This window comes from Ruegeria sp. CDSA193 (assembly GCF_059611885.1).
The window spans coordinates 457,550-515,220 of sequence record NZ_JBXWPN010000002.1; the positions used below are offsets into that span (position 1 = coordinate 457,550).

Annotated in this window: 42 protein-coding genes and 2 pseudogenes (1 of these 44 cut by a window edge); 25 read left to right on the plus strand and 19 right to left on the minus strand. The window is 54.4% G+C overall.

Annotated features, from left to right (window positions below):
- Positions 1–80 precede the first annotated feature (80 nt).
- From AC2FLG_RS05125 to AC2FLG_RS05135, 3 genes are all read left to right on the plus strand, one after another.
- The gene (locus AC2FLG_RS05125) at positions 81–1,481 is read left to right on the plus strand and encodes a selenium-binding protein SBP56-related protein (protein WP_142636082.1); all 1,401 of its coding nucleotides are present in this window, start codon (positions 81–83) and stop codon (positions 1,479–1,481) included.
- 3 nt (positions 1,482–1,484) lie between these two features.
- The gene (locus AC2FLG_RS05130) at positions 1,485–2,153 is read left to right on the plus strand and encodes a hypothetical protein (RefSeq protein WP_142636080.1); all 669 of its coding nucleotides are present in this window, start codon (positions 1,485–1,487) and stop codon (positions 2,151–2,153) included.
- Between the two features lie 446 nt (positions 2,154–2,599).
- Positions 2,600–2,908 carry a DDE-type integrase/transposase/recombinase gene (locus AC2FLG_RS05135; RefSeq protein ID WP_496705363.1) on the plus strand — a complete coding sequence of 103 codons (309 nt, stop codon included), beginning with the start codon at positions 2,600–2,602 and terminating at the stop codon, positions 2,906–2,908.
- On the opposite strand, the gene AC2FLG_RS05140 is transcribed toward AC2FLG_RS05135, so the two are convergent.
- The 4 genes from AC2FLG_RS05140 to AC2FLG_RS05155 form a co-directional block, all read right to left on the minus strand.
- Positions 2,819–3,706 carry a LysR family transcriptional regulator gene (locus tag AC2FLG_RS05140; RefSeq protein ID WP_496705273.1) on the minus strand — a complete coding sequence of 296 codons (888 nt, stop codon included), beginning with the start codon at positions 3,704–3,706 and terminating at the stop codon, positions 2,819–2,821. The genes AC2FLG_RS05135 and AC2FLG_RS05140 overlap by 90 nt on opposite strands.
- A gap of 201 nt (positions 3,707–3,907) precedes the next feature.
- A complete protein-coding gene (locus AC2FLG_RS05145) occupies positions 3,908–4,591 on the minus strand; it encodes an IS6 family transposase (protein WP_496705275.1) in 684 nt (227 codons plus the stop codon).
- Between the two features lie 423 nt (positions 4,592–5,014).
- Positions 5,015–5,482 carry a GNAT family N-acetyltransferase gene (locus AC2FLG_RS05150; protein ID WP_496704143.1) on the minus strand — a complete coding sequence of 156 codons (468 nt, stop codon included), beginning with the start codon at positions 5,480–5,482 and terminating at the stop codon, positions 5,015–5,017.
- Positions 5,479–6,702: a helix-turn-helix domain-containing protein gene (locus AC2FLG_RS05155; RefSeq protein WP_496705277.1), complete on the minus strand. Its 1,224-nt coding sequence runs from the start codon at positions 6,700–6,702 to the stop codon at positions 5,479–5,481. The genes AC2FLG_RS05150 and AC2FLG_RS05155 overlap by 4 nt, the downstream gene beginning before the upstream one ends.
- A 214-nt stretch (positions 6,703–6,916) precedes the next feature.
- Between AC2FLG_RS05155 and AC2FLG_RS05160 the strand changes: the two genes are divergently transcribed.
- The 5 genes from AC2FLG_RS05160 to AC2FLG_RS05180 all read left to right on the plus strand — a co-directional run bounded on the left by AC2FLG_RS05160 (position 6,917) and on the right by AC2FLG_RS05180 (position 13,905).
- Positions 6,917–7,684, plus strand: coding sequence for an alpha/beta fold hydrolase (locus AC2FLG_RS05160; RefSeq protein ID WP_496705279.1), 768 nt, complete (start codon positions 6,917–6,919; stop codon positions 7,682–7,684).
- A gap of 284 nt (positions 7,685–7,968) precedes the next feature.
- On the plus strand, positions 7,969–8,865 hold the full coding sequence (locus AC2FLG_RS05165; RefSeq protein WP_496705280.1) for an alpha/beta hydrolase family protein: 897 nt from the start codon (positions 7,969–7,971) through the stop codon (positions 8,863–8,865).
- Positions 8,866–9,183: 318 nt separating this feature from the next.
- Complete coding sequence (locus AC2FLG_RS05170; protein WP_496705281.1) at positions 9,184–10,557, plus strand: S41 family peptidase; 1,374 nt, start codon at positions 9,184–9,186, stop codon at positions 10,555–10,557.
- Between the two features lie 86 nt (positions 10,558–10,643).
- On the plus strand, positions 10,644–11,801 hold the full coding sequence (locus AC2FLG_RS05175; protein WP_496705282.1) for a peptidyl-alpha-hydroxyglycine alpha-amidating lyase family protein: 1,158 nt from the start codon (positions 10,644–10,646) through the stop codon (positions 11,799–11,801).
- 232 nt (positions 11,802–12,033) lie between these two features.
- Positions 12,034–13,905 carry a serine hydrolase gene (locus AC2FLG_RS05180; RefSeq protein ID WP_496705283.1) on the plus strand — a complete coding sequence of 624 codons (1,872 nt, stop codon included), beginning with the start codon at positions 12,034–12,036 and terminating at the stop codon, positions 13,903–13,905.
- A gap of 344 nt (positions 13,906–14,249) precedes the next feature.
- On the opposite strand, the gene AC2FLG_RS05185 is transcribed toward AC2FLG_RS05180, so the two are convergent.
- The 4 genes and pseudogenes from AC2FLG_RS05185 to AC2FLG_RS05200 all read right to left on the minus strand — a co-directional run bounded on the left by AC2FLG_RS05185 (position 14,250) and on the right by AC2FLG_RS05200 (position 18,505).
- The gene (locus tag AC2FLG_RS05185; RefSeq protein WP_496704154.1) at positions 14,250–15,266 is read right to left on the minus strand and encodes a serine hydrolase domain-containing protein; all 1,017 of its coding nucleotides are present in this window, start codon (positions 15,264–15,266) and stop codon (positions 14,250–14,252) included.
- Positions 15,267–15,898: 632 nt separating this feature from the next.
- A complete protein-coding gene (locus AC2FLG_RS05190) occupies positions 15,899–16,426 on the minus strand; it encodes a GNAT family N-acetyltransferase (RefSeq protein ID WP_496703658.1) in 528 nt (175 codons plus the stop codon).
- A 206-nt stretch (positions 16,427–16,632) separates the two neighbouring features.
- Positions 16,633–17,265, minus strand: a pseudogene (locus AC2FLG_RS05195) (tyrosine-type recombinase/integrase).
- A 241-nt stretch (positions 17,266–17,506) separates the two neighbouring features.
- Positions 17,507–18,505 carry a LysR family transcriptional regulator gene (locus AC2FLG_RS05200; protein WP_496705284.1) on the minus strand — a complete coding sequence of 333 codons (999 nt, stop codon included), beginning with the start codon at positions 18,503–18,505 and terminating at the stop codon, positions 17,507–17,509.
- Between the two features lie 55 nt (positions 18,506–18,560).
- Here AC2FLG_RS05200 and AC2FLG_RS05205 point away from each other — a divergent pair, with 55 nt between their 5' ends.
- Both AC2FLG_RS05205 and AC2FLG_RS05210 read left to right on the plus strand, forming a co-directional pair.
- Positions 18,561–18,785 carry a DUF1127 domain-containing protein gene (locus AC2FLG_RS05205; protein ID WP_496703655.1) on the plus strand — a complete coding sequence of 75 codons (225 nt, stop codon included), beginning with the start codon at positions 18,561–18,563 and terminating at the stop codon, positions 18,783–18,785.
- 645 nt (positions 18,786–19,430) lie between these two features.
- On the plus strand, positions 19,431–19,874 hold the full coding sequence (locus tag AC2FLG_RS05210; protein ID WP_496705286.1) for a hypothetical protein: 444 nt from the start codon (positions 19,431–19,433) through the stop codon (positions 19,872–19,874).
- A 216-nt stretch (positions 19,875–20,090) separates the two neighbouring features.
- Here AC2FLG_RS05210 and AC2FLG_RS05215 read toward each other — a convergent pair whose 3' ends face one another.
- From AC2FLG_RS05215 to AC2FLG_RS05225, 3 genes are read right to left on the minus strand one after another with little or no spacing between them, the layout of a single operon-like run.
- A complete protein-coding gene (locus AC2FLG_RS05215) occupies positions 20,091–20,582 on the minus strand; it encodes an asparaginase domain-containing protein (protein ID WP_496705288.1) in 492 nt (163 codons plus the stop codon).
- Positions 20,583–21,497: an ornithine cyclodeaminase family protein gene (locus AC2FLG_RS05220; protein WP_496705290.1), complete on the minus strand. Its 915-nt coding sequence runs from the start codon at positions 21,495–21,497 to the stop codon at positions 20,583–20,585. It lies immediately after the preceding gene.
- An 11-nt stretch (positions 21,498–21,508) separates the two neighbouring features.
- On the minus strand, positions 21,509–22,657 hold the full coding sequence (locus tag AC2FLG_RS05225; RefSeq protein WP_496705292.1) for a DSD1 family PLP-dependent enzyme: 1,149 nt from the start codon (positions 22,655–22,657) through the stop codon (positions 21,509–21,511).
- A gap of 90 nt (positions 22,658–22,747) precedes the next feature.
- On the opposite strand from AC2FLG_RS05225, the gene AC2FLG_RS05230 reads away from it, so the two are divergent.
- The 3 genes and pseudogenes from AC2FLG_RS05230 to AC2FLG_RS05240 all read left to right on the plus strand — a co-directional run bounded on the left by AC2FLG_RS05230 (position 22,748) and on the right by AC2FLG_RS05240 (position 24,546).
- Positions 22,748–23,656, plus strand: coding sequence for a LysR family transcriptional regulator (locus tag AC2FLG_RS05230; protein ID WP_496705294.1), 909 nt, complete (start codon positions 22,748–22,750; stop codon positions 23,654–23,656).
- A 64-nt stretch (positions 23,657–23,720) separates the two neighbouring features.
- A pseudogene (locus AC2FLG_RS05235) lies at positions 23,721–23,885 on the plus strand (IS6 family transposase); the annotation flags it as partial.
- Positions 23,886–24,279: 394 nt separating this feature from the next.
- Positions 24,280–24,546, plus strand: coding sequence for a hypothetical protein (locus AC2FLG_RS05240; protein WP_496703642.1), 267 nt, complete (start codon positions 24,280–24,282; stop codon positions 24,544–24,546).
- A gap of 44 nt (positions 24,547–24,590) precedes the next feature.
- On the opposite strand, the gene AC2FLG_RS05245 is transcribed toward AC2FLG_RS05240, so the two are convergent.
- Positions 24,591–25,799: an MFS transporter gene (locus AC2FLG_RS05245; RefSeq protein WP_496705296.1), complete on the minus strand. Its 1,209-nt coding sequence runs from the start codon at positions 25,797–25,799 to the stop codon at positions 24,591–24,593.
- A gap of 141 nt (positions 25,800–25,940) precedes the next feature.
- Positions 25,941–33,509, minus strand: coding sequence for a hypothetical protein (locus AC2FLG_RS05250; RefSeq protein ID WP_496705298.1), 7,569 nt, complete (start codon positions 33,507–33,509; stop codon positions 25,941–25,943).
- 631 nt (positions 33,510–34,140) lie between these two features.
- On the opposite strand from AC2FLG_RS05250, the gene AC2FLG_RS05255 reads away from it, so the two are divergent.
- Together AC2FLG_RS05255 and AC2FLG_RS05260 are read left to right on the plus strand one after the other, a co-directional pair.
- Positions 34,141–35,073, plus strand: a complete 933-nt coding sequence (locus AC2FLG_RS05255; RefSeq protein WP_496705300.1) for a helix-turn-helix domain-containing protein — start codon at positions 34,141–34,143, stop codon at positions 35,071–35,073.
- Positions 35,074–35,825: 752 nt separating this feature from the next.
- Positions 35,826–38,519 carry an autotransporter outer membrane beta-barrel domain-containing protein gene (locus AC2FLG_RS05260; RefSeq protein ID WP_496705302.1) on the plus strand — a complete coding sequence of 898 codons (2,694 nt, stop codon included), beginning with the start codon at positions 35,826–35,828 and terminating at the stop codon, positions 38,517–38,519.
- A 339-nt stretch (positions 38,520–38,858) separates the two neighbouring features.
- Here the strand turns inward: AC2FLG_RS05260 and AC2FLG_RS05265 are convergent, their stop codons facing one another.
- The 4 genes from AC2FLG_RS05265 to AC2FLG_RS05280 all read right to left on the minus strand — a co-directional run bounded on the left by AC2FLG_RS05265 (position 38,859) and on the right by AC2FLG_RS05280 (position 42,541).
- Positions 38,859–39,104 (minus strand): DDE-type integrase/transposase/recombinase, encoded by a 246-nt coding sequence (locus tag AC2FLG_RS05265; RefSeq protein ID WP_496705304.1) that lies wholly within the window; start codon positions 39,102–39,104, stop codon positions 38,859–38,861.
- A 20-nt stretch (positions 39,105–39,124) separates the two neighbouring features.
- Positions 39,125–39,808 carry an IS6 family transposase gene (locus AC2FLG_RS05270; protein WP_496705275.1) on the minus strand — a complete coding sequence of 228 codons (684 nt, stop codon included), beginning with the start codon at positions 39,806–39,808 and terminating at the stop codon, positions 39,125–39,127.
- A 287-nt stretch (positions 39,809–40,095) separates the two neighbouring features.
- Complete coding sequence (locus AC2FLG_RS05275) at positions 40,096–41,163, minus strand: ParB/RepB/Spo0J family partition protein (RefSeq protein ID WP_496705306.1); 1,068 nt, start codon at positions 41,161–41,163, stop codon at positions 40,096–40,098.
- The gene (locus AC2FLG_RS05280; protein WP_496691397.1) at positions 41,156–42,541 is read right to left on the minus strand and encodes an AAA family ATPase; all 1,386 of its coding nucleotides are present in this window, start codon (positions 42,539–42,541) and stop codon (positions 41,156–41,158) included. Before AC2FLG_RS05280 ends, AC2FLG_RS05275 begins: the two co-directional genes overlap by 8 nt.
- A 580-nt stretch (positions 42,542–43,121) precedes the next feature.
- On the opposite strand from AC2FLG_RS05280, the gene AC2FLG_RS05285 reads away from it, so the two are divergent.
- Positions 43,122–44,381, plus strand: a complete 1,260-nt coding sequence (locus tag AC2FLG_RS05285) for a replication initiation protein (protein WP_496705308.1) — start codon at positions 43,122–43,124, stop codon at positions 44,379–44,381.
- Between the two features lie 38 nt (positions 44,382–44,419).
- Here the strand turns inward: AC2FLG_RS05285 and AC2FLG_RS05290 are convergent, their stop codons facing one another.
- Positions 44,420–46,726: a Tex family protein gene (locus tag AC2FLG_RS05290; protein ID WP_496705309.1), complete on the minus strand. Its 2,307-nt coding sequence runs from the start codon at positions 46,724–46,726 to the stop codon at positions 44,420–44,422.
- A gap of 64 nt (positions 46,727–46,790) precedes the next feature.
- Positions 46,791–47,813 (minus strand): Ldh family oxidoreductase, encoded by a 1,023-nt coding sequence (locus tag AC2FLG_RS05295; protein WP_496705311.1) that lies wholly within the window; start codon positions 47,811–47,813, stop codon positions 46,791–46,793.
- 370 nt (positions 47,814–48,183) lie between these two features.
- On the opposite strand from AC2FLG_RS05295, the gene AC2FLG_RS05300 reads away from it, so the two are divergent.
- From AC2FLG_RS05300 to AC2FLG_RS05340, 9 genes are all read left to right on the plus strand, one after another.
- Positions 48,184–48,816: a helix-turn-helix transcriptional regulator gene (locus AC2FLG_RS05300; protein ID WP_496705312.1), complete on the plus strand. Its 633-nt coding sequence runs from the start codon at positions 48,184–48,186 to the stop codon at positions 48,814–48,816.
- A 210-nt stretch (positions 48,817–49,026) separates the two neighbouring features.
- A complete protein-coding gene (locus AC2FLG_RS05305; protein WP_142640307.1) occupies positions 49,027–49,653 on the plus strand; it encodes a hypothetical protein in 627 nt (208 codons plus the stop codon).
- A 73-nt stretch (positions 49,654–49,726) separates the two neighbouring features.
- A complete protein-coding gene (locus tag AC2FLG_RS05310; RefSeq protein WP_496705313.1) occupies positions 49,727–50,326 on the plus strand; it encodes a hypothetical protein in 600 nt (199 codons plus the stop codon).
- Between the two features lie 23 nt (positions 50,327–50,349).
- Positions 50,350–50,943: a hypothetical protein gene (locus tag AC2FLG_RS05315; protein ID WP_496705314.1), complete on the plus strand. Its 594-nt coding sequence runs from the start codon at positions 50,350–50,352 to the stop codon at positions 50,941–50,943.
- Positions 50,944–50,979: 36 nt separating this feature from the next.
- Positions 50,980–52,287, plus strand: a complete 1,308-nt coding sequence (locus AC2FLG_RS05320) for a hypothetical protein (RefSeq protein ID WP_496705316.1) — start codon at positions 50,980–50,982, stop codon at positions 52,285–52,287.
- Positions 52,288–52,328: 41 nt separating this feature from the next.
- Positions 52,329–53,009 carry a hypothetical protein gene (locus AC2FLG_RS05325; protein WP_496691403.1) on the plus strand — a complete coding sequence of 227 codons (681 nt, stop codon included), beginning with the start codon at positions 52,329–52,331 and terminating at the stop codon, positions 53,007–53,009.
- A 5-nt stretch (positions 53,010–53,014) separates the two neighbouring features.
- Entirely contained in the window at positions 53,015–56,311 is a 3,297-nt protein-coding gene (locus AC2FLG_RS05330) for a hypothetical protein (RefSeq protein WP_496705318.1), read from the plus strand.
- Complete coding sequence (locus AC2FLG_RS05335; protein WP_496705319.1) at positions 56,308–56,946, plus strand: tail fiber protein; 639 nt, start codon at positions 56,308–56,310, stop codon at positions 56,944–56,946. The genes AC2FLG_RS05330 and AC2FLG_RS05335 overlap by 4 nt, the downstream gene beginning before the upstream one ends.
- Before the next feature lie 21 nt (positions 56,947–56,967).
- Positions 56,968–57,671 carry the 5' portion of a glycoside hydrolase family 25 protein gene (locus AC2FLG_RS05340; protein ID WP_496705321.1) on the plus strand. 13 nt of this gene lie beyond the right edge of the window, so only the first 704 of its 717 coding nucleotides appear in the window; it begins with the start codon at positions 56,968–56,970; its stop codon lies off the right edge, out of view.

Genomic DNA, 57,671 nt, shown 5'->3' on the forward strand with positions numbered 1-57,671 from the left:
GAAACGAATAACTAAGGGCCCTTTTGGCCAAAAGGATGACACTGAGAATAGGAAAAATTCAACAAACCGGAGGAAACCAAATGAACCTGAGACCAGATCCAACGTTTCACGCCTCGCCTAAGCTTGCAATGCAGGCACCGGTGGAAAACTACGCCTTCACTGTAATGCTCAGCCCGGACGGATCGCAATCTGATGGCATCGCGGTCATTGACCTCAAACCGGACTCCGACACCTATGGCCAGATCGTACATCAGGTCATTGTTCCCAACAAAGGCGACGAATTTCACCATTTCGGCTGGAACGCCTGTTCGTCATCTCTGTCTCCTCTGACCGGGCACGCCTTTCTGGAACGACGTTATCTGATCGTACCTGGAATCCGATCCTCACGTATTTACGTCATCGACGTGAAAGACCCGTTGAAGGCCAAGATCCACAAGACGATCGAACCCGAAGAACTATTTGCAAAAACCGGTTATTCGCGCCCGCACACCATCCATTGCGGTCCCGAAGGGATCTATGTTTCCTGCCTTGGAGGTGGCGGCGAAGACGGTACAGACGGACCTCCGGGCATCTTCATCATGGATTGCGAGACGTTCGAAATAATCGGGCAATACGAGATGGATCGCGGCAAGCAGGACAAGCACTATGATTTCTGGTGGAATCTGCCGCAGGACTACATGGTTAGTTCCGAATGGGGTTTGCCGCCGCAGTTTGAAAACGGTGTGGTGCCCGAGGACCTGTTGTCGAACAAGTATGGCCATTCGATCCACTTCTGGGACTTGCGCGCGCGCAAGAATATCCAGACGATGGATTTCGGCGACAATTACCAGATGGCACTGGAAATTCGCCCTGCGCATGACCCGACAAAATCTTATGGTTTCTGTGGTGTCGTGGTGGACACCACCAACCTGCAAGGCGCAATTTTCACATGGTGGCGCGGTGACGACGGCAAATGGCAGTCCAAGAAAACGATCACCATCGATCCGCGCCCCGAAAAGCCCGAGAACCTGCCGCCACTGTTGCAAGGGTTCGAGGCCGTGCCGCCGCTGGTCACCGATATCGACCTGAGCCTAGACGACAAATACCTCTATGTTGCGTGCTGGGGGCTGGGCGAGATGCATCAATACGATGTCAGCGACCCGATGAACCCGAAGCTGACCGGAAAAGTCGAGCTGGGCGGCATCGCCCGCGGCACCAAGCACTCCAACGGCAAGGATTTTGCCTATGGCCCGCAAATGGTAGAAATCAGCCGCGACGGCAAGCGCGTCTACTGGACCAACTCGCTTTATTCCACCTGGGACAACCAGTTCTATCCCGACGACGAAGGCGGACAAATGGTGATGGCCGATGTGGGCGAAAACGGGGGGCTGACGCTGAACAATGACTTTTATGTCGACTTCCCCAAAGGTCTGCGCAGTCACCAAATTCGCCTGGAAGGCGGTGACTGTTCGACCGACAGCTTCTGCTATCCGTCCGTCTAAGAAATGGGCGACATAACAACAATGACAGCCCTTTGGTGGGCTGTCATTTTTTCTGGACTCTACCACGGTATCAACCCCGGCATGGGTTGGCCGTTGGCCGTTTCGGCGGCGTTGATGGAGCGAAAGCACAGCGCCCTGCCAAAAGCGCTGGCAATGTTGGCCACGGGGCATTTCCTCGCGATGATTGGCATCTTGTTGCCATTCTCACTGATGATGTTCCTTGTTCAGTGGGAAGTTCAAATCCGCGTGGTCGCCGGGCTTTTGGTTATCGCCATGGGCCTCTATCTGCTGATCAACCGAAGACATCCGAAAATTCTGGCGCGCGTGCACCCTGCCCGGTTGGCGCTCTGGTCATTCCTCGCTGCGATGGCGCATGGGGCTGGTTTGATGCTGGTGCCGATTTTTCTGGGCATCTGTGCGATTGGAGCGAACGAAACCGGTCATGCCGCAGCACAAACACTTATGAGCAGCAACGTGACGACTGCGTTTCTTGTTGCAGCAGTACACACGTTGTCGATGACAATTGCTGGCGGCACCATCGCAGTTGTGATCTACCTTTGGCTGGGGCTCAGGTTCCTCTCAAAGACATGGTTCAATCTTGATGTCGTTTGGGCACTCAGCCTCATCGCCGTCGGAGCATTCGGACTCTATGCAGCACTTTTAGGCCATTGAAATCGGTCACCCGACCAAATGGCACCTGTTCACGAGCTGGCAGAAACCCGCAATCCCGGCAGTTAATCTTTCAACGCATCTACTGGCACCTAAAGCACCGCGTTGCCGATTTAGTCAGGTGGAATTTCTCCTGCAGGCTCTGCCGCAAACTTTTCAACTTGATTGCCTGGAATAACCCCGACCGGCATGATGCGTGAGTCAATCTGCAAAGCGGACGCTCAACACGCTCTCGTTCAAAGGATGCCATTTTCCAAAGCACATCGTTGTTCACGCAATCTACTTTTACTCACGATACTCAGTGCCTTAACGCGACCTGGAGCAGATATTGGCTGAGCGGGGCGTTGCGGTTGATCATGTGACAATCAGCAGATTGGGTGGTGAAATTCTCGCCCCAGGTCAAGATTGAGACGCATAAACGTAAGCGCCCTGGTGCAGTTTCATGGCGCATGGACGAAACCTATCTCAAAGTGCGCGGCCATTGGATGTATAGGTATCGGGCGGTTGATCGCGACGGCGAAACCCTTGATTTTATGCCGTCTGAAAGTCGCGATACCGCGGCGGCCAAGCAATTCTTCGCGGAGGCATTGGTCAACAAGGACATTCCGTTGCAGATCGTGGTCGACAAAACCGTCCCTCTCGCTGCAAAATCTGTTTTCATTCCAAGATCAAACATCTTCTTTAAACTGCTTACGCAACCAGTCCACAAAGATCTCGACCTCTGGTCGTACAGCTTTTTTGGAAACAGGTTGCATTAGGAAATGTGCATCCGGGTGTGGCAACGGTTTGCCGGCAAATCGAACGCCCGAGGCGAGCCCATTTTCGGTATTAACCAGTCGCGAGAACACTATGGCATAGCCACCGCCACTCGCGACAAGTTGCAGCGCAGAAATGGTTGTGTCTACCAGGTATTGCGGAGCGTCTTGCGGCTTGGTGCAATCATATGCGCTCAAGTATCTTTCCCAATGGCCTTCATGGCCTAATATGTGAACAAATGGACCAGACAGCAGATCCTGCACTTGCTTTGCACTGTTCTTCCGACCTTTGGTGCATATCGGGACGATCGCTTCATCAGAGAGTTTCTCGGAGAGTGCGTCGGTCCAGTTGCCACGACCCAAGCGCAGCTCTACGTCGATCTCTTCTAAATTGGTGGTCTCTGTCCAGATATTTGTCACAAGGCGAAGATTTATCGTCGGGTGGTCTTTCTTGAACGACGGAAGACGGGGCGCAAGCCAAAGTGAAGCGGTCGATATCGGCGCTTTGATCGTAACTGTCTTCGTCGCCATCGACCCGAAAAGGTTTGCCGAGGCCATATCGATATCAGCAAGCGCCTGCCGGACAGTTGAACAATAAGCCTGACCAAGCTCTGTGAGAGACAGGTGTCTTGCGCGCCTCACAAATAACTTGTGCTGCAACTGCTGTTCCAATGATCGGATGTGCAGGCTGACGGCAGCCTGCGTCAGCCCCAATTCGACGCTTGCACTGGTAAAATTCAGATGTCGGGCCGCGGCTTCAAAGCTACGCAGCCAGGTTAGACTTATCTGGTTGGACGGCATTTACCACCACGAAAAATTTACGATAGATCGTTTTATCTATCAATTTTCTTCTATCAGCAAGTTCCCAAATTTGATCTTGTTTTGTTCTTTCACTCGACCAGGAGATACGGGCATGACTGAAAAAAACATAAATCAGCAGGTAATTGGGGTTCTGTCGCAAACTTTTTGGATGGCAGAACATCAGTGGAATTGATTAGCAGTTTACCCCGCCAGTTGGGCGAACTGCTGAAACGGACGGAGTTTGGGTGTGAATTGACCTTTGCGGATCATGTTGACCAGTTCTATGCCTGCCAGGACCGATGCGGCTGAAGCGAAAGATTTGAAGCCCAGCATGGGTCTGATCCTTCGTTTGATGAAGCGGTGATCCTGTTCAATGATGTTGTTGAGGTATTTCCGCCTGACCATATCGATCGGGATCGGACAACCAAAGCCTTTCAACATCTTGTTGATCGCCTTGATGCCAGCAGTATTGGCACCACTTTTGTCGATGACGATCTTGCGTGGCAATCCGTTCAACTCGAGAGCGCGGGCGAAGAACCTCGTCGCAGCGGCTTTGTTCCGGCGCTCGGACAACATGAAATCCAGGGTCTTGCCGTGTTTGTCGATCGCTCGGTAAAGATAAACCCATTCGCCTTTTACTTTCACATAGGTTTCATCCATGCGCCACGAACGGTCTGCGGGACGCTTTCTATACCGCCCTGTTTCAGCAAGGGGACCTGCATATCGACTGACCCAACGGTTTAGCGTCGTATGATCCAGATCAACGCTACGTTCCGCCATGATTTCTTCCAGATCCCGGTATGAAACACCGTAGCGGAGATAGAAGAAAACCGCGTGAAGGATCACGTCTTTCGGAAAATGCGCGCCCTTAAATGAGATCGTCACGGCCTGCTCCTGTCATGTTCCAGCACGCGCTACAAGAAATGCACTCGAACTGACAGGTAGGGGCGAAGTTTGCGACAGAACCACGTTCAATGTGTGCTCGCTTGGTTCGGCTTATCGTCGTCTACGCATCGGTGTTTTTAAGTTTGTGACGGAGGCAAGAGTGCTTCCAGTATCTGGTTGCGCGGCGACGCGGGCGATGAGAAAGCGGGCGCCAAGGTGCGCGCAGTGTGAACGACTGGACGCTTCTGTTACCGTGATCTGCCAGGCACCGAACGGAAGCGCCCTGCCAGCGTCAAGGGCACCCAACATGTGTTTCTCCCGTCACGAAATTTCGTCCAGTCCTGCCGGGACGGACAAGGGGGGTAGCACAAGAAATCGCACTTTCAGACAGGCTTGGTATGAATGATCACGGTTGTGGGCTACTCAATCGCCGTAGCGAAGCACAAGGCCTGTCGCAGGGAAGCACTCATTTCCAATGAGGTTTCCTTTTCGGCGGTCAGTAATCACGAACCCTTCAGATGCATAGAGCGCCTGAGCGGGACTGTTGCCTTCAAGGAGATCAATCTGCATGGTCCCGTTGCTTCGGCTCATGGCATAGCGAAGAAGTGCGCGTCCAACGCCAAGACGTGAAAGCGCAGGATCGACATAGAGCCACGTCAGTTCTGTTTCGTCGAAGGCCGCAAAACCTGCTACGACGCCGTCTCGCACGGCGACCGCCAAATCCGCGTCGAACAACCCTTCATCTTCGGAGGTTTCTTCAAGGGAACGAAAGGCGGCGACGCCGACCGTATAGGCGAGTTCGTCTTTGCGCGCCGCATCATGAATGACGCACAGACGTGGCCAATCATTTGGTTCATATGCACGGATTCGTAGTCTGTTGCCCGATGTCATGGCTTTCTGGCATTCGCAATGGATGTTTTGTGATTGGCAGTCTTCGCCTTGGCTACAGCGTTTTTACAACTGGTGGGCGTCATGCCCGTTTCCCGCTTGAAAGCGGTGTAGAACGAAGAGCGAGAGTTGAAGCCGACCTCATAAGCAATCGCCAATACCGTCGATGCGCCTTCTTCAACCAAAGGGATGGCCTCTTTGACCCGCCAACTGTTTACAAACTCAAAGAAGGATTGGCGAATGTGCTGGTTCAGCGTTTGGGACACATAGTTCAGCGACACGCCGATATGTGCCGACAAAGCGTTGAGTGTTAGATTAGGGTCGCGATACAAATGTTCTTTCTCCATCGCGAGAATAAGCTTACGCGCTATCCGTTCAGACTGGTCCGAACCTAAAGCGCTCTTTACATATTTTTTGCTGTGCGGCTCGTCGAGGCTTTCCAATTCCGCAGTGACGAAATCCAACTCCTTCGATGGCCTAAGCCCCCAGAGCGCAAGGGAGAGAATTACAATCAGAACCCATAGGCCATCGAGCAACGGGCCAATGGGGTCTCGTGACCCAGCAACGGCAAGCAGCTCACCGATGAGGCTTTGCAAGACATAAGTTCCCATGGCACCGGCGAGGACCGCGACCCAGCGCAATTCAAGCCCCTCGGTGCTTGAGAAATGCTGCTTGAGCAACGCAATGTGTTTCGTTTGGGTTCGGATGACCCAGAACACATAGAGCGCCCATTGGACAACAAGCGCGATGGTCAGGGCCGCGAAGCCATATATCAGGAAACCGAGACCTGGCAGGGGCTCCGGTGTGGATACTCCTGCGTACCAGACATCGCGTGATGCTTCCGGTAGCGCCATCGCGATAACTGCAAATAAGAACGCCGAGCAAGGCAATGCAAAATGAAGCGCAACCGAGCGCCTTGTCTCATACTGGCCCTTGCTCAGCGTCAACTCGCGCACATAAAGCAAGAAGACAGGCATCAGGCAAAAATTGGCAACGACACTTAACAGTGCGGTCCCATCGCGAACGGCTTGTGGAATTTCGCTGGTAAGCGTGACGAGAACCGTATCAAGCTCGCTGACAGCGAACATTACGAAAAACACCGCCAGGCTTGCCCGTGAGGACGCGCTCCACCGCTGGGACCAGCTGATCATTGCCGCCAAGACAGCGACCGCAAAAGTGGCGGCGACTGTGGCAATCAACAGGGTGTCCGGGTCAAAGGTCATAGTGCGGTCTGGCAAACTGCGTTTGGGCGGGATACCCCCAAACCCTACTTGCCAAAGTGTCTTTGCTCAACGCGTGTGCCCGTATGTCCCGTCCGCGCCGACCGGGTCGGACACATATTTGGGGCCATGCGGACGATACCGCAGCGTAAAAATGCCATGTGGGGGCTGCAGGCCGCATCCTACGGCCCCGAACATGCGAAAGGGCTGCCCCAAAATGTCACGCGATCCTGACCCCGTCACCAGTCCCGTTGGTTCGATCGTAGCACCGACCGATCCATTGGCATTTGTCGATAGTGTTTGGCTTCATGGTGCGGGTCTGGCTGGTGACACTTGGCACCCGATCACGAACGGATACACCAAGGCCTTGACACCGGACCTTCCCGGCCACGGGACCAACCCGCTCTCGCAGCCATATAGGGTAGAAGCATATGCTGAACGCTTGTCAGATAACGTGCCACCCGGATCCGTGCTCATAGGGCATTCACTTGGTGGAATGGTTGCGCTTGAACTGGCTGCCCGATTGCAGGATCGCATCAAGGCGTTAGTCTTGATCGAAACTGTTCCGACGGTGCGTGACCGACTTGTCGGGCGATTGTCTGCGACGGTCGCAGCATCCCTGTACCGCTCGTTCCCGACGTCCTTGCTCGCGAACCTCTCTGGGTTGGGCGAAAGCCGCGATACCAAGGTCGAGCTTCAGCGACAGTTGGCTCAGATGGATCGGCGGCGGATTTCGGCAGCGCTGGAGGCCGCATCCCTTTATGACGGACGCCCACGCCTCGCTGCGATAGCTGTTCCAACCCTCATTATCATCAGTAAACGAAACTCGGCGACGCACCATGGCGCGGACCTTTTGGCCCAACGTATCCGCGGGGCTGAATACGTGAAGCTGCCGGGCGGGCACATGTTACATACCGACAATCCCGTCCAACTCAGACGAAGCATCAGCGGTTTCCTGCGTCGCACAGGTGCAGCCGAAAGCTGAATCTTGCCGAACCAGATCAACTGTCGTGTGCGAAGACAAATCGCGGTTCTGCACGATGGAGCGCGAAAGCACAGGGTTAGCAACCATCAGCCCGGTCGGGGTCGCGCCTAACCACAAAGACATGCTTTTGGGCCGGTCGCGGTGTTTGCGCACCAAAATCGCACCCATCCGGACTAGACAGTGCTCCACCTCGGGACCGCGTGCTCCTCGCCAATAGGAAGAGACGACAGACCGAAAATTTTGCGCCAACTGCAGCACAGTGCAAACACATGACAAGGCTCAAAATGACCATACCATATCAGTTTCACATGCGCCCCAGCACTGGCATGGCCATGTTAGTTGCCCTCCTGGTGCTCGGCGGGTGTGCAACCTCGACTCCGCATGCCTATGACGCTGAACAAGAGATCGAATTCCTTTATAGCCGCGCCGGGCCTCATGCGGTCACGACAACTGATATCCCGGCAACCTTTGGCCAGCCCGGGGGCCGTGTGTACCTCCCTGCGGGTCACGACGGGTCTGCTCCCCTTGTGGTCTGGCAGAACGGGACCGGTGAGCCCATCGGAACCTACGATGCCATTGCAAAGCACCTCGCCTCTTGGGGAATGGTGGTGATCGGGAGTGATGATCGGCAGATGGCCACTGGTGAACGCGCGGTGGCCATGCTCGCCAATGCCAGGCTTTGGTCGATGACTCGTAACCACCCGCTTTTTGCGCGCATAGACGCGGACACTTTCGCGCTTGTGGGATCGTCCCAGGGCGCGGTGAGCACGATCAACGCCCACACACAATATGAGACCGGACGCGGCGCGACAACTTTGGCGATCCACGGCACGCCGACCGACGACGCCATCGCGTTCTTTCGGCTCGACATGGACTATGATGCCGGCGCGGTCACGGCTCCAACGCTGATCCTGACCGGCACCGAAGATGAATTCATCTCTCCATTGTGGCTCAACAGAGCGCTTTTTGAGGGGATGCGCGGCCCAGGTTTGCGGGTTCTCGCAGTCGCAGATGGCGCGGACCACATCGAATTGGCAAATGATGCGGGCCGGTTTCGGGGATACCTGACGGCCTGGCTGTTGTTTCAACTCCTCAACGATCCGCATGCGGCACAGGGCTTCATAGGCCGGTCGGAAATCATGTCAAACCCTGGCTGGAGTGTCGCTGATGTCTTACAATGAGTCTCATACCCTGTTCAGGGACCGCCCCCATATGAGCTACGGGCGACATCGCATTGTTCCCATGCGAGTTTACGTGCTGCTGATCGCAGGCATTGGCCTGATTTTACTTGTCCACACCGCCTACAACATGGCGTCAGAAGCGCTTGAAACTGATAAACGGCCCGAACGGGCGTCCCTTTCGACATGTCTTTCGGGGCCTGCGCCCTGTTCGGTCTTGTACCTATATCCTCTTGCGTGTCGTCGCCTACGCGACGCGACGACAAGGCAGAGCCTTCAGGCCATCTTTGTCGTCGACCGACTTCAAAATCGGAGGACATGATGAGGCTTATTATGCTGACAACCTGCTTATATTTGGGATCATTTGCCGGGTTTGACAGCCGGACCCCACCGCTTGATGGGGTCTGGCACTCGGACGGCTACGGCTTTGTTCTGGAGATCCAAAGCCACACGGCGCGCCTGTTCAGCACTGCGGAAGACCTTTGCCTTCCGGAGGTCAGTACACTCGTCCCCCTAGACGAGCTTTTACCGGGTTCCAGCTTCGCGGTGTCGGGAGACGGCCAGAGGCTCAGCATTGGATTTCCCATGGAACCCCACCGGATAAGTGCAATCCGGCTCGGGTCTCTTCCGATGCAGTGTTCAGTCGAGATGTCCACAGATGCCAACGCCGTGTTCGAGGCCTTCGTCAGGTTCTTCGATGCCAGCTATCCCTATTTTGCCCTCTACGATGTGGACTGGGACAATCGCGTCGCTGCAGCAAGACGACGAGTGAACGATGCCACAGACGACCAAGCCCTGTTCGAAGCATTGGCATGGCTGATCGCACCCATTCGAGACGCACATGTCGCGCTGATTGTTGACGTGGACGGGTCGCGTCAGATTTCGGCACCGGGCCGCGCGCGCGTTCTTCAGCATCTGCGCGACACCGCACGGGTCGAAGGTCGCGATCCAGCATCGGCAGCCCGGGAGTTTCGTTTGTCCATTTGGTATGAGAGTATCGCGACGGTCATGCTTCGCGGTACAGGTCAGATGCGCGGTAACGATCGTATTCAATATGGCATGCTAACATCTGAGGTCGGGTACCTCGCTTTCAGCGCACTGGACGGGTTCGGACCCCAAGATGCGACGCTCGAGGAAAACCTGGCAGCAACGCAAGGCATGTTGGACGTTATCCTGGACGACCTGACCTCGCTTGGGGCGCGGTCCATTGTCCTTGACCTTAGCCTGAACTTTGGCGGCAGCGACTACATCGCGCGGGAGGTTGCAAGCCGGTTCTTACGCGAGGGCGTGCATGCCTACAGCAAGTTCGCCGCCGATGCTGCGCTGCCAATCGTGACGGACGTGCGCATTGACCAAAGCCCGCGCGTTCAGTTTGACGGCGACATTTTTCTGCTGACCAGCCACATAACGGTCAGCGCAGCAGAAGTCTTGACGCTATCTCTGCGGACCCAGCCTCACGTCACTCACGTCGGCGAGACCACGCGCGGTGCCTTGTCGGACGCATTGTCACGAACCTTGCCGAATGGATGGCAACTGAATCTATCAAACGAGGTCTATCTCGATAGCGAAGGCCAACACTGGGAAGGTCTGGGTATTCCGCCAGATATCGAGATGCAGGTGCTGTCAAACGCTGGCCCAATCGCCAGTCACCAGGCAGCTATCCTAAGGCTCTTGGGAGTAGAGAGTTCTTTTTGAGAAGAGACCTTTAGCCGATGCTGAACCACCTGCGGTAAACCGCACAGTCCAACCTCAATTGAGCTGAGCGCTATCGAGACACGCAGATGAAAAACTCTGAAATTCGATCGGGCACTGCGCGGTCTTCGACCCCCACGAGACGCAGAACGGCCGCGCTTGCCGCGGCTGCATTGATCGGCTTTGGATTGTGGTGGAGTGCCACTGACCCTGCTCAGATCCAGCCGGTGGATGGTTTGCATCCTGACGAGGCAATAGCCTTCGACACTACAGCGTCGAACATGAGAGTCTTCTGGCCACCCAACGCAACAGACACTGATCTGGCGGTAACTGGGGTCGCTGTGGGGCTGGATGGAAGCATCTACATTTTGCACCGCGCAGGTCGTCCCTTCGCCGCTGGCAGAGCGCTGATACCTGACCCGGTCATTCTTCGCGTGGATGCGGACACCGGTGAAGAAATCGCACGTTTTGGCGCGGATTTGTTTGCGAGCCCACATGGGATATCGGTTGCCCATGACGGTTCGATATGGGTTGCAGACACCTCACTGAATATCGTTGTGCACCTTGATCCGCGGGGCCAACCAATTCGCAGGTTCGGCGATAGCTATCCCTTCTATTTGGAGGCCCTCTTGCGTGTGCGAAACGTTTTGCCGCGACTCCCAATCCCGATGAGCGACGCAACTTTTGCGCGCCCTACCGACGTGGTTCCCCTCTCGGAGGGACGCTTTGCCGTCGTTGATGGGTACCGCAACTCCAGACTCGCCGTTTTTGACACGCAAGGACGGCTTGTCTGGCAGGTGAACAGGCGCGGGTCTGACCCAGGGGAATTCCACCTCCCACACGGTATCGCCGCGGATGCTCAGGGCAACATCTACGTCGCGGACCGCCGCAATGCGCGAGTTCAAGTCTTTTCTGAGCAGGGTCAATTGCAGCGCGTCATTAGTGGTCCATATGTTGGACGGCCCTTCGGGGTCGATGTGGACACACGCGGCTGCATGTTCTTTGCAGACGGTGGCGACACGCTTGATCTGGATCGCCACCATGTCCATTCCCGTTCCGGCAGCGGGGTTTCCATGTTTTCGGCAGACGGTGCCCTGATTGGACGCGATGACGGGCCGGATCAGGGCCAGCCCGGTTTCCAATTGCCACACGACATCGCGGTTGGAGGTGATGGACGGGTCTACGTTGCCGATCTTAATGCAGACCGTGTGTTTGCTGTGGATATGGCCGCCCCGTGCCAGAGCTAAGTGGTTCATTGAATTCGGCTCGCTGCTTGGGCTGACCTCTTTTCATTTCCATGCTCTGCTATTTGTTCCGCTGGTTCCCAGAAAATGCCCACTTAAATAGGGCCAGACACCCCTTGGACAATATCCTGTCCGCGCCGAACGACACGGACGCATTGAACTTCGCAGTCTGACACGCAGAGCGCGACAGGCAAGTTGGCCTGTTATTTTTCCAATTTCGAAAAGGACACTTGATATGGCCCATTTGGACCCCAACGCCTTGAACAAGGCTCCAACAGACGCATTGACGCCATTCGCGGATAGCGGACCAGCGCCTGCCGTGTTGATGGAAATCGCGCGCGACGGGCTGTCCGTGCGAAACGCCGTAGGTACGGTTGAACTTGACGGCGATCAACCGGCCACCGCTGAAAACCGGTTCGAGATCGGTTCGCAAACGAAAATGATGACGTCGGTCATCATACAGCAGTTGGTCGGTGAAGGACTGATCGACTTTGACGCGCCGCTGGCAGATCAGATGGATTTGGCAGGCCTCGAAGACATAGCCAACATCAACAGCGTCACGGTGCGAGAATTGCTTGCCAATCGCTCCGGCATACCTGACTTTGATTCCGTGCCGGGTCAGGCCGGTCTTCCCGCCTATATCGAGCAACTGCTCTTTTCTCCCGATCAACCTCTTGGTCCAGACGGGTTGCTGGCGTTTGCATCCAAACAACCTGCTTCTTTTGCGCCCGGCGAAGCCTATGAGTATTCGAACACGAACTATCTGCTTTTGCAGAAACTGATCGAACAGGCGACAGGCGACAGCTTTGGCGAATTGCTGTCGGATCGCATTTTCTCCGTTGCCGGTATGGACGATAGTATCCTGGGGTCTGAGGGTGGCAATGAAGGGCTGCTGCGCTCCTACACCGAAGTCGTACCGGGGCAGCCCTTGGACGTGACAGACGCATTGCTGGACTTTGGGGCTGCGGGCGGTGTTGTATCCACCACCGCTGATATGATCAGCTTTCTTGACGCGTTGCTGGTGTCGCGGACACTGCTATCGCCCGATCAGTTGGCAGAGATGCAGGATTTCCGCGCGCCAGATGGAACACCCGGCATCAATGGGGAGAGCCTCGGCCTCTCATCTGGCACCATCTTCGGTCAGCAGATCATCGGGTTTCAGGGCGGAACGCTGGGGACCAACACAGCGACGTTCCTTCATGTAGAATCTGGTACAATCATTTCTATCGCAGCGACGCACTCCGGAGAAGAGCCGACGGAACTGCTGGTCTCTGCATTTGCCGCTATTTTTGGTGACGACGCCTGGGCAGCGTTCGACCCATCAGATGAAAGCTTCAGCATAGAGGCCACAGCGGCTGATATCACTTTGACAGAAGACAGCGACGCCCCGGGCGGCCCAGAGACAGTCCTGGAATTGGATGGTGTTAGTCTCACCTTCGAGGGTGCGTTGGATGATCTTGATACCGGCCGGTTTACCTTCTCAGACAACTCGACCCTTTGGATCGGAAATGCAAGTGGGGATCGGTTTGATGTCATGAAGGATGCCGCCGAAGCCGCGCAAAACAACAACCAGATTATCGGGCTCGACGGCAATGACCACTTGCGCGGCGGGCACGGCGACGACAACATTGATGGTGGTGCCGGGCGCGATCACCTGCGCGGCCGGGATGGTGACGACATCCTGAACGGCGGTGCGGGAAACGACATCCTGAATGGCGGGCACGGCGATGATCAGCTGAATGGTGGCGATGGGCGCGACTATCTACGTGGCGGCACTGGCAATGATGTGTTGGCTGGCGGCAATGGCGGCGACGTGCTGCGCGGCGGTGCCGGTGACGATGTTCTTGAGGGAGGCTCAGGCCGGGACCACATGTGGGGTGGCGCGGGCAACGACGTATTCGTGTTTCAACTCGATTCAGGTCAAGATCGGATCTTTGGGTTCAATCCTGAAGAGGACCTTTTGGATTTTTCGCAAACCGGATTGTCTTTCGAAGACTTGGAGATCACGTTTCGCGGTTCGTTCACAAAGATTAGCTATGGCGACGCGGAGGTTTCGATCTTAGGCACCTCCTGCGCGCTTTTGGCGGAAGACTGCTTCATTTTTTAGCCACCACAAATAACTAGCTGGCGCGCGTGGTTTCCGCGCGCGCCTAACCAATGTGTTCAGCGTTTGGACATTCGGGTTTCCGTGACGGTTTGACCAGCTATTGGCCCATGCCCGAACATCGGGTTCTCAGCTTTCTACCCGGTGGGATTTAACGCCACGGTCCGTTGTGCGCTGTGCCCCTGTTGCGAGGCCCCGGCTGGAGCATATGAACGCTGTCCGACTTCAGTCAAAGCGTTGACCCACTCAGCACGACAAAAGCACGGGCGCGCGACCTGCCGCGCAATCGTTTGTTGTCAGCCGCATATAGTAGCACGGACAGTCGTCGTGACCTGGCGATAAGCTACTCAATCACTTCCGTGTAGCGCGTGATCCGCATCCAATACATTTTGCATCTGGCCATTTTGGTTTGTGACCCCTGCGCGGACCCTGCCGGATACGAGATCGGCTATCATCGCAGATTCGAACCCCTCGTTCCGACCATCGTGTCCGATCGTTTTGCCCGGTTCCACAAATACCCCATGCGCAACACCGGGGCTTACAGGTTTGATCATCTGCCTGGCCAAACCGGACGGCAACAGGGCATCGCTGTCCCCGTTCAGAGAGACAAGGATTGCGCGCATGATTTTAGTCAAATCCGTGGCGCTCGCCCAAAGGCCCGCGGCAGCGCTTTCAGGATGGCGCACAAAACCGCCAGGTATCGGCAGCCCATCCTCAAGGTAGCCATTCGCATGCGCCCTACGGGGTTCAAGATCAAAGGTCGCTCCTGCGGCTCCGATTGGACGCAGAACATTTGTCGTCACATACTTGCGAAAACTTTCATCCGAGACGTCCTCAATAAGGCACTGCAAAATAGTTGTCCCTCCACCACTGTAGTCGTAACGCTTGAACAACCGCCGCTCTGTGCGGACTGCGGGGGACGTCGCTGGATGTTGTCCGTTTAAGATATCTATCACGTCTGGAATGTCGTCACCGGCGCTATACCCCATAAAGCCGTGAATGTTCGTACCAGCAGTATGGGAAAGGAGGTCCGAAATCGTTGTCCTGTCACTGCGCGGACCGGTCAATTGCCAGCGCTCAAGGTACGCGTTGACCGGGTCGTGTAGGTCAAAATACCCGTCACGAACCAGCGTGAAGACCGCCAGGGCGGTCACCGTCTTGGAGCATGAAGCCACCTGAAACAGCGTCCGGTCATTGACCGGCGTACCGGGTGCGGCCATGCCGCCATGTGCCAGCCGAAGCCCATCGCTCGATAGGTCGGCAATCTGCCACCCTGTCTGATCTGCATGCCCTGCGAAGGACGCCGGTGCCAGGGCTGATGTCAGCGATGCCAGCCCGATCAGGGAAAAAACTCGTCGGTTCATTGGATTTCTCGTCATTATTTGCTTGTGGGAAGTCCGTCCAATTGGAAAGACCATCCAGCAACAATAGCATCTCGCTGCGGGTGCATCGCCCGACCCTATAGGCACGTATAGTCCGGTGCCGCGTGGTGGGGTAGAACCGCCGCTTTGATGTCTGGTTTCGACCTCTTGATCCTCGATGAGCTGCCTATGTCCCTGTTGCCCAAACCGATTGCCAGATCCTCTCCTACCTAATCAGCGAGCTCTACGAACGAACTTCAATCATTGTCACCGCTAATCTGGCATTCAGCGAAAGGCCAAGGTTGTCTTCGCGTGTCCGATTATGCTGCGCGAAATTACAGTTTCAGTCCGCACCAGCTCCGCCATGCTGAACGGCTGCTTCTGGGACTTACGCCGCATTGCGACAACGAATCTGCTGCATCTGCAAACGAATGCTGCGTCAGCTAAGTGCCAAAGTCCAAGGTCTGCTCCGTCCCGCAACTTCCCCGTTCGTAGCTCTCGGGATCTCGCTATCGCAGCGAATGGTCGCTAAGTGGGCTGCGACTGCAGCATCCCGAACGTGCTTCCAAGGTCGGCTTTGGGCCGCGAGCGCCTGTTACCTATGCCAGCCAAGTTTGACTGCGGCTGCATTTGTCTCAAATATCTTTGGCGAAATAGTGCAGATGTGGGCGTAACGAGGGTTGATCCTTGTACGTTGTCGTTTCTATCGGACCGTCCAATTCTACAAACCCAAGCTTGGGATACAAGTTTCTCATTTCTATATTGGGTGTGAGCGTGTCCGCAATCAGCCTTTTGAGACCCATATTGCGCGCAGCATTCTCACGCGCCTCAATCAATGCACGGCCAGTGCCCGTTCCTCTGGCTTGTTCGGTAACAAAAACTCTTTTGAGCTCGCCGGTATCTGGCCCGAGACACTTCATCATTCCGCAGCCAACAATCTCACCGGCTTCAGACCGTGCAACAACCAGACATCCCTTCGGAGGCAGATAGTCATCCGAATTTTCCCAGAATTCAGCGAGCGCACTTTGGGGTGCCGCAGGATCAATATCGAAGCCTATGGCCCGCATCCTTTGGACGATGAGTTCATAATACTGCGATAGGATTTTATTGAGCTCGCCCTTAGCTGGCAGCTCCGCACAGGTCTCAATTCTTACATCTTGCATGGGTCATCCACCTGTCCCGAAAGAACTCAATTCAAATAGGATAAGCCGGAAAAGCGGCGACGTCATCTTCGTCCGCAGTGCGGCTTTCTTTCCAGATCAGTTTCTGCATTCGGTAGCCGATGCCCGCTTCGGGGAAGCTGTATCGCGGCGTCCAGCGGGTCGGCCGATGTCTCCTACGGGCCGCCCGCGAAGACGGCCCCTCCATTCTATATCTCAATGGCTTCTGCGATGGCCAAAGCGTCTTCCAGCTCAACGCCCAAATATCGAACGGTACTGTCCATCTTGGTATGTCCCTACAGGAGCTGAACGGCCCGCAGATTGCCAGTCTTTTTGTAGATCTGTGTGACCTTGGTGCGCCGCATTGAATGCGTACCATAGGCTGTTGCCTCAAGACCTATAGATGTAACCCAATCGCGAACGATCCGTACATATTGGCGCGTTGAAATGTGTAACCGCTCGTGGAAGCGGCCTGGCCACAGAAATTCAGAGCCAACCATAAGAGGGTCCTCCATCCATTTCGCAACTGATGCTAGAGTGCCTTCCGAGATTTCAAATCGAACTGGCTTCTGCGTCTTGCTTTGCAGAACAGACGCACGTTCCTTAATCTGACCCGACGCCATCACATCCACAACTTGCATGCGAACGAGGTCACAGCCCCGAAGCTTGCTATCAATTGCCATGTTGAAAAGAGCGAGGTCTCTGTGGTTTTCGGCGAGTTCAAGGCGAACTCTTATCGCCCAGACATGTTTCGGTTTCAGTGGGCGCTTCTGTCCGACGATCCGGCCCTTGTTCCAAGCAGAGCGAAGTGCGCGAATGGCAGGTAAATTTGGTGTTTCCATGACTGATCCTCCGATCCGCCATGCCCTCCCAGAACGATAACCCGACGTTGACGGCCAATCATATCACAGGATGCCGCATTGCATTCGAGGTCGGCTCGGAGCCCGAATTGGCAAATGCTGCACTTACCATTCAATGTCAGGTGTCGGATTGAGGCGCCCAGTCATTTCTCTTCCAATTTCGGTAGAGCTTTCGCACCTTTACAAGCGATTTAGCCGGATTGACTAGGAAACTTCCGATCATTTACAGGGATAATTTGCCAGTCATTTTGTTGTCTTCGACTTTGCGAAACCGCCGTACGAGATAATCCACGAACGCGCGGGTTTTCGGCGCCAAATTGCGCCTGTCGGCAAACATTACGACGATATCTGTACTAGGTGGTGCGTATTCCGGCATAACACGGACGAGTTCCCCGGATTTGAACTTCCGGTTTGCAATGTAGCAAGGTAGTCGCGCGATCCCGATGCCAGCCAGTGCCGCTCGAAATACAACATCGGTGCTGTTCCCTTCAAAACTGCCAGTTGCTTCAAATCTTTCGCCTGACTTTGGTTCGTTACTGTTCCAAGCGTTCCGTTGGCTTCTCCCAGCAACTCTCAGGCAATTATGTTCAGCCAACTCGGCGAAATTCGTCGGCGTTCCAGAAAGCTCAAGGTATTCAGGTGAAGCACAAAGCACCCTGCGACTCCGCATAATGCGCCTGATGACCATATCTGGGTTCTGACGTTGTTCAGCAAAGCAGATCGCAGCATCAAACCCTTCACTGCGAAGATCAATCTCACGGTCGGTTAAATCTAACGATACTTGAACTTCAAGATTCTCTTCCATGAATTTAGGCAGAGCAGGTATCAGCTGTGACTTACCAAAGGCAACCGTGGATGCGACTCTGAGCACTCCGCGGGGGATACCATCAAAGTTATGGATCATCGCCTCGGCCTCTTTGAACTTGTCAGCCATCGCTTTGCACTTTTCGTAGAACGCTCGGCCTTCCAGTGTTGGGGAGATACCCGTTCTGGTGCGGTTCAGAAGCCGGTAGTGCACCTGATCTTCAAGCAATCCGATCTGCTTGCTCACAGCCGATGGGGTTTGCCCCATTGATCGCGCTGCCGCAGAGATGCTTCCCTGCTCGACAACCGTCGCAAAGATCAACATTTGCGCAGAAATATCCATCTCATGAACCTTGCTGTTCCAATCTGGCATGGGGCCCTTGCCAAATTGCCAAATTGTGAGCGCTACCAAATCCACTTATCTCTGCAGTGCAGCATAAATACTGCATCGCAGCAAGACACGAGGCAATATCATGGCAATTACACGATCAAACAGCGCGCTGGATGTCGTTTTCGAAGCTGGCCGCACGTTCTTTCATCAAAAGATAGACACGATGCGAAGGGCACAGGCCAATCGCAGGGTCTACCGCGCGACGTATTATGAGCTATCGGTGCTATCTGACCGCGACTTAACAGATCTGGGTATTCGGCGCAGTAGCATCAAAAAACTTGCTATAGAGGCTGCGTATGGCTGTTAACACCCAAACGGCTAGCTCAGATCGTGATCAGGCCATTACCGTATCAATCGCCTTCCTGGCTTGGATCAGAGCCACGGCAAATGCTGGCCTAAAGACTTTTCAAATGGCCAGAATGCTCTCCACTCTTTCGAGTATGAGCGACTACCAGCTCGCTCAGATCGGAAATTCGCGATCCGATATCCCGAAATATGCCGCAAAATTAATGGCTGACGATTAGAGAAGTAGACCCTCAGGACAGAAGATTGCACGAAATTTGCTGGTCCTCGCTCCTCCCAGAGTAAGCCAGCAAAAGCGGCGGCGAAAAAGCCAACAGGGAGCGCCAACGCAAAGGGCCAGCATTTTCACCTCCTCCCGAAAATGCTGGCCCAAACCAAACTGCCAAGCAGGAGCTCCGAAAAATGACCGGTGAAAGAACTTTACACGATCCGGTCGTCCGTCGTCTCCGTTTCGGCGATCAAAATGACATCTGTTAACATTTTCTTCAGTTAGATAATCAAACCCGGTGGGCGCGTTTTTGTGGAGCCATCAGCGACAAAGGAGTCTTGAGTTACGCACAGAATGTCCTTCGTTACGACGGTATCGCTTGTGGGGCGTTTGTCTGTGGCTAATTGGGGGCCTTGTGGAATTGCGCGGTCTCTTTCATTCATGGCCAGCAACAACCGAGGCTGCGTTTTCTGTCGAGACCGAGTGCCAAAGTATCGGGATTGGGGCGACAACCGGCATGATTCGCCGGAACGGGTCTGGGAGCAGCTGGGGAGCATAGACATACTTCTGCTGCCGCTTGATGATTCAGAGCATGTCATGGGGTACCCAATGGCTGAAAGGGTTATCCGGCGGACAGCGGCGCGGGTCATCATCCCGCACCACTACTTCATCTGGAATGTTGTTCTGCGCCAAAGTACACTCTTTTCCGTAGACAACTGGCTTGCGGAGCAGCCGAACGTCCAGCATCTGAAAAGTGCGAAAGCAAGCTATTGCGCGGCCAGCCTTCCATCAGTTCCCCGGATTGACAACTTTAGTGATCACGTTGCCTTTGATGTCGACGCTTGGCACCGGGACAATGGGAAGAACGTTCAGTCAACCGGGTAACCGCCCAAATACTGCCGTCTACACCTTCAGAGCCCTGAAACAATTACTCCATTATGGCGCGAATGGGAGTCAGTCTAAAATATGCGGGACTACTTCAATAGATGCGTGTCGGGGTTACGAAAACCCCGCTCATGACTTGACCGAATGGTTTCCGTCGGCTCCGCGATGCTGTGATCTTTTTGTGGCGTCAGCGGTAATCTCATCTAAGAAACGAGGTCAGTCGTCGAAGCGACCTAGCGCTGTATTTTTCCTCAGCACACCCGCCGGTAAGACGCGACCATTCATAACACCCCAAACGCCCGATTCCAGAAGCTGAGCTGCGATAACCGCGCCGCCGAGATTGAAGTCTCCATCTGACGCCGAAAGTGAAAACGGTCGCATTGCGCCTGTCAAGACAACGGTTTTGTCTGGAATCTGACCATCCAGAAACTGGGCTGTCACATCCATAGTCCCTGTTCCGTGCGTGATAACCAAAGCGTTTTCAGTGCTGTTGGAAGCGGCCCGAAGGATCGCCTCCCGGTCTGCATCGTCAAAATCAAGGCTGTCCTTCAACATGAGAACTTCAACGACTGGGAAGTAGCAGCGACCAATCTTAAGCATTTGAGAGAGGTGACTTTCGCCGTTGCTCCTAAAGCTCAGAGCCTCGGTTCGCGTGTCATGAACCTTGTCGATTGTGCCACCTGTGGCAATGATCCGAAGTTCCTTCATCTAAGCGTCCAGCAGATCAAGGATGGTTTGAGCTACATAAAGGTCCTGGACAGATAGGCCGGAGCTGTCGAATACAGTGATGTCATCGTCGCCGGATCGGCCTGTCTTCAAACCTGACAGAACTTCACCAATCGCCGTCAGCTCTGCCGCATCCTTGGCATGTTGAAACTCACCGATTTGTCTCGATTGTGCGGGCAGATCGCAGAATAATCTGGCACGGTCAAAGAGTTGGGGCGGTAATTCTTGTTTCCCTGCGGAATCTGATCCCATGGAAGCGACATGTGTACCTGGTTGTACCCATGCAGCGTCGAACAATGGCGCAATTGCTGGCGTCACGGTGACAATGATATCCGCCATGCGGCACGCCTCTTCAGCCTCCATCAATTCAGCGGAAATGCCTTCTTCATTGAGCGAAGAGACGAACTGCGCGCCTTTCTCGGAATTTCTGGTAACTACCAAAACTCGTTTCAGGTCACGGATACGAGCGAGAGCTCTCACCTCGTACTCAGCCTGATGACCTGCTCCAAACACGGCGAGCGTCTGGGCATCAGAGCGGGCAAGAGCATTGGCGGCGACTGCATTGGACGCTGCTGTTCGGTAAGCATTGAGCTTTCCGGCCTCGACCGCAGCTCCTATGCGTCCACAGCTTTGATCGAACAACAGAATGATCGAGTTGTGACGCGGCATGCCAAGCGCATCATTGCCAGGCCAATAAGAACCGACTTTAAGGCCTGCTAACTCCGCGACAGCAGAAGACTTGATAGCATAGCTATTGGTGGGTTCGCTCCCATGCGCCAGAACTACGGGAAAAATCGTGGCACGTTCGCTCGCAGCTATCAGAGCTGATTTAACGGCATCATAAGCCATTTCATGGGACGCAAGCTTAGCCGAAACCTCTTCGGGGATGTAACGCATGGGTGTTTCTCCTACCAACCGCCGAACCTTGGCCAGACATGCAAGTCAGCCTCGTGATCTGCGGGAATGACGTTGTATTCAGTGAATTGCGCGGCCATGGCACAGGCATGGTTTGGCAAAATGCGAAGGCGGGTGCCCAAAGGGAGGTCGGGCAACTCACGTTCGCTGCCTGGCCTGCGCGCGATGATTCCATGTTCCTGATTTGCTTTAATGACAATTAGGTCGGGGATCACGTGTCCGGCTTCATCACATACGACGCCATAGCCCTGATCGATACGTTGGTTTGCCGTGCAACGATCTTGCGACAATGCCATCCATCCCGCATCTACGATGGTCCAACCTTTTTGGTGTTGGTGACCGAGAACAGTTGTGAGGACAGAAAGTGCGATGTCATCAAGATCGCAAACACCGATTCCCGCCTGAACCAGATCGAAAAACGCATAAACGCCTGCGCGGACTTCGGTGACACCATCCAGTTTGCTGGCAGAATGTGCAGTTGGCGTAGATCCGATACTCACGACGGGGCAAGGCATGCCAGCATCTTGCAATGCATTGGCAGACTGAACGGCAGCGTCACGTTCTTGTTTGGCAAAAATCTCATGACCATGGCGGCCTTGGATTTCGTAGCTTTCACCCGCATGGGTGAGCACACCGCGAAGCTCAGCTGCCCCATCATGCAACACGCGACCGATCTCAAGCAAAACTGGGTCTCCGGGAACAACCCCGCTACGGTGACCGTCGCAATCCAGCTCGATAAGCGCAGGAATGGCCAATCCCAGACGGGCAGAAGCATCTGCGACGGCCCGGGCTTGCGCGACACTGTCGAGAACGACGGCGAGATCACAACCCTTAGAGCGAATGGCCGCTACTCGGTCGAGCTTCTGAGGCGTGATCCCCACGGCATAGATGATGTCTTTGACCCCTGCCTCGGCAAAAACTTCGGCTTCAATGAGAGTCGAAACTGTGGCCGGACCAGACCCGTCTGTCAGTATACGGCGCGAGATTTCTGTAGATTTCACGGTTTTTAAATGTGGGCGCAAAGAAACACCCAAGCCGTCTATCTGTTTGGCAAGACGTTGGATGTTCCGCATCATCTTGGTTTCATCAAGAACGAGTGCAGGGGTCTGCAAATTCTTGAGTTGGGTTTCTTCGAATGACATTGCGACTCCTTTGCTTAATGTCAGGCTTTTAGCTGAAATTGTCGTCAGCCTCTATTAACATGAACTGCATCTTGCATTAAGCTGGACTTAATGCTTGAAACACCTGATCTAAAGTTCTTCACAACTTTGGCCGCGGCACCGTCACTGGCAGCGGCTGCACGTGAATTAGAAGTGACGCCGTCTGCGGTTTCGCAACGCTTAGCACAGATCGAGGCTCGGCTTGGTCTGCGTTTGGTCGAAAGGGGTCGCGGCCCAGTCGTATTGACTGCAGAAGGGGACAGGCTTGCACGCCGTGCCAAGACGGTTCTTACCGATCTGTCACGCCTAAACGATGAACTTGTGGGTTTACGCGGGGACGTAGCTGGCCCCCTTCGTATCATCGCACCCTTTGGTTTTGGCCGTATCCACATCGCCCCAATCATCGGAAAACTTGTCCTGGAGTTTCCTAGCGTAACACCAGACCTCGTGTTGAGCGATGACCCCTACGGCGCTGCTGCCTCCGACAATTGGGATATAATCATCCACATCGGCCAACTCGCTGATTCCACATTGATTCAGCGAAAACTCGTATCAAATAGAAGGTTTCTTTGTGCAACACCGGATTACCTCAAAGTGCATGGAGAACCACGTCACCCTCAAGAGCTTCTTAAGCATGCTTGTGGTGTAATACGCGAGGATCATGCTGATGTTACAATGTGGGGTTTTAAGGACCCAAAAGGCTCTCGCCACTCGGTCCGAATTCGCCCGGCCTTTGCCAGCAACGATGGTGAGGTGGTCAAGGCTTGGGCCTGTCAGGGGCTGGGAATTGTAATGCGCTCGGAATGGAGCATTGCAAGGGAACTAAGAGAAAATAAGCTGAGGCTTGTCATGGAAGACTACACGCTTTCAAGCGCTGACGTTATTGCGCTTGTTAGTCCCAAATCACTTAGAACGAAACGTGTTGAGCGCCTCATAGACAAACTCATTGAGGAAGGATGTGTCGCAAACTCTGGGGTCTAGTTGACGAGCATGCATGATCTGAGGTTTTTACTGGTCGAATAATTTTCGAACAAGTTACCTGAGCATGATCTTGTTAAAGGGCTGTCATTTCCCCAAGGATGCAGTTTTGTACGCTGTTTTCTTCTATCTGCGGTACACGGTGTCCTTTCGTGACTTGGAAGAGATCATGGCTGAGCGCGGTGTCCGAGTTGACCATGCCACGTTGAAAAGGTGGGTGGTGAAATACTCGAAGAGTAACACGCTAAAACGAGGCTTCCCGATCGCAAATTAGCGAAGATTGAGACCCAATGACAATGAACTCGGGCCGGAACGGACCTACCCTATGTTCACCAGGTTGTTCTTTGTATCACGGGAGTTCGTAGTCCAGTTCAAACCACTCAAATAATCAACGCGTGGAATTGGAGCTATCCTGTTGCAGTCGACTAATCTGACAAAAGCAGCAAAGAAATTGACCAGGATTCCAGAGAATTCACGATAGCACTACACTACATGTTTCTTGTCTCCGGGTGAAAAGCTTGATGGTCAGTGCGTTTGTTAATCAGTGAAAAAAGAAGCTTAGAGAATCCCGGAGACACCGCACAACTGTAGCCGCAGCCGCTTGTGCATAAGTAGGAGAACCATGCATGCCTGAAACAACCTATTGGTTGCGGCAACACGCGGTTGAGTTGCACAACTTAGGCATCCTGGATTTAACTGATCCTAAGGCCTATCCAATTTGGCTGGCAGCTGATCTGATAGATCAATTAGAGGCGCAGCTTGCCCAGTACATATCAGGTACTTTGATTGTAGAGCCAAAGAGTGCCGAGCACGCGCAAGCGATGATTAACGAGGCCGTTGCTTATATCAATTCCGAAAAAAACTGTTTTGAGTTGCCAGAGACTACGTCTTGACTGCAGTTCAACATCACATTCGAGCCTTTTAATAGCCCAAAATACTACACTTGCCGCGATGATGTCTTTGCGCCGAGCGCTATGAAGGGAACCAAGATGCAGGGGATGAGGGTGACCAGCCCTGCAATTCCCAAGAATGCCGAGGCTAGATTGATGCTGTCAGATGTGAAGCCAATGAGTATTGGACCAACAACATAAGCTATGTTCCCTATTGCAGAAGCTCGGGTAATCGCGAAGACACGGTGATTGTCGGACACGTATTGCCCGAGGATGGTAAGTGCAAAGGGTGAAATCAATGCAAGAGAAAGTGACGCCATCGTAAAACCAACATAGGCTTGAGTGGGTACAGAGGCGGTTGCTGCGATCGCGAGGCTTATTGCCGCTGCAGTAGCCGCGGTAGCAAGTACGATAATCGACTTTATTCGTTGCGCTAGCCAATTCCCGGTAAGCAGTACAATACCGTTGGCCAAAGCAGCCAGTGCTGGAGCATAAGATCCTTCACCTGGATCGCCGCCCAGATCCCGCTCAATAAACAATGCTGACCAGTCGCTAGTGGGTTGTCCGGCAAGGTATTCAATAAAGATGATCGCTGACACCATTGCGAATACAAGTCCCAACCTTGAACGGCCAATCACACTATCCGTGATCTTTTTCGCAGGTTCTGCGCGCATCCAAAAGGACAAAGCTAACATGAGAACGCAAATCCCGAACAAGATGGAAAAAGTCGAATACCCTGCTTCGCGAGCCAGACCAGCCATGAAGGCGGCGACTGCGTACGAAAAGGAATAGAATGACCAGGTCATCGCCATAAGTGGTTGCTCGCGACGTGCTTCAACTTCGGAAACACGCGCGTTCGACAGCACATCACTTTGGCCAATCCAAAATGATATGAAGAAAAACGTTGCAGCCAGCCACCATATCGAAGTCAGCAGACCGGGAATAAGCAGGAGCAGTGCCGCCAAGCATGTTGTGATGGACATGGAATAGGCTCTGAGCCTTTGATCGACCAAAGGTGCCGCCAGCATCCCAACCACACCGCCAATGGCTGATATCAAAAACGCGATCCCAAGTTCGGTGTCCGTAGGGTCCGTCAGTTCGACAAATCCGGGTACCATCGCCGCAATTGCTCCCCACAACATACCTTGGGCTACGAATGCAACAATTGCAGGGCGCGTCTCTGCGAGCTGAATCAATCCGACCATAAGCAGCAAAACTCTTTGGAAAATGCGAAAACCACCGCCCTCAACCTTCAACTCTAGGCATAACTGGTTCAAGTGTTTTCGTTGTAAGCATGTGCTTTTCGTAGCACTCCTTCATGGCCGAGACGATCGAAGATCGCCTTATACCTTTCCAATCCACCCAGACGGAAAAAGGCGCAATACTCTATCAGCAAGTCAGAACAGGTATGAAAGCCTCAAGTCACCACCAAATGTTTGTTCATTCTCACCCAATAGTGCGCCAACCGAGAGTTTCAGAGTTGTCTGCTTGCCAATCCGGCCTGCAATGCGTGCCTTTAGCTCAAAGAACTGATCGTCATAATTCGATGTCGACCTGAAGGTCCCCGCAGTTGCGGCGTGATCAACTGCCGAGACGTCGCTTTCAAAGTCATCGCCAAAAATGCCCAGGTAGCCAACGCCAAAGCGCATATCCATCGGGCCGTTTTTGGTTTCAAGATCCCATCCGAATTCGACACCTGGGTTTATCGAGTACTTGGTTGTCGATGAAGAACCAATATCAAGACTGAACGGCAGCGATCCACCGATTTCGCTCCCATCTTGTCCTACCCACGTCACGCCAAGGTCGAAGTAAGGTTCGATGAATGAGCCACCAGACCGTTCAAAGAGCTGCGAAACACGCCCATGTAGCGCCAGCCAGCTATTGGAGATATCGTTTTCAGTCGGCGACACACTGAAGCTGTCTAGACCATTTCGGGTCAGGCTATAGTCACCCCGTCCACCTGACAGCGAAAGTGCATAGGTACGATTTTTGTTTTCGCGTTTGAGGACCGCACCGACGTTGTATCGGTCGCCATCGCCAGAAGAAATTGATGTGCTGTAGTTCACGCCTTCGTAGGACAACGCACCGCCCAAGAACCATCCATCCGAGACCTCAATCTGAGCACCCCCTGCCATACTCCAAGTGTTTTCATCAAATGAAAGATCGCCATTGTTTGCGTCCGCATTTCGCGTCAGGCCACCAAAGGAAAACCATGAACAAGTTCCCTCATGCGAATAGGAAATCTGCCCGTCTTCATTTGCTTCTGGACAAGACATCAGACGCTCTGAAAACCGGTATGAGCTTCGCAATGACGCGTCCGCCAAACGTAAGACATCAGCACTTGCAACATGCTCGTAAATCTCGACCACTTCTTCGACTGTTTCGACGGCAAGTAACGGGAAAACAAATGCGTCCACATTTGTGAACTCATCGCTGCCCGACGCGACAGCTGTGTTACGCGCATCTGCCAGTCTACCCAGGTATCCTGCAACCGAGTTTAGGTTTGGATTAGAGGCATAAGCGCTGGACTGAGAACGCGTAGTATCTCGGGTGTCATTCACCCCAGAACTTATCGGCTCAGATTCCCAGGCTGCATAGTTAACATCATAATTTAGCGAAAGAATATCTTCCCCATTGCTGGTAGTCTTTGCCAGACTATAGGTGACAATAGCGGTGTCACTAACAGTCAGATCGGTGGTTTCCACAGTGGTTGCTCCATGGACAATCTCAATGCTTCCTGTCGCGCTATTGATAGGCAAATGATCAACCGGGTTGGCCACGACAGTCCCTTCAAGGGTCGCCGGGCCATCCTGGATCGAAATCAAATCGCCAGAGTTGCTGTCAAAGTCGAAGTCAACCCAAAGAGATCCCGTATCAGATTGTGTGATTGAACCGGTTAGCTGAGTGGTGGCCACATCGCCTAGCGTTCCTCCCACGCTACCGATTGACCCGGCTGACATAGTGCCGTTGTTGGTCAATTGTGACGTGCTCGTCCCTAGATCGAAAACAATTCCAAGACCAAGCGATGCGTCCTCATAGTTGTTAAACGCATTCTCGGTGGCAGAACCATTTCCCTTTGTCGCAACCAGCGATACTGAGCCCTCCCAGATGCCGTAGTTGTCCACAGCCATTTCGCCATCATGGTTCTTCAACGCATAGCCATATGTAACACCCTCTAAGGAAAATGCTTCTGACCGCTTTATGGTGCCGTGGTTGACAAGACTACTGTCACTATTCCCCATTCCCCAAAGAATGGCTTCTGTCGTGTCTTCGCTGGCGGTGATCGATCCCCCCTCGTTGACCGTTAACGAGATCGCGCCATCGCCATCATAGCCATCGCTTTGCAGAAATACGCCACGGCCATCCACTCCGGTCGCGGTGATATCGCTATTCACGATCAAGGTCACATCACCTGCATCCTGACCACCAGCGGAGCCAGCATCAACATCCGCTCCGCTGACACTTTGAGCAAAAACTCCCACAGCACCGGCACCCGAGACCGATATAGGTGCATTCACCGTGACATTCACATCACCGCCTGCACCATTGTCTGCTCCACCACCGGCCCAAGATATGGCTTCGCTTTCAGCATCGGTAATCAAGCCGCCCCAGCTTGACGCACCGCCACCACCGCCAATCGATTGAGCCCAAACGCCATGTCCGCGAATGCCGGTCGTGGATATTCCCCCAGACCCGTTGCTTGCATTTCCAATTGTAACGTCGACTTCACCGCCGTCGCCACCGTCGCCCGCGACCAAAGCTGTCCCCACGGCAATACCAACGTTCAGATCAACGCCAAATTCACCAGTCAACGCACGCGCAACAGCGCCTGCGCGACCGCCTCCGCCACCTACAGACTGAGCGAAGACGCCCATTGCATCAATTCCTGTGGTAGCGATGTAACCTGTCGACTCAACCTCGACCGTATGGCCATTTCCGCCATTTCCACCGGTTCCACCAACGGCGAACTCACCAATACTACCCGCACCCGTCGACGCGGTGCCGCCATTGCCGCCGCCTCCGCCGATGGATTGCGCAAGGATTGCGTCTGCCGCAAATCCTGCGGTCGAGATCGAACCGGAATTGGTGACAGTAACAGCGTCACCATCACCGCCGCTTTCCCCTTGGCCACCAACTATCGCGGAAACGGATGTGAAAGAACGGACATTGCTAAAGCCTTGACCTGCTGCAGCCGAGATATACCCCAGAACTTCGTCAGCCGTGGCATCCGGCAGAACGTACTCAAGCCCGAGCGAACCACCGCCGCCATTGCCGCCACCGCCTCCAATCGATTGTGCAAAGATGCCGTAGCTTTCAGTGCCCTCTGTCTCGATCGTTGCAGCGTTGTCTACGACAACCACACCACCATCGCCGCCATTTGATCCGTTGCCACCAATCTCGATATTGGCTTTCGCCGAGTAGGTTGTTTTGGGTGAATCCTCATCGGTTGAGGAGGCACACGTGACCGAGCTTGGCAGGACCGCATTGTTGAAGGTGCACGCCCCTACAATACTTTGATTGTAACCCGAAACGGAGCCTCCGTCACCGCCCCCACCCCCAACGGATTGCGCAAAAATACCGTAAGAAATACGGTCCGCCACCTTGTTACCGTCATCGTCGTATTCTTCGTATCCCACTTTGATGTTGCCGGTATTGTTGACCGTGACATCACCGCCATGGTTGCCACTGCCGCCTTTGCCGCCGACCGAAATCCCAACATTGACGTTACCCGTCTTGTCGGTCGTACCTTGTTGGCTGGAGGTATAATCGAAAATGGCGGTCCCTGCGTTTCCAGCGCGACCGCCTCCGCCACCGACGGCCTGGGCATAAAGGCCGTGCGACTCTACACCATTTGTTGTCACGGAGGCCGAATTCGTTACGGAAACGTCACCTGCAGTTCCGCCCCCTGCACCCGACCCACCTACGGCAGCTTCAAAGTTTGCGCTACTGCTCTCGGCCATTTGGATAGCAGCAGCAACAGCATTCCCACCATAACCGCCGTCACCACCAATTGAAGTTGCCATGATCCCGTCAGAATAAGCGCCAGCGGTGACAATCGAGATCGTGTTTTCAACGTTCACATCATCGCCAACGCCGCCTGATCCTCCGTCCCCACCGACTGTGACATCGGCTTGCATTCCAGCGTCAGAGCTGAGCGTGAGTGCGCCCGAATAGGACGAGCCACCGAATCCACCATTTCCACCAACGCTCGAGGCAAGAATACCCCGTGAGGCATAGCCGTAGGTCGTAATCAGGTTCGACGAGTTTACCGTAGATGTTGAAGTTGCGACCGTAACGGTACCTGAAGAACCGCCACCACCACCGGCGCCGCCAATAGTAACACCGGTTTGCGCTGAGTATTCTCCCGCGCTCAGGCTACCTGCCGCGGAGAACGCACCATGACCACCGCTGCCACCTAGGCTCATAGCCATGATTGCGTCCGCATAGTCACCTGAAGTTAGCACTTGGCCCGACTGTTCAACCGAGACGTCACCGCCGGTTCCACCACCTCCACCTTCACCACCAACTGTGACCTGAGCCTGCCCCATCGAGGATGTCGTGCCCGAGATCGCGGCAGTTGCGCTACCGCCGCCGCCTCCAACGCTCATAGCCTTGACAGCAGTTGCATGATCTCCCGCAGTCTGGACGAGGTTGTCCGTGGAGACAGATACATTGCCAGCCGTGTGCCCCCCGCCTCCGTTTCCTGATACTGAAACTGTGGCTGCTCCGGTCGATGTACCGTCTCCTGCGATCGAGATACCGCCGCTACCCCCGCTGCCGCCAACCGACTTGGCCAGGATCCCAATGGAATTATCTCCAGCTGTAGAGACTGTGCTGGCTATTCCCAAAGTCACATCCGCAGCATCGCCGCCGCCGCCACCCGTTCCTCCAACCGCAAGGTTTACTGCACCCGAACTCGTTAACGATCCTGCAATTGTCATCGAACCGTGGCCGCCACCGCCACCGATTGATTGCGCGTTGATCCCGATTGCAGAACTTCCTTCTGTGCTAACCGCAGTAGTATCATCCATGGAAACCGAAACACTACCAGCATCGCCACCTGCCCCACCAGCCCCACCGATGGACAGATCTGCATCAGCCGTGGACGAACCAGTTGCTGCAACAACGAGCGCCGCATTACCGCCATTGCCGCCAACACTTTGTGCGAAAACACCGTCCGAGGCGTCGCCCGTGGATGAAATTGCAGCTGTTCCAGTGATATCCACGGAAACCGTGTCAGCAGATCCACCACTACCTGCGGCACGTCCAACTGCTGTCGAGAGGCTGATGTCCGAAACGGCATTAGCATCAATCGAGATGCCGGACGACCCACCACCGCCGCCTACTGACTGTGCCTTTACGCCGGTGGAATTGTCTCCGGACGTGGCCACATTACCGGCACTGCTCACCGTCACAGCGCTGGCGTCACCGCCGGTTCCGCCCTCACCGCCAATAGACGTACTGGCCGCAATGTTTGAAGAATTTGCAGAAGAAATGGACATTCCACCAGTGCCGCCGCCACCGCCGACCGATTGGGCATGGATACCTGCAGAATGATCTCCTGCAGTTGTCACGCTTGTCATGGCCGAGGCACCATTCGCTCCGGTAAAGGACACCGCAGCGCCGTCACCGCCAGCTGAGGCATCGCCACCGGCACCTACGGACATATCAATCACTGCACCTGCGCTGGCCGAAATGCCGTATCCGCCATCTCCGCCGCCACCGCCAATCGATTGCATGTAAATGCCGGTCGAGTGGTCACCCTGGGTTTCAACAGCACCGGTTCCCGTACCGACCACGGCGATGGCCCCGCCATCGCCACCAGCTCCGCCATTGCCACCAATCGCAGAGGAGAACTCTGCGCCGACCGAGATCGAATTCGACCCTGATCCGCCGCCACCGCCGGCACTCTGCAAAAAGATTCCGTCGGAATCCTCGCCTTCGGTAGAGATAGTCGCTCCACCGGATGACCCCACGGCCATGTTTAGGGTGGCATTAATGGTGCCACCATTACCACCGTCGCCGCCAGTACCGCCAATTGAGGTCATTCCGCTGGTAGAATGGCCTCGACCACCGCCGCCGCCGATTGTCTGGGCGTGCAAAGCATCAGAATATGCACCTATGGTCCCGATCGTTCCGTTAAGATCTATAGTGACTGCGCCGCCATCACCGGCGGAACCCGCATCGCCGCCAATGGCAACAAGTCCGGTCGAAGATCCCGATGCCCCACCGGAGCCGCCCTGACTTTGCAGGACAATGGCATCCGAGTAGTCTTTGTTGGTATTGACGGCACCACGACCCGTGAAGGATACCGCTCCACCGTCACCACCAGCTGATCCATCGCCACCTAGCGCGACAATCCCGTCGGCCGAGCCGCCGATGCCACCTCCGCCGCCAACCGATTGAACATAAGCAGCAACGCCATAGTCGGAATTCGTGACAATGGTGGTCTCATCATAGAGTGTCAAACTCGCTCCGGCGGATGCTCCTCCTGCCTGCCCGCTAGCTCCATAAGTGTCTAGGCCAGAGCTTGAGCCGCCTACCCCACCAAGCCCGCCGACCGATTGCAAGACCAAACCATAGACCCCGCTGTCCGAGGATCCAGCATCCAGATGTCCGTTGAAATCCAAACTTACATTGCCGGCACCACCACCGCCGCCACCGCCACCGGATTTCCCACTCGACAATCCGCCGCTGCCATCGCCCCCATCGCCGCCGCTACCACCAAGTGATTGCAACACAATGACTGGCCGATGGTAGTTTTCAATTATGTTGCCGCTATTGCTTAGGTCAACGATAACGTCTCCGCCGATACCACCCTCGGCTCCGTCGCCTCCGCTAGCTTTGTAACCATTGCTTCCATCGCCACCAGACCCACCGTGCCCGGCCTGCGACTTAAATGTAAAAGTCGGCTCAACGGAATCGTGATCATACCATATGATATACCCTTGGCTTGCATCGAAATTAATGTCACCGCCATCGCCACCGGTTCCACCATTTCCAGCCTTGCTATCATCCAGATCACCACTTGCGTTGCCACCATGCCCACCCTCGCCGCCGATGGATGAAACGTTCAGATAGGTTTGCGTACCAGTTTGTTCGTTGTTCAGGTAATTGTAGAGCGTGAAATCGATGTCGGCACCGGCCCCACCGACGCCGCCTTTACCTCCGGTTGCGGTCTTTAACACGCTAAAGCCTTCACCGCCATGGCCGCCTTCACCACCTTGGCCAGTCACCGACAAAAGTTGAATATCGGTATCAACGCCTTGTGTTTTTCCAATGCTGAGCGTGATCGATTCACCACTTCCCCCGGCTCCACCCTCACCGCCATGGCCGTTACCTAGATCAGACTTTCCCGAACCGCCTTCTCCACCATCTCCGCCATAGGTCCCGAGGGTAACGTCGGTGCCCGACATGAGACCAGAATCCCAATACAACAAAACTGGGCCACCGGCTCCACCGTCGCGTCCATCGCCACCTTCATGAGTTGAGGTCGAGGTGTCGCTGCCATTGTCGTTTCCGCTGTGCCCTTTTCCACCTGTGCTGGTCGAGTAAACGACGCTCCCGGTCACTTGTATGCCATAAGTCTCGTCACCGTTTTGACCGTCAACGACGATCTCAAGTTCGCGACCGCTCGTACTGTCGTCAGTGTGGTTCTCACCTTCTTTGCCTGTGGACGTAAACCAGAGGCCATAGTTCACACTGTCTGATTCATTGGTCAGGAAATCCGTCTGCTGATCCATATGGATACCATAGTAGTCACCGCCTGCCGTATCGGACCCGTCCGTATCTTCTTCTTTGAACGAAGTGAGATCGCCCTGACACCGCCAGGTGGTCACGTCGGATTCGAAGTAGCATTCATCTGCCAGCGCCTGCGACCAACCAAAAACCGTGAACATCACAACCAGGGATGAGGGTGTTCCGGACATGACAAAAGCATGCGAAATCGTTGAAATCGGTTTCATGTAACGTACCCGTTTTTTTGTTCTTCAGAGCAAACCTCGGCTCACTCATTTTGATCCAAGACGTAACAATTCAATCCGGGTCGTTCATTGTCACAGCGTCTCAGTCTGCAACTGAGGAAATGACCGCGATCTTTACCTCAAAAGTGTCTGTAGTTTCTGGACCTTATTGGGTGGGCGGCCCTTGATCTGCCATCAGGCAGGTCGTCGAGATGGACTACATCAGAACCGCTTTAGTTCAACTTAGCCCGCGGAATGTGAGACAACTCCTAGTTCAGAAATCGGAGTTGAACGGATCGACCTGCAATTGGTCGGTCATGTTCCCGAGAAACATACACGTCAAACCCGTTTGTATTTTCGCCATAATTGAAACAAACTCTGAAAATACTCATTTAGGTGTATGTTAAGTTTAGAAGCTGACCTATGGTTGTGTCCTGATGTTGAGGAATGGCACGGGAGTATTGATCCATACGATGCCACCAGCGCCGGGACACTAAACAACGACACACTGGCTTATGTCACATTCGGCACCGAGCGGAGTGAGTTTTGTTACATCGGTTAGCCATGATGGAGCATTTGTGAGCAAGTGAGCAGCACAGGAAAACCTGCCCAAGAGGGTCATGACCCAGTGCCGATGTTAACGATGACTTCTTCGTGCTCACTGGAAGAACAAATGGATTTCGCGTTGGACACCAATCGCGAGGGATTTGATGTTGATTTGGCAACAGATCTCGAGCGGGTGAGTATCGACCAAAAGATGTGGTTCGCAGACAGTTTTGCCCTTTCCGCCGGAACGTGGAATGGCCTTGCCTTTTCTCGCATTCCCAACAAGCATTCACTGAATGACGTTTTCGCGATTGAGATCCTGTATTCGGGGGTCGAGCACTGCCATACTTCAGGCGACCGATCAGAATTCAAAGTTTCGACAACCCATATGCATTCGGGTAGCGAGTATCGAGATGCCTTGGAAGATGCGACTACAGCGGGCCTCTACGTCCCAATTGAAGCTGTCGGGTTTGATCCTTCTAAACACACAGAGCACCTGTTTCATTCATTGGATTCATCAATAGGCGCGCTTATTGGAACTGCCCTGCAGAATGTAGTCCAACGTATGCCCTACATGCCCGCAAATGACGTGCCTGACGCTATTGAAGAAGTAACAGATCTGGTCCGCGACCTTATTCTGACCAATCGAAAAGACGTTAATCGGGGCAATGTTTCACGCGCCCGTAGGCTGGCGATTGACGCTTATATCGACGAACACATCTTTGACACGGCGCTGAACGCCAACAAGCTTTCAAGCGAATTCGCGGTATCCCGCGCAAGCCTGTACCGTCTATTCGAAGCTGACGGTGGTGTAGAAGCCTATATCATAAAGCGAAGATTGCACCGCACCTTGTTGACACTCAAGCGCACGACATCGAAACGCGGAGCCATACGCCGGGTATCGGAGAGTTTCGGCTTTTATGATGCCGGGAACTTTACACGTGCTTTCAAAAACGAATTTGGCTTTAAGCCATCTGAGGTTCTTGGCACGGGTGAAATCCAAGTCACAAATCTGGTATAGTTGATACTGGTTAGAAACGAACCCGGGTACGAAACGGTACAACGCGTTAGCTGCCTGAGAAACTTGGGTTCTGCGACCTTGGGAATTTCAATCGTAAATTTTGGTCCCGTTTCGATTGAAACCATCAACTTATTCTAGGCTCAAGACTCATCGCCAGTATATGACCAAATACTAGATGCGATCCCTGAATCGCCAGTTCCAATCAGAGTTGATTGACCCACTTTCTGACCACATTGCCTTTGCCGTGCGGACTTGAGCCATAGATGCGCTCCCAAACCGAGCAGAAACTTGGCTTCACTGTTTCTTCAACAGTGATCCGGCATTTGATTTAGCCGATTTACGAAGAATCAGATTGAGACGTGGAGACAGTGATCTGCCGCATTCGAGCCGTATTATTTTTACACGCTAAAGGTGTAAATAGGTGCGCACTTTATTTTCGTTAACGATTTCAGCGGCTTAAGAACCGCAAACTTGTCAGTCGAATACTGAATTGTCAATTGTTTTGGCAGGTGAAGGCGTTTGCGTTGATTCAGCATTCAACGCAGTGCGAATTCGCAGCTGGAATTGAAAGAATGGCTGCCCGTATCACCTGAAACTGCCGGAAATCAATTCGGGGTAATCCCGGAGTGCATTTCTAACGACATGGCAATTCCTGGTTGCAAATTAAGTAGTTAGGGATCGGAACTTTGAAGAATACCATCACAAATATCACACCCGCATATCAGTCATCATATCTGCTGCGGGGCGGGCGTATGACAAAACACAAGGGTCAGGTGGCCAGTTTTGCACCGACCCTTGGGCGATTGGGCAGACATGTCGCATCAGGTGTGCTTGGCTTGGCTCTGCTAGTTAGCGGTGGAACTGCTCATGCAGGTGTTTGCTCGGGGACCGCCACCCCTGGCAGTTTTCTCTGTAACGGAGGGGCAAACCCCGCCTCTGATATCCCTGTCTACATCAATCGAAACGGACCAGTCATCGTAACAACCGAGGGGGGTTTCGATCTGAACATCAACAGTTATCCCAGCAACAATGCTTTTGATTTAACTGGTAGCGCGATCAACTTCACCGATGGAGTCGCTTCAACAATCACTGCCTTGGGCTCGAACTCCAATGGAATAGATGCGGATGTTCAACTTGGTTTTTCGGGCGATATTCAGATTACTTCAAATGGCATTATCAGGGCTGGACGCGCAGGGATCTTTGTAAGGCAAGGAGGGTCCGGAGGAGTTCGGATAAACACCAGAGATGTGACCGGTCAAAACACCCACGGAATCTTCACGAGGACAGACACCGGAGGAACCGGTGACGTGGAAATAAGTGCAGGAGAAGTCAACAGCAGACTGGCCGGTATTCACTTGGTTCATTTCGGAGGTGGTGATGTCCGGATTGATGCCGGGAACATTAACAGCACAAACGGAGAAGGCATAAGCGCGATTTCTCTTGCAACCACCGACTATGACATGACGGTTACCGCACTTGGCTTGATAACCAGCGGAGGACCGGGAATTGCCGCACGACACAATGGTACCGGGACCTTGGCGATCACGGTTCTGGGTTCGATCGATAGCCAAGGTGGGGCTGCCATCGGTGCTGAAACCTTAGCCGGACAATTGTCTACGATCGACATTCTAAGTGGTGCGACGGTTGTTTCGCGCTCCGGTCGGGCGATCACGAACAATGAAGGCGACAGCCGGGTGACGGTTGAGAACGGATCTATCGTTCTTGGTGATGTTGTGCTGGGCGGCGGCCGGGATGAGCTGATAGTTGAAGGGGCTGCGGATATCAGTGTACCGTCGCGCATTGACGGCGGCGACGGTACCGAAGATCACCTGACGCTATCGGGGGTATCGGGCCGATTTGACTTCGATCCGTTTATGAACTGGGAACACCTGACGCTAAGCAATGATTCCGATTTGGGAATAACCTCATTCTTCGCCAATCAGTTTGACACGATTGAGATTGACAGTGGTGCGATCATGAATGTGTTGCCCGGATCAGTCATTGAGAGTGATCTGACTGTTCAAGCAACTGGCAACCTACGGGCACAAGCAGGATATGTGACCCGATATCTTTTGGACGGCAGTGTTTTAAATGACGGGTTGATCTCGGTTTCTGACACCGTTGCCGGTGACGAGTTGTTCTTTGGCCGGAATCTGTCAGGCAGCGGTACAATTGAACTGGATGTGAATTTCACCAACGGAGCAAACGATTTCGTGCAAGTGGACGGTGACAGCGCAGGGGCCAGTCAAGGCTTAGGGGTGCAAAAGATAGGCAGCGGCAATGGTCGTTTACAGGAGTTCACGCTTGTCAGAGTGTCGGGCTCCAGCACTGAAACCGATTTTCGCCTTGTTGATGCGGATTTCGTTACAAATAGCGGCGCACAGGCGATCAGTGATGGCACCATTTCCTACGTACTGGAATACGATGCCGCCGCCGGAACATTCGTTCTGACGCCATTTACCCGCCCGGGAACACCTGGAGGTGTGAATGGCAATCCTGGTGGAGATTTCCTGGCTGCAAGTGCCCAGCAAGCGAGCGATCACATGGCCTTTTCAAGTGCATTGCAGCGTGTTCGGATTGCAACGCGAAGCAGCGGCACTGAAGCCAATACGGTCAGTCGATCGCTTAACAAACTGACATCGACCACGCGACCCTTGGTCTGGGTTCAGGCCGAGGGACAGCGTGACCACTACGAATCCGGTGGCCGGGATGTAACAACCAACAGCGGCGGCTTGCGATTTGGCGCCGGTCTGCCCTTGGGTGAAGTCGCGGGTGGGCAAGTGTTTGGTGGGCTCGAGTTTGGTGTAAGCAGCCTATCAACCGACATAAGCACTTCTTTGACCAGTGCCGATGTCTCGACCGACGCCTATGACGCGACACTCAGCGCGCTTTGGGTTGCGGATAGTCTGCTCTATGTCGACGGTCAGCTTCGCTATGGGTATTTTGATAGCACCACTCGCCCCAACGGGGGCGAGTCTGTGGACACCGACAGCAGCGGGTACGGGATATCTGTCGAGATCGGTAAACCATTTGCGATGCAAAACGGGCTGACGCTCATTCCGCAATTACAGCTGATGTACAGCGATATTGACATGGACGATGTTGCGGATCTGGCAGGCGGTGGTCAAACCGGCTCATTGGTAGATGGTGATACTCTAACAGCGCGGTTCGGGATGCGTGCAGAGCGCGCTTTTTCAGACTACTCAGTTCTCTATGGTCAGATCGACTATTATTACGCATTCGACGATGAAACCTCGGTGGCCTTCGGCCAGAACACGGTGCTGACGGAGCGTGGCCAGAACGCCGTCGCGCTGGCCCTTGGCGGCAATATCGAACTGTCAAGCCGAACGCGCGTGTTTGGCGAACTTATCGCCGAAACCGGACTGGGCGGCAGTTCTGACGACTACGCCTTTGGCGGAAACATTGGCTTTGAGTTCAGGTTTTGAAAACTAGCTAATGCAACCTCACCCAACACAGCGAACCTTAACAGGAACTAAATGGGGGCGATCACTACGCAAATGAGGTTCTTCATGACGTGAGGCTATCGTTTCAATCTATGCCTCCCCCCTCCTGCATTGATGTGAAACGTCAAACCGCGACGCGCTTGGAACCCACAGTTTTCGACGCGCCCTTAGCGGGCCTCCACTCCGATCCCTGGCTCGCTAAACTGCCGTCGCAGCTCGCAACAGCTGCGGCGGCTTTTTTTCGGTAGAGTTTGAGGAAAGCGAACGGGTTGTGTCGCAAACTTTGGCGTTGATCAGAGCTACCACTCTGATTGGGTGGATTTATCCGGCGAGCTCTGCAAATTGACGGAATCCGCTTGTCGAAGGCCCAAGCTGGCCCTTGCGGATCATGTGGGCGGTCTCGATCCCTGCAAATGTCGCTGCAGCTGAGACGAAGCTTTTAAAGCCGAGCATCGGCCTCATGAGTCGCTTGATGAACCGGTGATCCTGCTCGATATTGTTGTTAAGGTATTTCGACCTGACGGTGTCGATCTGGTTCTGTCGCAAACTTTTTGGATGGCAGAACATCAGTGGAATTGATTAGCAGTTTACCCCGCCAGTTGGGCGAACTGCTGAAACGGACGGAGTTTGGGTGTGAATTGACCTTTGCGGATCATGTTGACCAGTTCTATGCCTGCCAGGACCGATGCGGCTGAAGCGAAAGATTTGAAGCCCAGCATGGGTCTGATCCTTCGTTTGATGAAGCGGTGATCCTGTTCAATGATGTTGTTGAGGTATTTCCGCCTGACCATATCGATCGGGATCGGACAACCAAAGCCTTTCAACATCTTGTTGATCGCCTTGATGCCAGCAGTATTGGCACCACTTTTGTCGATGACGATCTTGCGTGGCAATCCGTTCAACTCGAGAGCGCGGGCGAAGAACCTCGTCGCAGCGGCTTTGTTCCGGCGCTCGGACAACATGAAATCCAGGGTCTTGCCGTGTTTGTCGATCGCTCGGTAAAGATAAACCCATTCGCCTTTTACTTTCACATAGGTTTCATCCATGCGCCACGAACGGTCTGCGGGACGCTTTCTATACCGCCCTGTTTCAGCAAGGGGACCTGCATATCGACTGACCCAACGGTTTAGCGTCGTATGATCCAGATCAACGCTACGTTCCGCCATGATTTCTTCCAGATCCCGGTATGAAACACCGTAGCGGAGATAGAAGAAAACCGCGTGAAGGATCACGTCTTTCGGAAAATGCGCGCCCTTAAATGAGATCGTCACGGCCTGCTCCTGTCATGTTCCAGCACGCGCTACAAGAAATGCACTCGAACTGACAGGTAGGGGCGAAGTTTGCGACAGAACCACGTAAACGTTTGCCTCAGCGACATTAGCATTTACCCAAATTCCTCTAGCGAGCACCTCCAAAGGATCTTGAATCCATAATGATCATTTATTCCTCATTTTGATCATTACCTTGACAGTAGTAGAATTCGCCTCTGCGAACCAATCCAGTCAGCTCTTTGATTTTTTTGACGACGAGACCGACCTATCCCGGTCTCGTCACAGGACTAACCCAGATGGTTGCCAATCTTGTCGATCAGTTTTTGAGCCTCATCAACTGAAATTTCCCGCCCGCGTATCCTGAGGCGGAGTTCCCCAGATGTCACCTCGGCCTGAATTGTGCCGCCTGTGGGAATGATAACCGGTGTCAAGCGTTGCACCTTCTGCGGGCGCCCGCCGCGTGATTTAGCTTTTTCCGCGTCCGGCACGCCCTTGATCGCAGCTTCAAGCAGACCCCATTCGGACTTGGAATCCAACGGGCCGGCGCCAGCCAATGCCTGACGCAATCTGGTTTGTGCCCCGTCCCGCAATGCCGAAGCAAGCTTGAGCCCGGCCTTTTCTGACAACGACACGGGATGCTGCAGCAAATCCCCCAACGCTTCATGCACCATAGCAAAGCTACGGACCTTGGACCGTTTGGCTTTGGACGCAGCAGCAAAAAGCACATCGACAGCGGCCTCGGTTGAAGCAAAAACCCCCTGCCCTGCCGCCAGAACCGCGACGCGCCCGCGTTCATAAGGGCTGAGGTTCGAGCGCAGCTCATTCTCTTCCACCATCGAGACGTAAGCGCCCTGCCCTGTTCCAGCCTCACGGACAAATGCAGGAATCTCGATGAACCGAGCATCACTTTGGGACAGCCGCTTGAAGGCCTCCAGACGCCGATAGCCCGAGATCAGGCCAAAACTGTCACCGACCCGGCTCACCTCGATTGGCGTTCTCAAGCCGTGAACGCGCAGCGATTCCAACAGTTCCGCCATGGCTTCTTCGTCTTCAACCATCCGGTCACGGCGGATAAAATCCGGATCAATCTGATCCAGCGATATTTTTTCCGCAATCAAACCGGCGGTTTGTGCATTGCGCCATCGAGCTGCATCACCTTGGTCCTGGGCCAAAGCGACCCTGTCTGTCACTGACGCCATGCCACCCAAAGTGGCGGCCTCCGCCGCAACCTGAGCTATTGGAGGTGCGGACGAGCTTGCTTCAAACGGGCTGATCGACGGTTTCGCCGCGAAACCCGCTTCAAGCTGTTCGAGCTCTGTTGTGTCCGGTGCGGTCAGTCTTCTGCGTTTAGCCATCTGCCTCTCCTCCCATCTGAGCGTCGCGCCACCAGCAACCGATCAGAACCTCTTTGAATTCTGCGTAAGTCCGGTCAAACGTTTCCCGACCCCGAACATACGTATCCCGGTTAAAATCACGGTAGTCGGCTTCGTAGATCCCATTCACCTGCTCACCAGCCTGCCCGACCAAAGCAGTATAGTCCTGCCGGTAGGCATTCATGAAATCCCCGAAATAGGCCTGAATTACGTTCGCCATGTCTGTTTGCTGACTGGCATCAAACCGGGTGATGATTGCGCGTACAACATCCCATTCGAACTTGAGCTCAGGCAAGCCAGCTGCGCGTTGTGCCGTGTTTTCACCATCCTCGATACTGGCAAAGGTCGTATAGAGCATGTCAAAGAACCGACCCGTTGAATCAAACTCCAGAAACGAAGCTCCAAGCGGAACCAGAAGGATATCTGCTGCAGCCAGTGCATTGATCGTAAGGTACCCAAGTGCAGGAGGCGTATCGAGAAAGACGATGTCATAATCGTTGAGGATACCTTCATCCTCGAGGAAATTGGTCAGGCCGTCCCACAAAGGCCAACTTCTCAGCCCCATCCTCCACACTGGGATCTGGAACTCGGCCCAGTAAAGGTTCAACTGCGCACCTATCAGATCAATATTTGGCCAATGGGTGTTCTGAATTACATCGCCAGGGGTCGTTTTAAGCGCCTCTTGCAAGGTCTCATCCAATGGAATTTCAGGTTGACCTGCCGCATTGCGCACGCGGTTTTCCTCCTGCACCGCCCGAGCATAGTCCTTCGCGATCAAGGGGAACACAGTTTGCCATTCATCTGCGACGGACCCGCCAAGGATCGACGTCATGGATCCTTGGCTGTCGAGGTCGATGACCAGAACTTTGTATCCGTCCAAGGCGGCGGACATGGCCAGATGGGCGGCGGTCGAGGTTTTTCCAACACCGCCTTTGAAATTTGCAACGGAAACAACCTTTGCCGGAAGCCCTTCAGGCCGGTAGGGAAGATACTCCTTCGTGCTGACGCCTTCAGCCGCAAAATGCTGGCGCAAGGTCAGGACCTCTTCCAAAGTGAACCATTTTGAACCGGCTTCACCCTCGCCTTGAGGAAGATCAGGATGTGCCTTGAGGACACGGCGGAGATGCGCAGGTGCAACCGGAATTAGGTACTTAGTTATTTCCCAAATTGAAAACCTACGCAGCCGCTTTTCCCCATCAGGAGCATAACCTCGGCGAGCAAGATCCTCACGGCCTTTGGCGCAGAATGCCGCTGCTTTTGCGAATCGAGAGGTTCCTATAGGATCAGGTAACTTCCCGGCCGCTGTTGCGGGATCAAGATTCAGATATGGCGGTAGCGGAGGTTGGTTTGATTTGTTCACTGTCGTTGCCTCAGAAGATGTTCGCCTTAGCGGCGTATATTTAGGAATGTAGCGAACATTATCTTCTAAAGCTATCCTGCGATCGGAAGTTTTCCACAGTTTTTGCGCGTAAGGCTGGGTTTCGCCACGAAACTCTAGAAAAATGAGAGAGCACGCCAACAAAGAGTTTATTATTTATAGAGTCTTTAAGAGATTTAGATTAAGAATATGATAATTATAACAACAAGTTAGATCACCTTAGGGACCCATTTACAGTTCCTAGGGTATCCGATTCCGGGATCAAAGGTGCCCAGATACGGGACCAAGGGAACCATTCGACAGGAACAAGGGCACCGATTCGCAGGGACGTGGATCTTCGACGCTATTAGACACTTACAAAGCCGTTTCTAGTACGTTCGATCCTGTCTGAGTCGTTCTTATGACGGGCTCGCGATGATGGGTCTGGGGATAAGTTTCGGTATATCTGTTTAGGGTACCCGTTTTCGGGATGAGCCAGATCCTGTATTTGGGCACCTAATAGAAGTTGATTGATAGGTACCTTTCATGGCAGAAATGCAAAAAAGAGCAGTCAGGCAGAATCATGCCGGAAACACAAATAGACATGGATCACCTATCCGGAGCCTTGCGAAGGGAAACGGTGAAAAAGAACGTCGCCGCGATTCATATCAGCGGTAAGTTGACATTGCTTCAGCGAAAGCTGTCGAATGTCCTGCTTCTCAATGCCTATGATGCGCTGACATCTGCACAGACCCATACCATCGATGCACGAACTCTGGCGATGATGGTCGGCTATAACTCGAACGATTTTGATACCTTGCGTGCAAGCCTGCGCGCCCTGGCCGAGACTGTCGCTGAATGGGATATGTTGGATGAGCAGGGGCGTCAGGAATGGGGTGTTTCCTCTCTGCTGAGTTTTGCCAAGCTCAAGAATGGTGTTTGTGAATATGCCTACTCACCGGCGCTGGCGCAGAAGCTGTATGATCCCAAAATCTATGCGCTGATCAACGTTCAGATTCAGCGCAACTTTAGTTCTGGGCACGGATTGGCACTGTATGAAAACTGCTATCGCTTTGTGCGCATCGGTTCGACCGGTTGGTGGGCCTTGGACGTTTTCCGAAAGCTCATGGGGGTAGATGGCAGCGACTATTATACCAGCTTCAAACATCTCAACGCCAAGATCATCAAGCCGGCGGTTGCCGAGGTGAACAAAAGCTCGGACATTCTGATCGAACCCGAGTTCCAAAAGAAAGGCCGGACGGTCACCGATATTCGCTTTCGGATTAAGGGAAACCCGCAAAAGGCGATGTTCGAAATTGATGACAGCGACGGTGCTCGGAATATGCAGGTGTACTCGAAGCTACGTGATCAAGGGGTCTCGGACCGTTTGGCCCGACAGTGGATTTCCGAACATGGTGAAGACTACGTTGCGCAGAAACTTGATTACGTAAGGCAAAAGGGCGGAGTGAAATCCACATTGGGCTATCTGTCGGCCGCATTGCGCGATGACTATCAGCCACCTGAACCGGAACAGCCAGCGAAGCCCAGCCCCGAAGCACTGGAAGAAGCGCAGGCGAGGCAGGCCCAAGTGGCGGTTGAAGACAAAGCCTATGCCGAACGGGTAGCCGAGCGGGAGGAGCGGGCGCGGAAACTCTCGATCGTAGAAGAGCTGGTTTCGCGGCGAAACCCGACACAGAGGGACGCAGATAAAAGACTGTTTCTTGCCGGTCTAGACAACGACCTTGACCGCGAGCATTTCCGAGCGCATGCGTGGCGCTCGGGGCTGAACGCAACCGCAATCTTCGAATTCTGGCAAGAACTAGAGCCAGACGCTTTCGACTGATCGCGGTAAGGGCAGGGGGGTGCACACCCTTTAGCAGATTATTGTTTTTTGAACGCAGATTTCAGTGCATCTGCAAGTGCCCCCTGCTGCGCATTATTGCCATTTTTTGCGCGTTGTGATTCTTTTTGTTTTGTATGGCTTTGCCGCGTTTGGTCGCTGTCTTGAACGCGCTTTTGCCGGGTTTCAATGCCACCATCCTTGCGCATCGTCAGACCGATGCGTTTTCGCGGCGCATCCACCTCGACGACCCGTACCTTAACTACCTGGCCCGCTTTGACGACATCATGGGGATCTTTGACAAACCGATCTGCCAGTTGGCTGATATGCACCAACCCGTCCTGATGAACACCGATATCAACAAAAGCACCGAATGCCGCAACATTGGTAACTGTGCCCTCCAGGGTCATTCCAGGTTTCAAATCGCTGATCTCTTCCACGCCATCAGCGAACGAGGCAGTTTTGAAATGTGGCCGGGGATCACGACCGGGTTTTTCAAGCTCGGAGAATATGTCCTGAACCGTGGGCAGGCCAAAACTGTCGTTAACAAACTGTTCGGCGCGCAGGCCTTTCAGGGCGCCTTCATTCCCCAGGATTTGCCGAATATCCCGCCCACATGCGGCGACAACGCGTCGGGCCACGGAATAAGCCTCGGGGTGCACGGAAGACGCATCAAGGGGCTCGGCCCCATCGCGTATTCTCAAAAAACCCGCGCATTGTTCGAACGCGCGGGGACCAAGGCGCGCCACCTTCAGCAACTCTGAACGAGATTGAAAGGCACCATTCATGTCGCGGTGCAACACGATGGATTCTGCCAGCCCCGGGCCCAACCCGGACACATGCGACAGCAATGGGGCAGAAGCAGTATTCAGATCAACGCCAACGGCGTTCACAACGTCTTCAATGACAGATGCCAATGATTGCGAAAGCTTATATTGATCCACATCGTGCTGATATTGCCCGACCCCGATGGATTTGGGTTCGATCTTGACCAGTTCCGCCAAGGGGTCCTGTAAACGACGGGCGATTGAAACTGCGCCCCTAAGGGAAACATCCAGGTCCGGGAACTCTCGGGCGGCCAGTTCGGATGCGGAATAGACCGATGCTCCGGCTTCCGAGACCACGACTTTGGTGGGAGGAGTGACGGTTTTGGGCAAATCTCCGAGCGTGTCGCCGACCAGCTTTTCGGTTTCGCGGCTGGCTGTTCCGTTGCCGATTGCAACAAGCTCAATGCCGTGCTGGGCGATCAGGCGCAGGATTGTGGCCTGCGCGCCTCGAAGGTCATTTTTGGGTTGGAATGGGTAAATAGTTTCAGTTGCAACCACTTTGCCAGTTGCATCGACAACCGCTGCTTTGACACCTGTTCGTATTCCAGGGTCCAGCCCCAAGGTTGGGCGGGCGCCAGCTGGCGCAGAGAATAGTAAATCTTTGAGATTGCGAGAGAAAACGGAAATCGCCTCGTCCTGGGCACGGCTGCGAAGGTCGGCCATCAGGTCAACCATCATCGTCAGCGAGAGCTTTACCCTCCAGGTCCAACCGGCCACCTTGCGTAACCAAGTATCGGCAGTTGAATCCGTGCGGGTTAGCAGATGTGATGCGACGATCGCTTCCGCCCGAGCAGCGCCGGTCTCGGGGTCCGGCGCGATGTCCAGTGTCACGATGCCCTCTTTTGAAGCGCGAAGCATCGCCAAAGCCCGATGAGACGGCGTTTTGGCCCACAGCTCGGAATGGTCGAAATAGTCACTGAATTTCGCGCCATCCTGTTGTTTGCCATCAATCACCTTCGAGGTCAGCAGCGCCTCGCGCTGCATGAAGCTGCGCAGTTCGCCTAACAGGGTGGCGTTTTCGGTTAGTCGTTCGGTGACAATGTCGCGGGCGCCGTTCAGGGCATCCTTGCCGGTCGGAACGGCCTCGGACAGGTAGGATTGAGCAAGGGTATCGGGATCGACAGACCGGTCTGCAAGAATTGCGTCAGCCAGAGGTTCCAACCCGTTCTCGCGTGCGATCATTGCCTTGGTGCGCCGCTTGGGTTTGTAGGGCAGGTAGATGTCTTCCAGCTGTGCTTTGGTGTCAGCCAGCGCAATGGATTTTGCAAGATCGTCTGTCAGCTTGTCCTGATCCTTGATCGAATTCAGGATGGTTGCGCGACGGGCGTCCAATTCGCGCAGATAGGTCAGGCGTTCTGACAGGGTGCGCAGTTGGGTATCGTCCAAACCACCTGTCGCTTCTTTGCGGTAGCGCGCAACAAAGGGCACAGTCGCGCCTTCGTCCAACAATTTTACTGCGGCCCCTACCTGATCGGGTCGGGCGTTGATCTCGGTGGCGATGGTGCGAGCGATGCGGTCCAATGGGGCCTCCTGACAGTCGTTCGGAGAGACTTCTTAGCCAGCTGCTTTGCTGAGGGGAAGGGGGCTAAATCCGTTGGGCCAACTCTTGCAGATCGTCGTAGAGGGTTTTGGCAATCTTTACATATCCGCGTTCCGTGTTTCGGGCCCGGGCGGCAAACCGGCGTTGGGATGGCAGGCGCGCGCCCTGATCGGTGATGTCAGCGAACAGGCGTTCTGCCCTTGCATCATTCGGGTCTATGCGGCCACCGCTGAAATGCCTCGGATCGAAGGCCAGAAGGATTTCACCATGATAGGGGGCGCCGCCTGAGTTGCCGGCAAACTCCATGCTTTCCAGACTGGTCAGGTCGTCGATCAACGGACCGGCCAAGAGTTCGATCATGATGGACAGGGCCGAACCCTTGTAGCTGCCGAAGGTCAACATCGCACCCTCCATCGCAGCCTGCGGATCGTTGGTTGGGTTGCCGTCCTTATCGATTGCTACGCCATCGGGCAGGGGCTTGCCTGCGCGGCGATAGAGTTCGATTTCGCCACGGGCAAAGGCGCTTGTTGCGAAGTCAAAGGTGAAGGGATCCTTGCCCTGTCGCGGCCAGCTGAAGGCCAGCGGGTTGGTGCCCAACGAACCGCGGGTGCCGCCGGCAGGGGCAACCCAGGAATGGCTTGGTACCATCGCCATCGCCGCAAGGCCGGCAGCAGATAGCCGCTCCACTTCGGGCCAGAGGGCAGAGAAATGAAAACAGCGATTGATGGCCATGGCTGCAATACCATGGGTTCGGGTTTTCTCGATCAGAATTGGAAGTGCCTCATGAAATGCCAGCAGGGACATACCTCCGCGAGCATCGACCCGAACGATGGCGTTATCCGATTGGGTAATGGCTGGCGAGACATTTCCGTCAATCTTGCCTGCCTTCATGGTGTCATTGCACATGAACAGTCGGAACAGGCCGTGCGACTGGCAATCATCAATCTGACAGGTGACCAGCATATCCGCGATGGCCGCTGCATGGTCCGGCCCGTATCCGGATCCGGACAGGATGTTCAGGCTTAGGTTTCGTATTTCATCCAGTGTCAGATTGACCGCTTCGCTCATCTGCCATGTCTCCCATTGCGTTGGCAGAAGAAGGCATAGCTTGGTCTGACTGGCAAGGAGAACCCTTGGCAATTTGCCATTCATTTATGGTTAATGCCGTATTGGATTGGTCTAATAATGCAATATGTGAATAAGTTAACAGAAGTTCCCAGGCCTTTTGTACTCAATCAAAAGTTGTGGTGGCGGCTCAGCGACTCAAGTTGATTTTTCAGATCAGCAGAGGTCGCACTCTGCGTGGCGCCCTACAAAATTTTCAGAAGTTTTTTGGATGGGGAATTTTATGCATAGTCCTTATGATCGTGACCGAGTGATCTGCTTGGAGTTTACACCGCGCCTTTTGTCCGAATTTCGCAGCATAGTTGAAAGGTCTATGGGATACCGCGTGTCGAACGATGCAGAAAGCACAGGCATTTCTTACCATGAAAAAGCAATCGTTGTACGTCAGTGCCTGAAGCGTTTTGTGCCGGCCAATGCCCCAAAACCTGCCGGGTCGCATAAGCGCCAGCACAGTTTTGCACTGATCAACCTGGGTTTGTCGACGGCACGTGCCGAAGTATATTCGCAAGGATACAGCGACTATATTGCCTATCCATTTGTCACCAGCGAAATCCAGCACAGATTCAGTGCGGCGCAAGCATTGATGAAAGAGGATGTCTCTGCCGAGTACTTTTCAAAAGATACGTTGGTCAATGCTGCTTGTAATTTCCTTTCTACCGAGCCCGAATTTGCCGGCGGCATTGACGCCTTGGCGCAAGTGGTCGGGTCAAACCGGAACACCTTGTCCAAGCGGTTCAAGGAAGAGTTCGGTGTTGGCCCCATGGCTTGGTTTCGGCGCTACAGGTTGAACTATGCAGCGGCCCTGGTTCTTGAGGGGCAGCACAGCATTCAGGACATCGCCTTCAAGGTTGGCTACGAGGATGCGAATAACTTTTCGACCGCGTTCAAACGGGAATTCGACGTCTCGCCGTCGGAGTATCGGCGCTATCGCAATTCGATGAACTAAGCCTCACCCAAAACACGTCCTGGATGAGCATGCTCCTGCGCGCGCGAGGCTGGCCAAAATGTGCACCGGTTACCGCGGGCAGGGGTCTAACAGTGCAAAGATCAAAGGAAATGATGATTCCTGCAAAGATCGAATTACAGAGTTCTCAGCTAGCATTGATTCACGATTTCGTCGTTCTCGACAAGAACCGCTAATGGAAGGAATCTGAAATTGGTTACCGAAAATATTCAACTCAGATTGGTCAATCACTCGGATGATGCCAATAATTCATCGATCGTTATTTTCCAGCAAAACGTGGCCGAAGATTTCGGCGAACTCGCTATCGCGTGGAAAGTCATCAAAAACCTGGGGCGTCTGGATTATCACCCCTTCAAATACCCGCTGAAGTTTCAGGTTTCGGCCTCGGACAGCTATGGGAACTATACGCCGCAGATGACGGCCTATGACGGTCAGGCCTATGAAATGGTCAAAGACACCAGCGGGGATATCTTGCGCCTGGCCAAAACCCCGGCAACGTCGCCGAATGAGGTCGAGCTGCGCAACAATCTGACCATGGGATCGATCAACGCGAATATCTATCGCGAAGGCAAACTTCTGGCCGCCAAGACCAACCTTGCGCCGGGGCAGAAGGGCGTCTTTCAGTTCCACCCGACCATCTATATCGGCGTGGTGTCGCAGATCGAAGAGGGCCAGGTCATGGACTCGGCGATCATCAGTCAGATCAACACCGAGATCAATCTGTTCGGCATCCAAAGCGCTGATATCGTGATGTCGGGCGGCGGGCCTGGCAAAAACTCAACCCCCTTCGATTTCCAGCTGGCAAACATCAATGCGTAAACGCGCCCTGCGGCGAGTCACGCGCCGCAGGATGCACACCGCTTGACGGAGCTATGGAAAGAGGAGGTGTGTCATGACCAAAACTGCCGACACAACAATCGCCCTAAAACGCAAACGGTCTGAGGGCGACGAAGACAGCGATCAGAAGGCTGCCGCTGATACCCCGACGCCGGTAAAGCCCGCGAATCCCAAAAAGCCGGATTCGAAACCCAAGGATGACGCGGACAAGAAAGACAGTTTGAAGCCCATCAAACAGGTTTGGCAATCTGGCGATTTCCATAAGACCGGGCGCAACAAGCCCCCCTATAACGGGCTTCAGATTTCGGTCCAGTACAAGGTGGACGATGCCGGGAAATTTGAGGACGTGGCCGTCACCTTCACTGACTACACATATTCTAAGGACGGGGTTTCATCCAAAATTCAGGCTCTTGCGGTCAGTGATGGCTGGGTTGAAGTTCCCAAACCGGCCAAACCCAAGTCCAGCAGTGATAACAAGGCGTCAACGTCCAAGGGCGATAAGGGCAAAACAGATTTCACAGTGGTCGGCCACGTCAAAATCAGTGGCGAGCCGGACGGAAAGTTCTTGAGGTTGCGTCTGAAATCCGGCCTGGAGCCGGGGTTTCAACAGCTTGGTTTTATCATGAGGCTGTCGCCGCCGCCGTCGAGTTCATAACACAGATTCGTCAGGGTGGCGCGATGACAACCCAACTCGTATTTGAGAACCGATCATTAAACCCCAATGTGCGCAGGGTTGGCCTGTTCTGGGACTGTTTGGATCACGACCAGCACATTAGGCCGTTAACCTGGCAGGTTGTTCTGCAATGCCCGTATCGCTGGTACCGAAGCTTTCAGATTGACCTGGCCCTGTCGGTCAGGTTCGTCACTCGCGAGGGCAATATCTCGCCCGATGTTCTGGTGGATCGCAAAGTTGTCTGTGGCGAGGCAACGATCGAACCCCGGCGCAAAGGCGACGGGATTGACCTGACCATCACGGTTCCAAAAGGGCATCGGTTGCACAAGGTGCAGGTCGTGCGCTGCGGCTTTCCCCTGACCGAAACCCGCCTGCCTTTGCAGGGAGAATGCGTGCTCCGGGCTCCGGACCGGCTGAACTTTGCGGCCGATATGACAACGCGGCAGGGTTTTCGGATCGACCGCCGGGAAATAGGTCCGGGTGTGGCCAGTTTTGATCTGCACCAGGTCCAGGCAATGCGCGTCGCCATGTATGGCGGCACGCCGGGTCCGAATTCCGATCCGATCAATTTTGTTGGTTACGACATTCAATATTCATGACGCCCAAAGCGGGCGAAACTTTGGAGGAGTGAATTGATGGTTTACAGACGTACATCCGGAATTCTGACCGACGGCGGTGCCGATCCCAAGCGTGAGGCGGACTATATTGTTGCCGCCGCCATCGTAGGTCATTCGATCGAACAGATCCGCGCCAATGTCGATGTGCAGTTTTCAATGGAACCTTCTGACGAGATGCCCAGGCCCGACAAATGGTCCCGCGAATGGGATCAGCTTCAGCAAGCCGCCCAGAAAATCGGACAGCTGGCCGCTTTGGAAATCGACATGCAGGGCCATTCGGTCAGGGCAGGGACGGCCGTCGATCATAAAACCGGCGCTGTGATCGTTGGGGTTTATGGTTTGGCCGGGCATGAGCCTCCGACCGAGGGCGATATCCGCCACCCCGAACACCACCTCAGTGACAAGGGGCAGGTGCTATATGATGAGATCAAGCAAAGGGATCGCGACCCCGCTTATCAGTATATCGGGCTGGGGGCCTATACCGGGTTTGTCGATAACGGAAATGTCGAAGGCGACACCGATCCGGTCGGTCCGATGCCAAGCGCGCGGTTCCATATCCCTGATCTGGATGCGGGCGATCATGACGACAATATTTTCGAGGGATGGTACCCTCGGTGGTTGCCGCCCGAGGATTCTGCCCTGTGGAACCCGCGCGTTCGTCGCGATACCCATGACCATGACTGCGTTGGTTGGGGCATCATTGGGGGCGATCTGGCGCAGGATGCTCCGAAGGAAGAGGAACCCGATCACGGGGCGACAAACCGGTCGGACCAGATCACCAATATTATGCGCTTTGATCAGGGTATGAATTTCGTCGATGAAAGCGGGGACGAAGGCGTTAAGGGCTATACCCACGGTATGATCCAGGCGATCTACAAGGCCTATCATCTGGGCCCGCATTGCACGCCTTATGAAATTACGGTTGGTGACTGTACCACCAAGCTGGCCTCGTGTTTTGGCTGTACGATGTTCATGACCGCCAATGGCTATCCGCCCACGTCGACCCATCTGGGGCGCGCCGAAAGCTGGGTGCCACTTTACGAGCCGTACAAGCCGTCGACCTCACCTAAAACCGAGCGGATCGTGATCAACGACCTGAACGCCAGCTTTGCTGCCTATTGCGACAAGGTTCTGCGTACTGGGATGCGCGCGCTGAGCGTCGACAATATCGCGGGTGTCTATGACCACTGCCCGGCTGCGCTGGAGCATGTACTGGGCGGGCATTATTCTGCGGATAACCGGGTTGCGGTCTCTCTGTTTCTGGATGCCCTGACTGTTCATGACCGCGAGCTGAGCCGCGTCCGTCGCGTATTGGGTTTGGACTAAGTCACCAACAGCCCGAATTAACATATCGGAGGAGAAGACACATGGCCTTTCAGGTTTATGCACTCGTACATACCCGCTCTGGTCGGTTTCTGATGTTTCGTCGACCTATCTTGACCTTTTTCCAGCGCGGAAATGGGGGGCAAATTTTCCCCGAAGGTCAGAAACTGCAGGGCGGCGGGCGCTATGCTCTGCCATACGCTCAGGTTGATCCTGAAATCGCGATTGAGCTTTGGGAGGATGATAATTTCATTGCCGAAGCCGGCCAGCAAATTCTGATTGATTGTTGCGGTGCGCTGATCGAGTTCCTTCCCCCAGAAGCGGCAGACAAGGGGCCTGTGTCAATCGAGGGCGAGCATGAGATATTGCTCGCCCCGGCGACCGAAGTCGTGACCCGTTTCGATGAAGATGGCACGCGATCCGCAGTTTATTTCGCCGAAGTGTCCGACGCGGATCTGGACCGCATTCGCGACTATATGGTTGAGGTGTTGGCCGAGGCTCGTGCGGCGATGTTGGCCGTGATTCAGGACAACCTGTATGAATACACCGAGATCGAGGCATTCTTTCCGCACGCGCCTTTTGACAATATCCATACCGGTGTTGATGTCTGGCAACTGGATATCGAGCGTCTGGAAATCAGTGGCCTGAAATCCAGCAAGCTGACCAAGGGTTCACTGCAGGCGATCAGCGAGCTTGAGGTCGTGTTGGCGGTGGAAGACGCTTAACGGGCATGACCAGCCAGGACCCCAAACTCATTTGGATGGATGCGCCGTTCGAGGATCTGCGTAACCAGTTGGTGGCCAATTTCGAAACCCATCCGCATGGTGCCGATCCCCCGGAATTCGTGACCGTCCAGTTCTTTTTCACCAAGACACCGGGCAAGGCCGTGCGCGGCCCTGTTCTGAGGTACAAGGAAAGAACGCCGCTGAATGTGCTGTTCGAAACCGGTGAGCGGTTGACCGGTACCCTGACTTGGCAAAGCGGGTTGAGTACGCCGTTGTCCCAGCAGGTCCTTGGGGCTTTGGCTCTGCAAGAACCCGAGACCGGTCGTGTCTGGCGCTTTCAGGGTTTCATGTCTGAATTCGGCAAGCCAAGCCATATTCCATCGCCCGATTCCGGAGCAGGGGGCGGGGCCGATGATGGTGGGAACTCTGGCAACGGGCAAAACGGTTCCGGTGGACATGACGGGCATGACCCAGATCAGCCAAGCCACACTCACGGCGGTGATGGTGATAATCCATTTAGCGATGACCCGGATTCTGACGGGCTGAGCACGGTCACTCAGGGCGCTAACCTGCGCTGGGATGAGCTGTTCCCCTTCATCTATATGAAACATTGGCCGTCGATAGCGCCGGGCGCGCTGGATGCGGGTTTCATGGAGGTTCCGCAAAAGATCCTGGCGAACAGCGTGTTCCTGCAAAGCCTTGTTTCAAAATCCGGGGACAGGTCAGGGCAGGAGGCTTTGGCGGTTACTTACGTGGATCCAAGCTCGAACACCGACAAAACACCAGGTGGGGATAGTTCGCCTCATCCGGCATCGGATGCGGGGCAATCCGGCAAGGCTCAGTCTGCGGCTGAACCGAACAAACCCAAAGGGTTCATCTCCTCGATTGAAACGCTTGGCCCGCCATTCAGTTCTTACCCTGAACTGTGGCCGGCTCTGCGAGAGCTGCCGGAATTTTCTCTGGCCCAGATCACAGATCTGATCAAGGCCCGTCTGGGCGGATGGGCCGCATTCAAGGTTCTGGCAAATGCACCGGATGCGCAAAAGGAACTGGCCCGCATCTGGGAAAGCATTATTGCGCTGAACCTTCTGGCTGGCTGGCAAAAAGACGAACTTGCAGTTCTGATTCAGGTGTTGACTACCCATCACGTTCTGACCCGTGCACTGGCTGCAACCGAAGGAGGGCAGGCCAGTTTGATGACCGATCCGGTCACCGGGCAACAGATCAAAGCTTGGATGCATGCGACGCTTGTTTTGCCTGGCTCCATATTCGAGCCGAAAAAGCCTGCGCCGGTTGCGGCAAAGGATACAGATCATCAGATCCCTTTGAAACTGACAAAGCCCGGCTGGGTGCGCGCCTATTCATACGGGCTTGCCCGTTCGATCCGGTATCAGCCGCTTGGGTATGAATTGGGCGACGTGCAGCGTATCGAAAATGTCCTGCGCGGTGAAATGCGCGAGACGCGAAACCGGAGGTTGCAGCGCCGCGAAAGCCATGAGGCACATTCCGATGTGACCACCAAAATTGCCCGGCGGGACGAGGATACCTCGGTTTCGGACCTGATCAATCAGGTGCAAAAGACGTTGGCCGACCATGTCTCGACCACGCATGTCAACTCTTACGACACCCAGTACGGAATGCCGACAGATGGCAATAAGATGAGTGTTACTGGGAATTGGTGGGTGCAAGAGCAGCCAGCCGGAGGCTTCGCGAAAAACGACCTGAAATTTGCTCGCGACATCGTCGAGAAAACGGTGCGAAACCTGTCACGCGAAATGCGCCATACGCGCGAGCTATCCGAAGTTGAAGAAACCGAATACTCGGATGTGACGCGCTTTGACAATCGGCGGAACGGCACGGATATCCGCGGCATTTATCGCTGGGTGAACAGAAGCTTTCGCTTGCGCACGAAAAGTCTGGGCGAGGTTTTGATTTTTGAGATCATGGTCCCCAGCCCGGGTGAGAATCTTGTCCGGCATATTCGCCGGTCCTGGCAGCTTGATCTGCGCCCACCGAAGTCTCCAGGTGAGTTTGGGATAAGCGGGTTTCAGGATTTGACCGACGAGGCTGGCAAGACAGACGATGGCAAGATCTTTTATCTCGATGCGTTTCAGGAATTTGGCGTGGAAGAGACCCGAATGGCCCCGCCATCCCAGCTTGTGGTCAGCCAAACGGTGCAAAGCCACACGCCAGTGGCCGAAGGCGCCCTGCTGATCCCCGGCGGCTTTGATCCGATCAGTGCAACAGCCTCGGTGATGAGTGTCGGAACCCCCGCAGAAACCCATGTCATCGTGGGGTCGGTCGCCCTGCAACCTCAGCAAGCGGGGGGCAAAACCGCTCCTTCTGGTGCAAATGGCCATGCGGACAAGTCACCGCAGCCACTGCGCCTGCCTGTCAGCCAAGCCTCGGGCGCGCAGGTGCTGAGCGCCCAGCTGGATAAAGGGTTCGGAACCGGAACCTCTCCGGCGGATGAAGGCCATCCGCTTGGGTTCACCATTCTGTGCAGCCTCAAGCAAACCGCAGCCACACAATCGTCCGAGCCCAACTCTCCGCCGGATATGCCGGTTCCCGATCCTGCACCAATGCATCTGCAATCCGAATTGACCGGTTTCTTTGCGGCAACTCTTGAAGTGACGTGCCAACGGTCGGTGCAGACTTATTCCGATTGGCAATTCGAAACCTATAGGCTGATCAAGGAAGCGTATGCGCGGCAGCTAGAGGGATACCGTCGCAAACTGGAACAACAGGTGGCTGCGATTGAGGCTCAGAACCCTGCGTTCCTGAACAAGGCGGTGACGACGGAAATCCTGTCCGCGGCTCAGGAGCAAATCTTGACCCTCAGCGGGTCCGAGAAAGATGCCGTGGCCCCGGATTATGCCAAGCCGCGTATCCGGCACTATCTGCAACAAACGGTCGGGTGGTCCGACATCGCCACATTCATGGATATCGAGGACGAAGTCAGCGATCTGACAGGCGACCCCGCGGATCTTGCCCTGCGTGAGACCGTACCCGACCTGCGGTTCCGGGATTTTCTGCGCGCTGACCGTGTGCGCATTCTGGCACCGGTCGACAGAAAGCACGCGCGCAGTTTCCTGTATTTCCTGCGCACCGGTCGGATCTGGCCGGATGCAGACCATCTTGCCCCTTGCTTGCCCGAAGACGCCGAGATTGTGGCCCGGATAAAATCGGAACATACACAAGACGATGAAGGCAATGCGCAATCCTGGACGGTTCAGGTGCCCACGCATATGTGCATGCTGAGTGCGGATAGTGATCTGCCAGGTCAGGCGGATTCAGAATGAGACCGCCAGGCTTTCCGACCCCGCCCCGACCAAATGCTCCTGGCGGACCGCTTGAGCCGCAACAAGGCTGGGGTCCGTCTCCGGGCCGGGTATTGGGGATGCCGGTTGGCGCGGTGATCGCTTTTTCCGGGGAGCTTCTGGGACAATCCAAAAAGCTGGCGGGCGGGACCACTGATCTGCAACATTATGGCTGGAAGGTTTGCGACGGGTCACCTCTGTTGGTTTCCGCTTATCCGGAATTGTTTGCCGCCATCGGATATCTGTTTGGTAAAGGCAAGGACGGAGAGTTTCGACTGCCTGATTACCAGGGCTATTTTCTGCGCGGCGTCGACCCCGGCGGGAAAGTCGATAAGGATCAGGACCAGAGGTACCGAACCGACAAAAAGAACCAGAAATATGACGGGGTAGGGTCGCTGCAACTGTCTGCGCTCCAGCAACACCAACATGTGCTGGAACAAAGCGACAGCACGGTTTCAAACGGAGTGTTAGGCCCGGAACCGGTTATCGCCCCCACACCCCAATCCAATTCGGGCAACGTCGTCAAAGGGTCGGCCCTGACCAGCGAGACCGAGACCCGCGCAATCAACATCTCGGTCTATTGGCTGATCAAATGTCGGTTGGATGCGGTGTTATGACAGATAGAAAAGGCCGACCTGATGGCATGTAGGCTGGGAAAGATTGTAAGGTCGTTTCGCAAACCATCAGGACAGATTCCCAAGGCGGCGCCAGATAAGGCGCATGCAAAAGGAATAGATGTCAGTGATCATCAGCGGGATATCAACTGGCCGCAAGTCGCAGCCTCGGGTGTTTCTTTTGCGCTGATAAAGGCGACCGAAAGCGTCAGCATTAAGGATGCGTATTTTCAGCCAAATGTACTGGGCGCGAATGAGGTGGGTATCCTGTGCGGGGCCTACCACCTGCTTCACATCAGCCACCCGGCCAAGCCACAGGTCACGAATTTTGTCGATGCAGTGCAGGCGGTTCTTTCGAAAGGCCCGGTTGGAAAATCCGGCCTTTTGCACTTGCCGTTTACGCTCGATCTCGAAGGTGTCCCATCGGGGCAGGGGGCGGCCTATCGAAGCCTCGCGCTGGACTGGCTGACCAGTGTCCGGATGGCTTTTGGTACCACGCCGATGGTCTATGCCAATTTGAACACCTGGGAGACCGAGCTGACCTCGAGCTTTGAAAGCTATCCGGTCTGGCTGGCGGAATACGCAGCCAAACCCGCACCGAACGCGCCGCAATGGGCGTTTTGGCAGCATTCAAAGCATGGGCGCGTGTCAGGTATCGCACCTGAGGTCGATCTGGACGTGTTTCGCGGATCGGTTGAACAACTGAAGGCGCAGTACGGGGTGCAAAG

What these genes read in the sequence shown, in the direction of transcription:
- AC2FLG_RS05125 (WP_142636082.1), top strand. Translation starts at nt 81, where the DNA reads ATGAACCTGAGACCAGATCCAACGTTTCACGCCTCGCCTAAGCTTGCA.
- AC2FLG_RS05130 (WP_142636080.1), top strand. Translation starts at nt 1,485, where the DNA reads ATGGGCGACATAACAACAATGACAGCCCTTTGGTGGGCTGTCATTTTT.
- AC2FLG_RS05135 (WP_496705363.1), top strand. Translation starts at nt 2,600, where the DNA reads ATGGACGAAACCTATCTCAAAGTGCGCGGCCATTGGATGTATAGGTAT.
- AC2FLG_RS05140 (WP_496705273.1), bottom strand. Translation starts at nt 3,706, where the DNA reads ATGCCGTCCAACCAGATAAGTCTAACCTGGCTGCGTAGCTTTGAAGCC.
- AC2FLG_RS05150 (WP_496704143.1), bottom strand. Translation starts at nt 5,482, where the DNA reads ATGACATCGGGCAACAGACTACGAATCCGTGCATATGAACCAAATGAT.
- AC2FLG_RS05155 (WP_496705277.1), bottom strand. Translation starts at nt 6,702, where the DNA reads ATGACCTTTGACCCGGACACCCTGTTGATTGCCACAGTCGCCGCCACT.
- AC2FLG_RS05160 (WP_496705279.1), top strand. Translation starts at nt 6,917, where the DNA reads ATGTCACGCGATCCTGACCCCGTCACCAGTCCCGTTGGTTCGATCGTA.
- AC2FLG_RS05165 (WP_496705280.1), top strand. Translation starts at nt 7,969, where the DNA reads ATGACCATACCATATCAGTTTCACATGCGCCCCAGCACTGGCATGGCC.
- AC2FLG_RS05170 (WP_496705281.1), top strand. Translation starts at nt 9,184, where the DNA reads ATGAGGCTTATTATGCTGACAACCTGCTTATATTTGGGATCATTTGCC.
- AC2FLG_RS05175 (WP_496705282.1), top strand. Translation starts at nt 10,644, where the DNA reads ATGAAAAACTCTGAAATTCGATCGGGCACTGCGCGGTCTTCGACCCCC.
- AC2FLG_RS05180 (WP_496705283.1), top strand. Translation starts at nt 12,034, where the DNA reads ATGGCCCATTTGGACCCCAACGCCTTGAACAAGGCTCCAACAGACGCA.
- AC2FLG_RS05185 (WP_496704154.1), bottom strand. Translation starts at nt 15,266, where the DNA reads ATGAACCGACGAGTTTTTTCCCTGATCGGGCTGGCATCGCTGACATCA.
- AC2FLG_RS05190 (WP_496703658.1), bottom strand. Translation starts at nt 16,426, where the DNA reads ATGCAAGATGTAAGAATTGAGACCTGTGCGGAGCTGCCAGCTAAGGGC.
- AC2FLG_RS05205 (WP_496703655.1), top strand. Translation starts at nt 18,561, where the DNA reads ATGGCAATTACACGATCAAACAGCGCGCTGGATGTCGTTTTCGAAGCT.
- AC2FLG_RS05210 (WP_496705286.1), top strand. Translation starts at nt 19,431, where the DNA reads ATGGCCAGCAACAACCGAGGCTGCGTTTTCTGTCGAGACCGAGTGCCA.
- AC2FLG_RS05215 (WP_496705288.1), bottom strand. Translation starts at nt 20,582, where the DNA reads ATGAAGGAACTTCGGATCATTGCCACAGGTGGCACAATCGACAAGGTT.
- AC2FLG_RS05220 (WP_496705290.1), bottom strand. Translation starts at nt 21,497, where the DNA reads ATGCGTTACATCCCCGAAGAGGTTTCGGCTAAGCTTGCGTCCCATGAA.
- AC2FLG_RS05225 (WP_496705292.1), bottom strand. Translation starts at nt 22,657, where the DNA reads ATGTCATTCGAAGAAACCCAACTCAAGAATTTGCAGACCCCTGCACTC.
- AC2FLG_RS05230 (WP_496705294.1), top strand. Translation starts at nt 22,748, where the DNA reads ATGCTTGAAACACCTGATCTAAAGTTCTTCACAACTTTGGCCGCGGCA.
- AC2FLG_RS05240 (WP_496703642.1), top strand. Translation starts at nt 24,280, where the DNA reads ATGCCTGAAACAACCTATTGGTTGCGGCAACACGCGGTTGAGTTGCAC.
- AC2FLG_RS05250 (WP_496705298.1), bottom strand. Translation starts at nt 33,509, where the DNA reads ATGAAACCGATTTCAACGATTTCGCATGCTTTTGTCATGTCCGGAACA.
- AC2FLG_RS05255 (WP_496705300.1), top strand. Translation starts at nt 34,141, where the DNA reads ATGTTAACGATGACTTCTTCGTGCTCACTGGAAGAACAAATGGATTTC.
- AC2FLG_RS05260 (WP_496705302.1), top strand. Translation starts at nt 35,826, where the DNA reads ATGACAAAACACAAGGGTCAGGTGGCCAGTTTTGCACCGACCCTTGGG.
- AC2FLG_RS05265 (WP_496705304.1), bottom strand. Translation starts at nt 39,104, where the DNA reads ATGTTCTGCCATCCAAAAAGTTTGCGACAGAACCAGATCGACACCGTC.
- AC2FLG_RS05275 (WP_496705306.1), bottom strand. Translation starts at nt 41,163, where the DNA reads ATGGCTAAACGCAGAAGACTGACCGCACCGGACACAACAGAGCTCGAA.
- AC2FLG_RS05285 (WP_496705308.1), top strand. Translation starts at nt 43,122, where the DNA reads ATGCCGGAAACACAAATAGACATGGATCACCTATCCGGAGCCTTGCGA.
- AC2FLG_RS05295 (WP_496705311.1), bottom strand. Translation starts at nt 47,813, where the DNA reads ATGAGCGAAGCGGTCAATCTGACACTGGATGAAATACGAAACCTAAGC.
- AC2FLG_RS05300 (WP_496705312.1), top strand. Translation starts at nt 48,184, where the DNA reads ATGGGATACCGCGTGTCGAACGATGCAGAAAGCACAGGCATTTCTTAC.
- AC2FLG_RS05310 (WP_496705313.1), top strand. Translation starts at nt 49,727, where the DNA reads ATGACCAAAACTGCCGACACAACAATCGCCCTAAAACGCAAACGGTCT.
- AC2FLG_RS05315 (WP_496705314.1), top strand. Translation starts at nt 50,350, where the DNA reads ATGACAACCCAACTCGTATTTGAGAACCGATCATTAAACCCCAATGTG.
- AC2FLG_RS05320 (WP_496705316.1), top strand. Translation starts at nt 50,980, where the DNA reads ATGGTTTACAGACGTACATCCGGAATTCTGACCGACGGCGGTGCCGAT.
- AC2FLG_RS05325 (WP_496691403.1), top strand. Translation starts at nt 52,329, where the DNA reads ATGGCCTTTCAGGTTTATGCACTCGTACATACCCGCTCTGGTCGGTTT.
- AC2FLG_RS05330 (WP_496705318.1), top strand. Translation starts at nt 53,015, where the DNA reads ATGACCAGCCAGGACCCCAAACTCATTTGGATGGATGCGCCGTTCGAG.
- AC2FLG_RS05335 (WP_496705319.1), top strand. Translation starts at nt 56,308, where the DNA reads ATGAGACCGCCAGGCTTTCCGACCCCGCCCCGACCAAATGCTCCTGGC.